Below are 46,158 nucleotides of genomic sequence, written 5' to 3'. Positions count from 1 at the left end.
CCCGCGGAGGTGCGTGGACGTGCCGGGGGGGGGGCGCCGGCCGGGGCGCAGGTAGGGGGCTGCACCGCCGGGGGCGGGGCGGGGTTGGGAGTTGGGGAAGTGACTGCCGCCCTCCGTGGCGAGCTGGCGGTAGGGCGGGGCGCGGGACAGGCCGAACCGTGCGCAGATCATCTCCGCACCGAGGTCCGGCGAGGCGAGCCTGCTCTGGATGAAGGCCCGGATCTCGGTGCTGACCCGCCGCTCCGCCAGGTGCGGATCGGCGGGCGGATCGGGAATCGCCGCCCGGCACAGCTTGGCGGCCGCGGCCGCGACGCCGGGCACGTCCTTCGCGTCCAGGCGGTCGGCGACGGAGACGAGCTCGCACAGGTAGGAGGCGAACAGCTTCGCTGCCGGACTGTCCCGCGTCCGCAGAACGGTCCCGTGCAGGGCGGCGACCGACCGGTCCCGCCCGGCCAGGAGCCCGCGCGGCACGACGATGGTCGTGGCCCTGATCGAGGAGGCCGCGATCGCGACCGGCTGGGCGAGGTCGTAGATCGCGCAGTCCGCCTCCCCGATCTCGACCGTGGTCCGGCCCGTGTCGATGCGGCCGGTGCCGCTCCGGCAGATCTGGATCAGCAGATGATCGACGCCCTGCTGCGCGATCATGCGGGGTGATCGCCCGAGGTTCTGGGCCGGCGCCGACAGGTCGCCGACCAGGATGCTGCCGAGATTGTAGCTGCGCATCGCGATCGGCGATGCGAGGCTCGTCTCGGGCCGCGCCGACGGTGCGAAGATCGGCGAGATGTGCTCGATCCATCGCTCCCAGGTCGCCGCGGCATCCGCCGACGGCACGAAACGGTCGCAAGGCAGCCTCGCCATCGCACGACTATGCTCACCAGACATGCCGAGAACGCCCTCAGGTCGATGCCAGAGGATCTTCGCCTCGACTTTCGACTGGACATGAAGACAGTCGGGTGCTCCGGCTGCTCTTTCGATTTGTTTAAATGGCCTTCGAGCGCGCAACAACGATCGTCGTCGTCAAATATTGCGACGATCCGTCGGGGGCGGCCGATCCCGCCGGCCCTCGCTGCCGTCCCGCACTCTTCGGCCTGCCGGCGCTTGCCTCGCGGGCGCGGATCGGCTGTGAAGGGGACGACAAGGCGACCTCGCGCGGGACGATGCGGGCGCCGGGAGGATCAGAGCGATGAACCGATTCGCCACCAGCCTGTGCGGTGCCGCCCTCGCGCTCGCGGCCCTGGGCCAGCCGGCCGCGGCGCAGATCTCCGACGACGTGGTGCGGATCGGCGTGCTCACCGACCTCTCGGGGCCCTACGCCGACAGCGGCGGGCGCGGATCCGTGGCGGCGGCCGAGATGGCCGCGAAGGATTTCGGCGGCAAGGTGCGGGGCAAGCCGGTCGAGATCGTCTCGGCCGACCACCAGAACAAGCCCGACGTCGCCTCGAGCATCGCCCGGCGCTGGTACGACGTCGAGAAGGTCGACGCTGTCGTCGACCTTCCGGTGACGGCGATCGCGCTCGCGGTCCAGGCGGTCGCCAAGGAGAAGAACCGCACGGTGATGATCACCGCCGCGGCGACCTCCGACCTCACCGCCAAGACCTGCTCCCCGGTCAGCTCGCACTGGACCGACGACACGCACGCGCTCACCGCCGGCACCGCGCGGGCGGTGTTCGAGCGCGGCGGCAAGTCCTGGTACTTCATCACCGTCGACCATGCCTTCGGGCACGCGCTGCAGAAGGAGGCCACCACGGTGGTCGAGACGCTGGGCGGCAAGGTGGTGGGCACCTCGCGCCACCCGATCAACACCGCCGACTACTCCTCCTTCCTGCTCCAGGCCCAGAGCTCGGGGGCGGACGTGGTCGCCTTCGCCAGCGTCGGCGACGACTTCACCAAGGCGGTCAAGCAGGCCGACGAGTTCGGCCTGACGAACGGGCGCCAGACGCTGACGGGCTTCCTGGTCTACGTCACCGACATCAAGGGCCTCGGCCTGCCGGTGGCGCACGGCCTGACCTTCTCGGAAGCGTTCTACTGGGACCAGAACGACGCCGCCCGCGCCTTCGCCAAGCGGTTCCAGGAGCGCACCGGCGCGATGCCGACGAAGAACCAGGCCCTGATCTACACCGCCGTCACTCACTACCTGAAGGGGATCGAGCAGGCGGGCACCGACGAGGCGGCGGCGGCGAACGCCGCCATGCGGGCGCTGCCGGTGGCGTTCTTCGACCACCCCGCGACCCTGCGCGCCGACGGGCGCCTCCTCTACGATCCCGTGCTCTACCGGGCGAAGGAGCCGGGCGCCTCCAAGGGCCCGTGGGACCTCTACGAGGTGCTGCGCACCATCCCGAAAGAGGAGGCGTTCCTGCCGATGAACCCCGCCTGCGCGCCCAACGGGCGCGGGTGAGCCGGATGGCCGATCCCGCCCTCGCCGAGGGGTTCGACCTCCGGCGCCTGCCGGAGGGGTTCATCGAGAACCCCTACCCGGTCTATGCGGCGCTCCGCGAGCACGCCCCGGTCCACGTGATGGGCCAGGGTCCTTCGGGCGAGGCCCAGGTGCTGCTCTCGCGCTACGCCGACCTGGAGCGGGTCTACAAGGATGCCGCCGCCTTCAGCTCGGACAAGACCGTCGAGTTCGGCGCCAAGTTCCGGGTGGCGGAGGCCGGCCCCTCCCCGCTCTACCGCCACCACACCCAGAGCCTGGTCTTCAACGATCCGCCGCGCCACACCCGGGTCCGGCGCATCATCGCCGGGGCCCTGACGCCGCGGGCGGTCGCCGCCATGGAGGCCGGCATCGTCGCGCTGGTCGACCATCTCCTCGACGCGGCCGAGGCGCGGGGAAGGGCCGACCTGATCGAGGACTTCGCCGCCGCGATCCCCGTGGAGGTGATCGGCAACCTGCTCGGGGTGCCGCGGGACGAGCGCGGCCCCTTGCGGGACTGGTCGCTGGCGATCCTCGGCGCCCTCGAACCCGTGCTGTCGCCGGAGGTCGAAGCCGCCGGCAACCGGGCGGTGACCGCGTTCCTCGCCTATCTCGAACGCCTCGTCGACGACCGCCGCCGGAACCCGGGCGACCCGGACAAGGACATCCTCACGCGCCTGATCCAGGGCGAGGTCGCCGGCGAGCGGCTCTCGGCCGAGGAATTGCTGCAGAACTGCATCTTCATCCTGAACGCCGGGCACGAGACCACCACCAACCTGATCGGTAACGGACTCCATCTCCTCGACGAGCGCAGGGAGGCACGGGCCCGGCTCCTCGCCGAGCCCGACCTCATGCGCAAGGCCGTCGAGGAGGTGCTGCGCTTCGAGAGCTCGAACCAGCTCGGCAACCGCGTCGCCACCACGAGTTTCGCCATGGGCGGGCGGGACTTTCCTGCGGGCACCCAGATCACGCTCTGCATCGGCGCCGCCAACCGCGATCCGGCGCAGTTCCCGGACCCCGAGACCTTCGACGTTGCCCGCGACCCCAACCGCCACCTCGCCTTCGCGAGCGGCATCCACCAATGCGTCGGCATGGCGGTCGCCCGGCTCGAGGGCCGGATCGCGCTTTCGCGCTTCCTCGCCCGCTTCCCCGGCTACCGCCTCGACGGGGTGCCGGAGCGCTCGCAGCGGGTGCGCTTCCGGGGCTTCCTGCGGCTGCCGGCGCGGCTGGGGTGAGCGCGAGGCCCGGGGATGGAACCGTGGCTCACGAAGAACCAACAGCCCATGATGCACCGCTGACCCGCCTTGTCGTGAATCGTGTCGGCCGATGCCGATCGCACGCGCAGCCCTCCCCTCAAGCGCTTGTGTGCGGCTGCGGCGTGGGCAGGCACCCCGCCGCGCCCTACTCTCCCGTCCGCCACGAGTTGCAGAGGAAACCCAGCATGAAGCTTCACCGCCGCGCCGTGCTGGCCGGATCCCTGGCCGCAGGCCTGCTCCCGGGCCGCTCCTTCGCGCAGGGCGGCGCCACGGCGCAAGGCGATGGGCTGATCCGCCGCCCGATCCCCTCCACCGGCGAGACGGTCCCGGCCGTCGGCATCGGCACCTCGCGGCGCTACGACGTCGCGCCGGATTCGGAAGGCATGGCGCCGTTGCGCGAGACGGTGGCGAAGTTCGTCGCGCTCGGCGGCACGGTGGTCGACACCGCGCCCGATTACGGCCGGGCCGAGGAGGTGCTGGGCCGGATCCTGAAGGAGACGAATCTTCGCGAGAAGATCTTCCTGTGCAGCAAGGTGGCGGCGCGGGGGCGCGAGGCCGGGCAGGCGCAGATCGAGCAGTCCTTCCGCCGCCTCGGCACCGACCGGATCGACCTGATCGCGGTCCACAACCTGATCGACCCGGAGGCGCAGCTGCCTCTCCTGCGCGAGCTGAAGGAGAAGAAGCGCATCCGCTACCTCGGCGCCACCACCTGGGCCGAGAAGCAGTACGGCGATCTCGAAGCCCTGATGAAGGCGGAAAAGCTCGACGTGATCCAGGTCAACTACGCGGTCGATGCCCGCCAGGCCGCCGAGCGCATCCTGCCGCTGGCGAAAGACCGCGGCGTCGCCGTGATGGTCAACGTGCCGTTCGGCCGTGAGCGGCTGTTCAACCTGGTGCGCGGTCGCGAGCTGCCGCCCTGGGCGGCGGAGTTCGACTGTCAGAGCTGGCCGCAATTCTTTCTCAAGTACGTCCTGTCGCACGAGGCGGTGACCTGCCCGGTGCCGGGCACGGCGCAGGTCCGCTACGTCGAGGACAATCTCGGCGCGGCGCGCGGCCGCCTGCCCGACGCCGCGACCCGCCGCAAGATGGAGGAGTTCATCGATGGCCTGTGATCGCCGCACGCTCCTGCGCGCCGGAGCAGTCGCCCTGGCGCTCTCCGCCAGCCCCGCCCTGGCGCAGGATTCCAAGCAGGACCCCAAGGCGGAAGGCGCCAAGACACCCATCGCGGTCATCGGCGGCGGCAATATCGGCGGCACCATCGGTGGCCTGTGGGTCAAGGCCGGCCACCCGGTGATGTTCGCCTCGCGTCACCCGGAAGACCTGAAGCCGCTGGTCGAGAAGCTCGGGCCGCTCGCCAAGGCCGGCACGGTCGAGCAGGCGCTCGCCTTCGGCGATGCGGTGCTGGTCGCGGTGCCGTACAAAGCCTATCCGGAACTCGGCCGGGCCCATGGCAACCTCCTGAAGGGCAAGGTCGTGCTCGACGCCGGCAACGCCACCAAGGCCCGGGACGGCGACCTCGCGGCCGAGGCCGAGAGCGCCGGCATCGGCGCCACCTCGGCCAAGTACTTGGCCGGCGCCCGGCTGGTGCGGGCCTTCAACGCCGCGAACTACCGCCTCTTTGCCCAGAACGCCCATCGCAGCGGCGCCCCGATGGCGGTGCCGATCGCGGGCGACGACAGCCAAGCGCTCGAGGTCGCCGCGGCCCTGGTGCGCGACGCCGGCTTCGAGCCGGTGGTGGTCGGCGGCCTCGACGCGGCGCGGAAGTTCCAGATGGGCAGCCCCGGCTTCGGCCACGACGCCACGGCGCAGGACGCCCGCAAGGTCTTCGGGCTCGCGCCGTGACGGGCGAGCCCGCGAGGGGGCGGATCAATCCAGCTTGGCGCCCGAGAACTCGACCACCTTCTTCCACTTCTCGGTCTCGTCGACGATCATCTTGCCGAACTCCTCGGGCGTGAGGCGCAGCGGCGTGCCGCCGAGGTTGGCGAGCTTCTTGGCCGTCTCCGGGTCGGACAGGACGTCGTTGATCTCCCGGTTCAGGCGCGCGATCAGTTCGGGCGGGGTGCGCTTGGGCGCCCCGACCCCGAACCACGCGCTCGCCTCGTAGCCCGGCACGGTCTCGGCGACGGTCGGCACGTCGGGCAGCGCCGGGGAGCGCTCGGCCGTGGTGACCGCGAGCGCCCGCAGGCCGCCCGAGCGGACGTGCTCGATCGAGGAGGGCAGGTTGTCGAACAGCACGTGCGCCTGCCCCGACAGCATGTCGGTCAGCGCAGGGCCCGCCCCGCGATAGGGCACGTGCACCATGTCGACGCCGGTCATCTTCTTGAACAGCTCGCCCGACATGTGCACCGAGGTGCCTAAGCCCGAGGAGGCCATGTTGACCTTGCCGGGATTGGCCTTGCAGTAACTGATGAACTCCGCGACCGTCTTCACCGGCAGGCTCGGCGTCACCTCCATGATGTTGGGCGAGCGCGTGATGCCCGCCACCGGGGCGATGTCCCGCACGAAGTCGAAGTTCAGCTTCTTGTAGAGCGTCGTGTTGATGCCGTTCGCCGGGTTGACGAGCAGGATCGTGTAGCCGTCCGGATCGGCCTTCACCACGGCGTCGGTGCCGATGTTGTTGCCGGCCCCGGGCCGGTTCTCGATGTAGACCTGCTGGCCGAGGCGGCGGCTCAGCGGCTCGGCGATGAGGCGGGCCAGGACGTCGGTGGTTCCACCCGGCGGGTAGCCGACCACCCAGCGGATCGGCCGCGTCGGGTAGCCCTGCTGGGCGCGCGGGACGCGGCTGCCGAGGGGCACGAGCGCGGCGGCGCCGAGCAGCGAACGTCGTGACAGACCGGACGTCATCCAAGTGCCCTCCCTCGGCCGGCCATCCTATCCGTGGCCTATTACCGGTGCCGCATTCTAGGCAGAAACCCAGGGGCATGGCGAGACGAGGACGGTGAACCCGCTTGATCGTCTGCCGGGCCATCGTGCACAAAGTCGGAAAAGCGGGATCCGGAACCATCGGCCCGACAGCCAGGGAGGACCCGCCATGCCGGCCCGTTCCGACACCCATGCGCGCGGGCCGATCCGCGGTCCGCGCAGCGTCGCGGGCGGCCTGCTCCTCGTCGGGCTGGCGGCGCTCGCGCTCTACCTCACCCGCGACCTGAGCCAGGGCACGCTGCGCAGCATGGGACCCGGCATGGTGCCGCGCATGCTGGCGATCGGCCTGGGCCTGAGCGGCCTCGTCCTCGTGGGCGTGGGCCTCGTGCGTGCCGGCCACCCGCTCGAACGCTTCTCCCTGCGCGGTCCCGTGGTGATCCTGCTCGCGATCGCCACCTTCGCGCTCACGATCCGGCCCTTTCCGCTCGGCGGGATCACCACCCCGGGGCTTGGCCTGCTCGGCGCCGGCCCGCTCACCGTGGTGATCGGCGGCTTCGCCTCGCCGGAGGGGCGGCTGCGCGAGAACCTCGTCCTCGGCCTCGGCCTCACCGCCTGCGCCATGCTGCTGTTCGGCGACCTCCTCAACCTGCCGATCCCGATGTTCCCGGAGGCCTACGCGGCCCTGTTCCCGGACGGCTGGTCGCAGGACGGGCGCCTGCGCGTCACCGCGGGGCTGCTGGCCGGGGTCGCGGTCGCGCTGCTGCTCGTCGGGCCGCGCCGGTCCGAGGCCCGCATCGGCGTCGCCGGCCAGTCCCGGGGCGCCTGATGGGCGATCTTCTCGCCAACCTGGCGCTGGGCTTCGGCACCGTCCTGCAGGTCGTGCCCGTGGAGGTGCCGGGCCTCGGGCCCGTGCCGCTGCCGATGAACGTCGTGCTGTGCTTCGTCGGCTGCCTCGTCGGCACCCTGATCGGGGTCCTGCCCGGGGTCGGGCCGGTCGCGACGATCGCGATGCTCCTGCCCATCACCTTCAAGTTCGACCCCACCGGCGCGCTCATCATGCTGGCGGGCATCTACTACGGGGCGCAGTACGGCGGCTCCACCACGGCGATCCTCGTCAACATCCCGGGCGAGGCGACCTCCGTGGTCACCACGCTCGACGGCCACCAGATGGCCCGCCAGGGCCGCGCCGGGGTGGCGCTCGGGATCGCGGCGATCGGCTCCTTCGTGGCGGGCTGCGTCGCCACCGTGGTGATCGCGGCGCTCGGCGCGCCGCTGACCCGCCTCGCCCTGGTGTTCGGGCCGGCGGAGTACTTCTCGCTGATGGTCATGGGGCTCGTCTTCGCGGTGGTCCTCGCCCGCGGCTCGATCCTCAAGGCCGTGGCGATGATCCTGCTCGGCATCCTGCTCTCGACGGTGGGGGCCGACCTGGAGACGGGCCAGGAGCGCATGACCTTCGGGCAGTCGTTCCTCTCCGACGGGATCGATTTCGCCGTGCTGGCGATGGGGCTGTTCGGCATCGCCGAGATCCTGCGCAACCTCGACCACACCGAGGCCCGGGACGTGGTGCGGCAGGCGATCGGGCGGCTGCTGCCAGGCCGCGACGACCTGCGCCAGTCGGGCCTGCCGATCCTGCGCGGCACGGCGATCGGCGCGGTTTTGGGCATCCTGCCGGGCAACGGCGCGGTGCTCGGCCCCTTCGCCTCCTACACCCTGGAGAAGCGGCTCGCGCGCGATCCCTCCCGCTTCGGCACCGGCGCCATCGAGGGCGTGGCGGGACCGGAGAGCGCCAACAACGCCGGGGCGCAGACCTCGTTCATTCCGCTCCTCACCCTCGGCATCCCGCCGAACGCCGTCATGGCGCTGATGGTGGGCGCCATGACGATCCACGGCATCGTGCCGGGGCCGCAGGTGATGACCAAGAACGCCGGCCTGTTCTGGGGCATGATCGCCTCGATGTGGGTCGGCAACGTCATGCTGCTCATCATCAACCTGCCGCTGATCGGGCTCTGGGTGCGGCTCCTGAAGGTGCCCTACCGGCTGATGTTCCCGGCGATCCTGCTGCTCTGCTGCGTCGGCATCTACTCCATCAATGCGATGCCGACCGACATCCTGTTCATCGGCCTGTTCGGCGCGGTCGGCTACGCGCTGATCCGGCTCGACTTCGAGCCTGCCCCGCTGCTGCTCGGCTTCGTGCTCGGCAAGCTGATGGAGGAGAACCTGCGCCGGGCGCTCATCATCTCGCGCGGGGAGATGAGCACCTTCGTCGAGCGGCCGATCTCGGCGGGGCTCCTGCTGGTCGCCGTGGTGCTGCTCGTCGTCGCCCTGCTGCCGACGATCCGCCGGAGCCGCGACGAGGTCTTCGTCGAGTAGGGGGGCGGTCGCGGGACGGTGATCGGCGAAGGAGGCTCGCGCGTCTTGCGAGCGACGCGCGCCTCCGCCAAGCACACCGCACGCCCGGGTCGAGGGCGCGAGGAGTGGCGGATGAGCGAGAGTGAGGCGATTCCGGCCGCGCGGGGCGCCGGGCTGCGGGTCCCGGCCTGGCTGCGGCGCCTGACCGACGTGCGGCCCGAGGAGGTGCCGGCCCTCGGCTGGGCCTGGCTCTACATCTTCGCGCTGCTCTCGTCCTACTACGTGATGCGGCCGATTCGCGACCAGATGGGGCTGGCCGGCGGGCTCGAGAACCTGCCCTGGCTGTTCACCGCCACGCTGGTGGGCATGCTGGTGCTCAACGTCCCGTTCGGCTGGCTCGTGCGCAAGCTGCCGCGGGCCCGCTTCATCCCGATCACCTACCGCTTCTTCGCCGCCAACATCCTGGTCTTCGCCGTGGTCCTCTATCGCAGCGGGCCGGAGGACGCGGTGTGGATCGGCCGGGTGTTCTTCGTCTGGCTGTCGATCTTCAACCTGTTCGTGGTCTCGATCTTCTGGGCCACCATCGTCGACGTGTTCGACACCGAGCAGGGCAAGCGGCTGTTCGGCTTCATCGCGGCCGGCGCGACGCTCGGGGCCATCACCGGCTCGGCCTTCACAGCGGTCCTGGCGCGGGACGTCGCCACGCCGTTCCTGCTGCTCGCCGCCGCTCTCCTGCTCGAGATCGCCGTCTTCAGCATGCGGGGGCTGGCACGGATCTCGGACGCGCTCTCGCGCGAGCCGGGTGCGGCCGCGCAGGCGATCGGCGGCAGCCCGTTCGCCGGCATCAGCCGGGTGCTCGGCTCGCCCTACCTGCTCGGCATCTGCCTGTTCCTGCTGCTGTTCTCGATCACCTCGACCTTCCTGTACTTCGAGCAGGCCGGCATCGCCAAGCGCAGCTTCCCCGATCGCGGCTCGCAGACCGCGTTCTTCGCCTCCGTCGACCTCGCGGTGAACGTGCTGACGCTCGGCGTGCAGCTCTTCCTCACCGGGCGGATCGTGCGCCGGCTCGGCGTCGGGCTCACGCTCGCGATCCTGCCGCTCGTCAGCGCCCTCGGCTTCGGGCTGCTCGCGGTGGCGCCCACCATCGCCAGCGTAGTGGTGTTCGGCGTGCTGCGGCGGGCGGGCAACTTCGCCATCGCCCGGCCGGTGCGCGAGGTGCTGTTCACCGTGCTGCCGCGGGAGGACCGCTACAAGGCCAAGGCCTTCATCGACACGGTGATGTACCGCCTCGGCGACCAGATCGGGGCCTGGTCCTACGGCATCGTCGGGTGGCTCGGCCTGAGCGCCACCGCCCTCTCGATCCTGGCGGTGCCCCTGTCGCTCGCCTGGCTCGTCAACGGCCTCTGGCTCGGGCGCCGGCAGGAGGCTATGGCGCGGGAGGCTGCGAAGGAGCAGGAGGCGGGGAATGGCTGAGACCGAGGCGGCCTTGCGGGAGGCGATCGTCGCGACCTGCCGCAGCATGGCGGCACAGGGCCTGAACCAGGGCACCTCCGGCAACGTCTCGGTGCGGTTCGGTGACGGCCTGCTCATCACCCCCTCGGGCCTGCCCTACGAGGAGATGACGCCCGCCGACATCGTGCCGATGGACATGGACGGCCGGGCCGACCACCCGCTCCCGCCGTCCTCCGAATGGCGCTTCCACCGCGACATCCTGCGGGCGCGCCCCGACGTCTCGGCCATCGTCCACGCCCACCCGACCTTCTGCACCGCCTTCGCGATGTGCCGGAAGGACATCCCGGCGGCGCACTACATGATCGCGGCGGCGGGCGGTCCCACCGTCCGCTGCAGCGGCTACGCGCTGTTCGGCACGGAGGAGCTGTCGCAGCGGGCCCTTGAGGCGCTTCAGGACCGCACCTGCTGCCTGCTCGCCAACCACGGCATGATCGCCACCGGGCCGACGCTGGCGAAGGCTCTGTGGCTCGCCGTCGAGCTCGAGACCCTGTGCCGGCAATACGCCGTGGCGCTCCAGGTCGGCCGGCCGCACATCCTGAGCGAGGCCGAGGTGGCCGAGGCGACCGAGCGCTTCAAGTCCTACGGGCCGCGGCCGAAGGCGGGGTGAGGAGGCATTGCTCACCCGGCCGGCCAAGCGTACCGTGTAAGATATGAGCCACGTGTCGACGACCTTCGTGCTGACACCCGATGCGCCCTCGGCGATCCGGGAGCTGGACACGGCGCGGCTGCTCGTGCCGGTCACGGACGACGATGGGCGCGAGGTGCCGGCTGGCTCGGTCGGCACGGTCGTCGGCGTGTGGAACCAGGGCGAGGCCTACGAGGTCGAGTTCGTCGCGCCCTTTCAGTCCCTGGCTACGGTCGAAGGCGGGCGACTCGTTCGGGTGTCGGATGCTACGCCGTGACGGGCGGACCGCCGCCCGGCACACAGCTCAAGCTCGATAGCGCGAAGATCACCGCATACCTTCTGGATCTCGACCATCGGCCGGCGGACCCGAGGCCAGGGCATTCCTGCGATTCGGCTTCTCGCCTGCGGCACCGGAGGTGCTGGCCGAGGCACTCCTTCGCCATCCCTCGCCGTCCCGCCCGGTCCGGTCGGCGCCCTCCGTCCACGGCATGAAGCACATCTACGAAGGGCCACCCAGGCGCCGGACGGGCGGGCTCCTTCCATCCGCACGATCTGGATCGTCGACCGCACAGGCTTCGCGAGCGTCGTGACAGCTTATACCCTCGCGCCTTCGCATCGACACGTCGATGCGAAGGCGTCCGGCGCATCAGCGCCGGCGCCCGTTCGGGCTTGCCTTGCGCCTCCGAACGGGTCCGTTCGAAGGCGCGGCGGTATTACCCGTTGAACGGATGAGCCGGCGCGATACACCGCGCCGGCCCTGGCTCCTACAACTCCATCTTCATCGCCTGCGGGTAGTACCGGAACCCGCCCTGCCCGTTCTCCGCGACGTGGCCGATGCCCGGCCAGGCGAAGTGGTAGGCCAGCACCGGGATCCGGTTCTTGGCCAGCATCGTCAGCATCCGCAGCCGCGTCTGGGCCGATTGCTTCGGGTCGGTGTCGTAGGCGAACTCGGTCAGCGGCTTCTCCATCAGCAGCACCGGGTGGTGCGTCAGGTCGCCGAGGTAGCAGAGGCTGTCCTTGCCCGAGGTGATCATGAACATCGTGTGGCCGACGCTGTGGCCCGGCGCCGCCAGGGCCTGGATGCCGGGCAGGAATTCCTGGCCGTCCTTCACGAAGACCAGCCTGTCGCGGATCGGCAGCAGGTTCTTGCGCGCCGTATCGAGGAAGGCGCCGAACGCGGCAGGCACCTTGGCCGGATCGGTCCAGTAATCGAAATCGGCCTGGGAGATGTAGAATTGGGCGTTGGGGAAGTGCGGCGTGCCGTCGTCGCCGACGCAGCCGCCGCAATGGTCGACATGGGCGTGGCTCATGACCACGGCGTCGATGTCCTTCGGGTCGATGCCGGCCTGGCGCATCGTGGTGAGGAGCTTGCCGGTGGTGGGCCCGAACAGCTTGAGCGAGCCCATGCCGGTGTCGAACAGCACCAGCTTGCTGCCGGTGTTGAGGATCAGGATGTTCTGCTCCAGCACCGCGTTCGAGAGCGGCAGGAAGTTGCTGGTGAGCTGCGCGTCCATCTCGGCCGTGGTGAGGCCGAGGAAGTTGGTGTGGGGATCCCCGAGCGGCAGGGTGCCGTCGGAGACCATGGTGCCCTCGGCGTCGCCGAGGGTGAAGCGGTAGTAGTAGGGGCTCTGGCTGCGCAGCAACGGCGCCTTGGCCCGCGCCGCCCCCGGCAGCCCGACCGTCGCCGCGGCCGCCGCGGCGCCGAGCATGAGATCGCGCCGGCTCGGAGCATCCAACCGAAACGTCATCGATGTTTCCTCCACGCTGTCCCGCGGGCGCCATTCTTGCGCGCGGGCCGGCGGGATGTCCGCTGGCTCAGCGCGGCCGGAACCTCTGCGGTGCCTCTTTGTCGATCGGTCCCGGCGGGTTTGTCAAACCGGATCCGGCCCGATCGCCCGGCGCGCCGCTGCCGCCCGGACAGGCACGGCGCGAGGTCCCGCCGCCCAAATTGCAGGCCCCCTGCCCACCCGGTCGGCACCTGCGCCGATCCGGGCCGGTGCCGGAATTGACAGGGTTTCGAGGCGGGCCCTACCCCGGCGCGTCAGCGCTTGCCGGGGAGGAGCCGCGATGGCGAACCACGAATTCGACTATGACCTGGTGGTGCGCGGCGCGACGCTCGCCGGCCCGGCCGAGGTGTTCGAGGCCGATCTCGGCGTGCGCGACGGGGTGATCGCGGCGGTCGGCCGGGGCTTGCGCCGGGGCCGGGACGAGATCGACGCCAAGGGCCTCGTCGTCACCCCCGGCGGCCTCGACCCGCACTGCCACATCGAGGAGCCCTCCGAGGGCGGCGGGGTGCAGGAGGAGAGTTTCTCCAGCGGCTCGGCCGCGGCGCTCGCCGGCGGCACCACCTCGTTCATCTGCTTCGTGCCGCAGTGGAAGGGCCACCCGATCGCCGCCACCGCGACCGGCTACGAGGCCAGCGCGAGAGCCTCCCGGGCCGATTACAGCTTCCACCAGATCATCACCGACCCGACGCCCGCAGTGCTGGAGGAGGAGGTGCCAGCGCTGGTCGCCCGCGGCATCCGCAGCCTCAAGGTCTTCCTCACCTACGACCCCTTACGCCTCACCGACGGCCAGTTCCTCGAGGTGCTGGCGACCGCGCGCCGCCTCGGCGCCTTCGTGACGGTGCATTGCGAGAACTACGACGCCATCGGCTGGCGCATCCGCGCCCTGCTGGAGGCCGGCCTCACCGACCCGCTCCAGCACGCCTGGGCCCGGCCGCCGGTGGTCGAGCGCGAGGCGACGCACCGGGCGATCGCGCTCGCCGAGCTCGTCGACCAGCCGATCCAGGTCTTCCACGTCTCCTGCGACGAGGCGGCGGAAGAGATCGCCCGGGCGCGGGCGCGGGGCGTGAAGGTCTGGGGCGAGACCTGCCCGCAATACCTGACGCTCTCGACCGACGACCTCGCGAAGCCCGACTTCGAGGGCGCCAAGGTGGTGTGCTCGCCGGCGCTCCGGGCGCCGGGCGAGGCGGAGCGGATCTGGGCCCGGATCCGCGAGGGCACCCTCGACGTGGTCTCCTCCGACCATTGCGGCTTCTCCTTCGCGACCGCCAAGCGCGATCCGGGCAGCAGCGGCTACGGCCAGGGCGGCGCCAAGGCGCGGCCGGACGGGATGCCGGCCTTCAACGCGATCCCGAACGGCGTGCCGGGGATCGAGACCCGGCTGCCCGTGCTGTTCTCGGCGGGCGTCTCGGCCGGGCGCATCGACCTGCCGACCTTCGTGCGCCTGACCTCGACCAATGCCGCCCGGCTGTTCGGGCTCGCCGGCCGAAAAGGCACGCTGGCGCCGGGCGCCGACGCCGACCTGGTGCTGTGGAACCCGGATGCCGAGCGCACCCTCACCAACGCCGACCTGCACCACGCCATCGACTACACCCCCTGGGAGGGGATGCGCCTCAAGGGCCTACCCGTCATGACCATCCGGCGGGGCGAGGTGGCGGTGCGCGACGGGCAGGTGCTGGCCGCACCCGGCTCCGGCCGCTTCCTCGCCCGCGGGCCCTACGCCCTGGCGACGCCTTCGGGCCGCGTGCCGGACGGCTTCGACGCTGCGGCCCGGCGCGGCTGACGCCGTCCCCGGCGGGGCGAGGGGCGCCGACTCCGGCGCCCCGGTCGCCTCCCCCACGCATGCTCCGACCGCCCGGCGACCGCCGCGCAGTCGGCGCGTAAGAGGACGAGCGACTTCGCCTGACCCAGCGGAACGACGCTCTCGCGCGCCACCGGCGCGCGCGCCTCCCGCTCGGGATCCGTCATGCCGGCCAAACCCGGCCCGTCCCCAGTCGCGCCGGAGACTATCTCCGGCCATGACGCGCCTTCGGCTTGTGCGCGGCCGCACCCACAAGTCAGTGCGGCGTCGATCGCCCGCGTGCTCCACCGCACGGAGCCATTACGACACGCCTCATCTTGGATTACATTGCAATTGACGCAATTCAGGCGCCGATCATAATTCTCATGTGGATGGCGAGCGGCGGACGACGGCGATCCCGCCGGACATTGCAAGATGTCGATGTCCGAATGCTGATCTCGCATCATGGGGAACGATCATGAGGACCTCGCTCATCGGTATCGGCCTGGGCGCCTGCCTGACGGCCCTGACGCTCGGCAGCGCGACGCAGGCCCTGGCCGAGGCCACCAGCGCCCAGCGCGCCGCCTGCACGCCCGATGTCTGGCGCCTGTGCGCCGGGGAGATCCCGAGCATCCCGGGCATCACCGCCTGCCTGCGGCGGGAGAAGCCGAAGCTGAGCCCGGCCTGCCGGGAGGTGATGAACGAGGCCGACCGTCCGCGCATCGCCCGCCCGGTCGCCAGCAACGAGCGCAAGTCGTAAGCTCGGCCCGGGACGGCGGGTCACTCAATCGCGCCCGCACCGCGAAGGAGGACGACCGCATGGCGACCGTGAGGCTCTGGAGCGACGCGGAGGCGGACGGAGATCCCCGCGTCAAGGCGGTGTTCGACGACATCCGGGCGGTGCGCCGCTCGGATTTCATCAACAATTTCTGGCGCGCGCTCGCCAACCAGCCGGCGGTGCTGGAGCGGACCTGGGCCGACCTGAAGCAGGTGATGGCCGCCGACGGCGCCCTCGACCCGCTGACCAAGGAGCTGATCTACATCGCGGTCTCGACCGCGAACGGCTGCAGCTACTGCATCCACTCGCACACCGCCGCCGCCCGGGCGAAGGGCATGACGGACGCCCAGCACGGCGAGCTGCTGGCGGTGATCGGCATGGCCAACCAGACCAACGCCCTCGTCACCGGGATGCAGGTGCCCGTGGACCGGGAGTTCCAGGTGTAGGCCCGGTCCTCCCCTGATCCCGCCCTTTCCCGGGCGCAGGCAGCGACAGTGGAATGCGATCCGGGATCCAGCGAGGGAAGGGCTGCGAAGCGGCCCTGCAGACTGCACCGTTGCAGGCGAGCGGTCGCTTCGCGGGTTCGTGCGCCGGGTCCCGGATCTCCCTCGCAAGGGGGTCGAGAGTATCCGCCTGAATTCCGCGCCTCACCCCGCCCCCACCTCTCCCCGGAACACCGCCTCCATCTCCCGCCGGAAGCGGATCGCCGGATCGTCGGCCGCGAAGGCGACGTCGTCCCACGAGACCGGCCGGCCGGCGGCGACCGGGCGGGTCAGGGTGAGGCCGTGGGCGAGGCCGATCGGCAGGCCGCCGGCGGCGAGCGAGTCCCGCGCCGGCATCAGCCGGCCGTAGACGGTGTAGCCCCCCTCCCCGTCCAGGCGCTCGCCGGCCTTCAGGTCGCGCTTGGCGGTCGCCACCACGTCGCCCGAGAAGCCCCGTGTGGCGCCGGTGGGCTCGCCGCGCACGGCGATGCTGGCGACCGAGAGGCCGAGCTCGAGCCCGATCAGGTGATAGGGCTTGTACATCGCGCTGTAGCGCCCGCTCGGGTCGGTCCTCAGGCCGTACTCGGAGAAGCACTTGCGGACGTAGTCGGAGGGCGCCTCGAAGGTGGCGTAGACGCCCCAGCGCAGATCGCGAAAGACCGGGCGGCCGTCGCGCTCGAGCGACGACACCACCTCGACCGTGCCGTCCACCGGCAGGATGCCGCCGGCGGATTCCGGCCTGAGCAGGGTCGGCAGGTCGTCGACGCCGCAAGGAGGGAAGGCGAGGCCGGCGGGCGGCGGCGTCAGATCGCAGGCATTGGCCACCGCCGCCATCTCCAGCGCCGACTTGGTGCCGTCGAGGAAGGAGTTGAACATCTGTGGGTTGAAGTCGCCGCCGGCGACCTGCTCCTCGGTGAAGCCGTAATGGCCCCAGACCGTGTCGGGGGTCGAGGCGTGGTAGACCGGCAGGTACTTCGTGCCCTTGCCGGCGCAGACGACGCGAAAGCCGGCGGTGCGGGCCCAGTCGACGATCTCGGCGATCAGCGCCGGCTGGTCGCCGTAGGCGAAGGAGTAGACGATGCCGGCCTCCGCCGCCCGGCGGGCGATCAGGGGCCCGGCGAGCGCGTCGGCCTCGACGTTGACCATCACGATGTGGCGCGCGTGCCGGCAGCAGGCGAGCGCGTGGCGGATGCCGGCCCCCGGATGGCCGGTCGCCTCGACGATCACCTCGATCCCGTCCGCAGCGATCAGGCCCTCGGCGTCGTCGGTGAGGAAGGTCGTGCCCTGGCGCATCGCCTCGGCGACGCTTCTGGCCTCGTATCGCTCCGCCGGCCAGCCGACCCGGGCGAGCGCGGCCCGCGCCCGCTGGGGGTCGAGGTCGGCGACGCCGACGACGTGCAGCCCCGGCGTGCGCGGCGCCTGCGACAGGAACATCGAGCCGAACTTGCCGGCCCCGATCACCCCGATCCGCACCGGATTGCCGGCCTCCGCCCGCGCGGCGAGCTTGTGGTACAGGCTCATCTGTCCTCCCCGGGGCGGCACGTGGGCCGCCTCATCGATCCTTCGGCGATTCCGCGAACGCCGTTGCGCGAACCGTCACGGATCGGCAGCATCAGGTCAACCGGCGCGGATGCCGGGCCGGGAGCCGGGGCGAGCATGACGGTCACGCTCACGCGCGCGAAGCTGGTCCCCGAGTTCCTGGTCGCCGACCTCGGGCTGAGCCTGCGGTTCTGGGTCGGCCTGATCGGCTTCCGGGTCGCCTACGACCGGCCGGAGGCGGGCTTCGCCTATCTCGACCTCGACGGCGCGCAGGTGATGCTGGATGAGCGCAGCCCCGCCTCCCGGCAGTGGCTGACCGGCCCGCTGGAGACGCCGCTGGGGCGCGGGATCAATGTCCAGATCGAGGTCGCGGCGGTGGAGCCGGTGCTGGCGCGGCTGGAGGAGGCCGGCTGGCCCTTGTTCATGGCGGTCGAGGACGCCTGGTACCGGGCCGGCCGCGTCGAGGTCGGCCAGCGCCAGTTCCTGGTGCAGGACCCGGACGGATACCTGCTGCGTCTCGGGGCGCGGCTCGGTGAGCGGCGGGCGGAAGTGAGGAAGCCATGACCCCGATCCGCATCCGCGCCATCGACCATTTCGTCCTGGTCGTCCTCGACATCGACGCGACGGTGACGTTCTACCGGCGCACCCTCCGCCTCGAGGCGCGCGAGGTCGCGCCCAAGCGCTGGGCGCTGCATTTCGGATCCCAGAAGATCAACCTTCAGCAACTGCATGCAAGCGTCGACGCGCAGACCCGTCATCCGAGCCGCGGCGCCGGGGATTTCTGCCTGCTGACCGACACGCCGCTCGCCGAGGTCGTCGCTCATCTGGAGCGCGAGGGCGTCACGATCATCAGCGGGCCGATCGAGCGCGAAGGCGCGACCGGCAGGATCCTGTCGGTCTACTTCTACGATCCCGACGAGAACCTGGTCGAGGTGAGCAATCCCGTCGGCTGAGGCGATGCCTGTCGACACTCCTCAGATCTCGATCTCCGTGCCCACCTCCATCACCTGCCGGGTCGGCACGCAGAAGAAGGCGCCGGTGCGCTCGCCGTTGCGCATCATGAAGGCGAACAGGGTCTCGCGCCATCCGGCCATGCCGCGGTGGTTGTGCTTGGGGATGATCGTCTCGTGGCCGACGAAGACCGTGACGTCCTCGACGAAGTCGGCCGGCAGCCCGCGATGGGCGACCGCGCAGGCGAGGCCTTCGGGGATCGAGGCGTCCTCCATGAAGCCGTAGCGGAGCGTCACGCGGAAGAGGTCGGGGGCGATCCGGGTCACCTCGGCGCGCTCGGATTCCGGCACGACGGGCGATTCCTCGTAGAGGGCGGTGACGATGGTGCAGCGGGCCGGCAGGGCGTGGCTGCGCTCGAGGAGCCGGGTCATGTGGAGCGGGATGCCCCTCGTGGCAGCGGACAGGAACGCGCCGGCGCCCGGCAGGCGGATCGGCGGGCGGTCGCGCAGGGCCGCGAGAAACACGCCCTCGTCCTGGCGGGCGCCGACCCGGTAGGCCTCGATCAGCCGCGTGCCCTGGAGCCAGGTCAGCATCGTCGTCGCCACGATGGCGGTGAGCACGAGGGGATACCAGCCGCCCTCGACCACCTTCACGCTGTTGGCGGCCAGGAACACGAGGTCGATCGCCAGGAACAGCCCGTTGACCAGAAGGACGAGGATGAGGTTGTAGCCCCAGCGGCGGGCGATGAGGGCGGCCAGCAGCGTGGTGATCGCCATGAGGAGCGAGACGGCGATGCCGTAGGCGCCGGCCAGCGCGTCCGAGGTCTCGAAGATCAGCACGGCGCTCAAGGTGGCGGCGGCCAGCAGCCAGTTCACCACCGGCACGTAGATCTGGCCGCGCTCGTCGCGCGCCGTGTGGACGATGCGGATGTAGGGCAGGAAGCCGAGCTGGACCGCCTGCTGCGTCAGGGAGAACACGCCGGAGATGATCGCCTGCGAGGCGATGACGGTGGCGAGCGTCGCGAGGCCAATCAGGGGATAGTGCGCCCAGTCGGGGGCGAGGCGGTAGAACGGGTTCTCGATCGCGTCGGGCTCGGCGAGGAGCACCGCGCCCTGGCCGAAGTAGTTGATGACGAGCGCCGGCAGCACCAGGCCGAACCAGGCGAGGCGAATCGGCCGGGCGCCGAAATGCCCGAGATCGGCGTACATCGCCTCGCCGCCGGTCACCGCCAGGAAGGCGGCGCCGAGCATCGCGAAGCTGACGCCCCAGCCCGCATGGGTGAGGAAGTTGACGGCCCGCAGCGGGTTGAGCGCCGTCAGGATCTGCGGCGACTGCAGGATGCCCCCTAAGCCGAGCCAGGCGAGGACGCAGAACCACACCAGCATCGCCGGCCCGAAGATCCGCCCGATGAAGGCCGCACCCTTGCTCTGGATCAGGAACAGCCCGATCAGGATGACGAGGGTGATCGGCACCACCGCGCGGGCGAGGCCGGGCGCCTCGACCTTCAGGCCCTCGACGGCGCTGAGCACCGAGATCGCCGGCGTGATCGCCCCGTCGCCGTAGAGGAGCGCGGCGCCGACGAGGCCGACGACGAGGAGGAGGCCCGCCCAGCTGCGCGGTTCGGCGTGGCGGGCGCCGAGCAGCGCCAGCATCGCCACGATCCCGCCCTCGCCGTGGTTGTCGGCCCGCAGGATCAGCACCGCGTACTTGAGCGACACCACGACGACGAGCGCCCACAGAATCAGCGACACCGCGCCGATCACCGCGGCGGGCTCCGCATGGCCGTGGCCGGCGGCCCGCACCGCCTCCTTGAACGCGTAGAGCGGGCTGGTGCCGATGTCGCCGTAGACGACCCCGAGGGCGCCCAGCAGCAGGCCGGGCTTCAGCCGCCGGGCCGGCTCCCGCGCGGCTGCCCGCGATGAGGTATCCTCGTCAACCGTAGCGAGCTGACCCACGGGCGCCTCCGCCGGCACGCCCGAGCCCGTCGGCCCCGGTGCCGCGTCTAGGAACGCGGATCTCCCCGCCGGGCTCCACCCGGCTCATGGCCTAGGACGAACCGCCGGGCTCCGCCCAGCTCATGGCCTAGGACGAACCGCCGGGCTCCGCCCGGCTCACGGCCTAGAACGAAGAAGCTATGCCGCAACGGCATGGCTGCCCGCGCGGGACCCCGCGCACCCGCTGGCGTTGTCCCGACGGATAAGAGCTAACGAAGGGACCGGACATGACGGAGACCGTGCTGATTGTCGGCGCGAGCGGGATCGTCGGCAGCGCTGCGGCGGCGGTGATGCGCGAGGCGGGCTGGACGGTGCTGGGCCTCGCCCGCAACCCGCCGGCGCAGGACGGGGTGCAGCCCGTCGCCGCCGACCTCCAGGACGCGCAGAGCGTGCGGGCCGCGCTGGCGCCGCACCGGCCGAGCCGGGTCGTGCTGGCGACCTGGATGCGCCGGCCGACCGAGGCGGAGATGATCCGGGTCAACGGCGCGATGGTGCGCAACCTCCTCGACGCGGTGCGGCCGGCCGGCAGCGTCCGCCACGTCGCCCTGGTGACGGGCCTGAAGCATTATCTCGGGCCCTTCGAGGCCTACGGGAAGGGCGCGGTGCCCCAGACGCCGTTCCGCGAGGAGCAGGGCCGGCTGCCGATCGAGAACTTCTACTACGCGCAGGAGGACGAGGTCTTCGCCGCCGCGGCCCGCAACGGCTTCTCCTGGAGCGTCCACCGCCCGCACACCATCATCGGCAAGGCGGTCGGCAATGCCATGAACATGGGCACCACCCTCGCGGTCTACGCCACGATCTGCCGCGAGACGGGCCGGCCGTTCCGCTTCCCGGGCTCGGCCGCCCAGTGGAACGGGCTCAGCGACATGACCGACGCGCGGCTGCTCGCCCGCCACCTGCTCTGGGCGTCCACCGCGCCGCAGGCCGCCAACGAGGATTTCAACGTCGTCAACGGCGACGTCTTCCGCTGGAGCTGGATGTGGGGCCGCCTCGCCGCGTGGTTCGGCCTCGAACCCGCGCCCTTCGACGGCACGATGCAGCCGCTCGAGCAGCAGATGGCCGGGGACGCGCCGATCTGGGCCGGGATCGCCGCCCGGCACGGCCTCGCCGAGCCCGACCTCAACCGCCTCGCCTCGGCCTGGCACACCGACGCGGATCTCGGCCGGCCGATCGAGGTCGTGACCGACATGAGCAAGAGCCGCCGCCTCGGCTTCCTCGACTATCAGGCCACCGACGACGCCTTCTACGACCTGTTCGGGCGCCTGCGCGCCGACCGGCTCATCCCCTGACGGCGCCCGGGGCAGGCCCTTACAAACAGAATGGTAACTCAAACCAAGGATTCGGAAATAGAGTAGGAATTGCTTCAGAACCCGAGGCTATCGTGCCCCCGTGAGGAGACACGAGAGAATGTCCATCAGGGCGCGGGTATTCGGGGGGTTCGGGCTTATCCTCCTGCTGACGGTCGCAGTCGCGGCGATCGGGTGGCAAAGCCTGACGGGCTTCGCCCGGCGGGTCGATACGGCCAATGCGGCACAGACGCTGGCGGGCGAGATCGGCGACCTCGCGCTCGCCGCCGACCGGGCGCTCAAGAGCGACGATCCGCGCCGCGACGACGCCCTGCGGGCGGCGATCGGACGGGTGCGCGCCAGCGCCGGCACCTTCTCGGGCCGGCTCTCGGACGACCCCCGGGCCGCCGCCGCGGCCGCCGGCATCGGCACCGCCCTCGACGGGTTCGAGGCGGCCGTGAAGGCCTTCGGCACCCAGAAGGCCGAGAAGCGGGCGCTCCAGGACCGCCACGCGGCCCTCATCGCCGAGCTGCAGACCACGGTCAGCGGCATCGGCCTCGCGCAGGAGGCGCGGCTCGCGGAAGCCGGCCAGGCCCTCGAGCGCGCGCTGGCCGACCAGAAGGCCGCCACCAACACCGGCGTGGTGGTGGCGTTCGCGATCCGCTCGGCGCTCGAGATGCAGGTGCTGCAGGTCAGCTTCCTGGCCGGCGACGGGGACGAGGGCCGGCTGGAGATGCAGTCGAAGGTGAATTCCGTCGCGGTGCTGCTCCGGCGCCTCGGCGCCATGACCTCGCTCGAGGCCGTCGAGCCCGCCCTCGCGGCGCTCGAGGCCTATCGGGTGAAGATCGACTCCCCGATGGAGCCGGGCGGCCAGGCGGAGCGCCAGGCCGAGCTCGCGCCGCTGTTCGGCGGCCTCATCGTCGGCCTGCGCCAGGTCGAGCAGGCGCAGAACAACGCCCAGACCGCCGCCCAGGTGACGCTGCGCCAGCAGCAGGACCGCGTCGCCTCGGGCGTCAAGCTGCTGAGCGCCAGCACCCAGGCGGTCGCCGCCGCCAAGGAGGCGCAGATGCAGGAGCAGCGCCTGATCCTGACCGGCGACGCCGACGCGGCGCAGGCCCTCGACATGGCCGCCGACGCGCTGATCAACCAGGGCGAGACGATCCTCTACGGCGACATCGACGCCGACGCCCAGAAGGTGCTGCGCGACCTGAACGCCAAGGTGCGCGAGTTCAAGGACAGCATCCCGGAGATCGTGAAGGCCAACGCGGCGCAGGCGACGATCCTCGCCGGCCTCGACCGCCGGTCGGCCGAGCTGGTCTCGGCCGCCCAGGGCATCGGCGCGAGCGAGCTGTCCCAGCTCGCCGCCGAGCGCGACCGGGCCCTCTGGCTCCTCGCCGGCGGCGTGGCCCTGGCCGGCGCCATCGGCATCGCCCTCGCCCTCCTGATCGGGCGCGGCATCACCCGGCCGATCGGCCAGCTCTCCGGCGCCATGCGGGCGCTGGCCGGCGGCGACCTCGCCACCGAGGTGCCGGCGCGCGGGCGCCGCGACGAGATCGGCGCCATGGCGGGCACCGTGCAGGTCTTCCGCGAGGCGCTGGTGGCCAAGGACGAGGCGGACCGGGCGGCCTCCCGCGAGGCGGCCGCCAAGGCCGAGCGGGTGGCGCGCCTCGACGCCGTGACCCGGGCCTTCGAGGCCAACGTGGTGGCGATGACCGAGACCCTGGGCCAGGCCGCCTCCGGCATGGAGGCGACCGCCCGCACCATGAGCAAGGCCGCCGAGACCACCAACGGCCGCTCGACCGAGGTGGCGGGGGCGGCCGAGCAGACGCTCGCCAACGTCCAGATGGTGGCGGCGGCGAGCGAGGAGCTCTCGGTCTCGATCGGCGGCATCGCCGCCCAGGTGGCGCAATCCTCCGACATCGCCCGCAACGCCGTGGACCAGGCGCGCCGGACCGACGAGACGGTGCAGCGCCTGGTGAAGTCCGCCGACCAGATCGGCGACATCGTGGCGCTGATCTCGTCGATCGCCAGCCAGACCAACCTGCTGGCGCTCAACGCCACCATCGAGGCGGCCCGGGCCGGCGAGGCGGGACGCGGCTTCGCTGTCGTCGCCGCCGAGGTCAAGGACCTGGCGAGCCAGACGAGCCGCGCCACCGCCGAGATCGCCCAGCAGATCGGTCACATCCAGGAGACCACCGGCGGGGTCGTGCAGGCGATCCGGGAGATCTCCGGCGTGATCGAGCGCATGTCGGAGATCGCCGAGGGCGTCGCCGGTGCCGTCGACCAGCAGGGCGCGGCGACCCAGGAGATCGCCCGCAACGTCCAGCACGCCGCGCAGGGCACCCAGGTGGTGACGACCGGCATCGTGGCGGTGCAGCGCGAGGCCGGCAGCACGGGCGAGGCCGCCACCGAGGTGCTCGGCGCCGCCGACCGCCTCGGCCGCTACGCCGCCGACCTCGAGCGCGAGGTGGCGGAGTTCCTGAAGGGGGTGAAGGCGGCCTGAAGAAACGCCCGGAACGGACGGGATAGAGGGGGGATGCGGCGCGCCGCATCCCCCTTTCATTGCGAAGGCGCTCCCGGCTTCGGCTCGGTCCAGACGACCTGCCCGTCGACCGCGTAGGGTCGGCAGGCGAGCTGCTTGGCGCGGCAGCCGGCGAGGAGCGCCGATAGCGGGTCCGTTCCGGCGTTGGTGGAGGACCAGGCCCCGTTCGACGCGACCACGAAGGCGCGGGGGCGATCCATGGCCAAGAACTGGCGGTACCCGGCGCGGCCGCCCTCGTCGACGTAGGGGACAGCACCGACATCGTCGATCGCCGCGAAGCCGCTCGGCGGCGGCACTGGGGCGGGGCGCGTCCAGACGACGTCGCCATTCACCGCGTAGACCTTGCAGTCCTCACTCACGGCGCGACACCGCCGCAGGGCCCGCGCCAGCGGATCGAATCCCCCGTAGCTCTCTTCCACGCGCCGCCCCGGCGCGATCACGAAGGCTCGGGGATAGGAGCGCCTCAGGAAGGTCCGATAGAGGTCCCGGCCCGACGGTCCCAGATGTGGAACGGCCTCAACGTCCCCGATCGCCGCGTAGCCGCTGGCCCGGGGCGGGGCAATCGGGAGGTATTCCGGATGGATCACGGCCGCCGGCAAGCCGCGGGCGGCCAGGAACGCGTCGAGGCGAGGCGCGAAGAGCGGCAGGCTGTCGGAGAAGGAGAGCAGCGTGTGCGCATCATCCCGGAAGCGCCCGTAGGCGACGACATCGGTCGGTGCGCCTCCGGCAGCGTAGGCAGCCCGCATCATCCGCCAAGTCGCGGCCGGGAAGTGCAGGTCATTGTCGCCGTAGATCCAGAGTGAGGGCACGCGGCTCTGGGTGCCGAAGCTGCGGACAGCCTCGACCAGAAGCGGCTCCCAGTCCCGGCGAGTCGCCTTCAGGCCGCCGTGGACGTTGACCACGGCCCGGATGCGAGGGTCGCGCCGGGCGCCGGTGGCGAGGGCATTGAAGCCGCCGAAGCTCTGCCCTGCCACGATCACGCGGCGCAGGTCGAGCGCCGGGTCGCGGCCCAGGCCGTCGAGAACGGCCAGGATGTCGGCCGCGTTGTTGAAACCGCACGCGGCGGATACGCAGACCGACTCCGATACCGTGCCGCCGGATCGGCCGTAGCCACGCATCAGCGGTACGGCGACGGCGTAGCCCCGCGACAGGAAGTAATAGGTCGCGAAGTTGGCGTCGTGGTTCCTCATGTCGCGGCGGACCGACTCCTCCGCGGTGCCATGATTCCAGACGACGGTGGGGAACGGGCCCGGTCCCGGCGGGGTCAGCAGCCTGACCTCCAGCTCGACCGGGCGGGCCGGGTCGCCGGCGAGCCGCAGGGTGCGCCGCTGGATCAGCGCCGTGGGCCAAGCCACATCCGGCTCCTGCTGGCTGGGCTCCCGCATCGTCTCCGCGGCGCATGCCGGACCGCCAGCGAGCAGCAGGGCGGCGCAGAGGACGAGGCGCAGCGTCATGGCGGCGGGCTTTCGTGGGACGGTCCCGCGTCGCGCGGGAGGGGCCGGTCACACCCGTGTACAGCAAAGCCTGCTGGCCGATGAGCAATCCAGGGTTGTAGCGGGACGCAACCCTGGGATCCCGCGCGCTACTCCGCCCCGATCCGCACCGTCAGCGTCCCCAATCCCCCGAACTCCGCCCGCACCACGTCCCCCGGCTCGACCGGCAGCGGCACCGTGGTGGTGCCGGTGGTGACGATCTGGCCGGCGCGCAGGGTCAGGCCCTGCGCCGACAGGGCGTTGGCGAGCCAGGTCAGCGCCAGGCGCGGGTCGTCGAGGGCGTTGCCGCCCCGCCCGCGGTAAGGCTCGCGCCCCTCGGCAGTGATCGCGGTCGGCAGCGCCGCGAGGTCGATGTCGCGCCAGCCCTCGGGCGCCGGGGGGCCGAGGACGAACAGGTGGGCGCAGGCGTTGTCGGCGATCAGCGCCGCCTCGCCGGCAGCGTCGTAGGCGTCGAGCCGCGAGTCCGGGAACTCGATCGCCGGGTGGGCGTCGGCCACTGCCGCCATCACCTCGTCGACGGTGTAGGCGTGCGCCCGGGGCGGCAGGTCGCGGGCGATGCGGAACGCCACCTCGGGCTCGGCCACCCGCATCTGGTTGCCGGCGAGCGGCACCGGCTCGTCCACTGTGAGCACCTGCTCGGCCAGGAGCCGCCCGGCGAGGGGTCCGTCGGCGCCGATGTGGCGCTGGCCGGCGAGACTCGTCGCGGCGATCTTCCAGCCGTAGAGGGGTGAGGCGCTGCGCGGCTCGAGCAAGGCCTGAATCCGATAGGCCGCATCGCGGTCGGCCGGGGCAAGGTCCGGCGGCAGGGCGGCGATGAGGCGGCCCTCGCGCCAGTGGCGCCAGAGGAGGTCGGACGTCGCCTGATGCGTCACGCGACCCTCCCGGTCAGGCCGCCGTCGACCGGGAGCGCCACGCCGGTGATGTAGGCGGCCTCGTCGGAGGCGAGGAAGAGCGCCGCGTTGGCGACGTCCCAGGCGGTGCCCATCCGGCCCATCGGGCAGGCGGCGTCGCGGGCCCGCACCATCGCCTCGGTGTCCGCGTACTGGCCGGAGATCTGCTGGTGGATCAGCGGCGTGTTCATCAGCCCGGGCATGATCGCGTTCACGCGGATGCCGTCCTTCGCGTATTGCAGGGCGAGGCCGAGGGTGAAGTTGTTCACCGCGGCCTTGGCGGCGTAGTAGGCGGCGTAAGGGTAGCCGGTGTAGCGGATCGCCGCCGCCGACGAGATGTTGACGATGCTGCCGGCCCGCTGCGCCAGCATGTGCGGCAGCACGTGCTTGCAGGTGAGGAAGCAGGTGGTGAGGTTGAGGTCGAGGGTGCGGTGCCAGTCGGCCTCGCTCAGCTCGACCGGGCCGCCCATCTGGGCGTAGCCGACGTTGTTGTGCAGCACGTCGATCCGGCCTTGGGCCGCCATCACCTCGGCGACCAGGGCGGCGACCGCGCCCGAATCGGTGGCATCGCAGGCGGCGGCCGTCGCGGCGCCGTCCTCGCGCCGGATGATCTCGGCGGTCTCCTCCGCGGCCTCGCGCCGGAGATCGACGCAGACCACCCGGGCGCCGTGGCGCGCGAAGGTCACCGCCGCGGCCTTGCCGTTGCCCCAGCCCGGCCCCGCCGAGCCCGCACCGAACAGCAGAGCCACCTTGCCCTCGAGCCGCCGCGAGCCCGGGGCGCTCCCGCCCTCCGCCATGACTCATCCTCCCTGTGCTCCCGCGGGAGCCATTCTTGCGTCGCGCCTGTCGGTGCGTTGCCGGGCAGCCTATAGAGTTCGGAGACCGGCCGCAAAGCGCGCTGAACGAGGCCGGACACGCGAGAGGAGACGCCATGCCGACCCGTATCATCGGGGACACGCCGCCCCGCCTGCCCGCCGAGCTGATCGCCCGCTTCGCCGCGGTGCCGGTCGCGGTGGTGGTCGACCTGCTGGAGGGCCGCACCCAGGTCGATCCGGCGATCCGGCCGCTGCGGCGCATCGCCGGGGGGCCGACGCTTCTCGGCAGCGCCGTGACCGCTTGCTGCGACCCGCAGGATTACGGCGCCGTGCACCACGCCATCGCGGTGGCGGAGGCCGGCGACGTGGTGGTGATCGATGCCGGGGGACGCCGCGACGTCGCGATGATCGGCGACCTGCTCTCGACCGCGGCGCGGCGCAAGGGGATCGTCGGCCTCGTCGCCGACGGCGCGGTGCGCGACACCGGCATCCTCGGCGGCTGGGGCGACTTCGCGGTGTTCACCCGCCACGTCACGGCGCGAGGCCCGGCCTCGAAGGACGGCGGCACCGTCGACGCCCCGGCGACGATCGGCGGCGCCCCGGTCCGCCCCCGCGACCTGATCCTCGGCGACGACGACGGCATCGTGGTCATCCCGCGGGAGGCCGCCGAGGGGCTGATCGCGAAGGCCGAGGAGCGGGCGCAGGCCGAGATCGGCTGGGAGCGGCGCCTCGCCGCCGGGGAGACGACGCTCGCGGTGTTCGGGGTGCCGGACGCGGTCAGGGCGTGAGCGCCCTCGCCGCCTCCCGGGCCTCGTGCGGCGTGACCCGAGGCACCGCGAAGCGGTCGCCGGTGCGGGCGTAGAGGTCGCCGTAGAGCCGGCCCACCGGCAGGAAGGCGCCGTCGCGCAGGTGGCGCCCGTCCGGGGTGAAGAGGTCGGGCCTCGCCTGGAGCGACACCACCTGCCCGAGCACGATCCGGCGCTCGGGCGAGAGGTCGATCACCGTGTGGGTGCGGCAGCCGAGGCTCGCCGGCGCCTCGGCGATCCGGCCCGGGGCAACCCCGGTGCAGGGCCGGAGCGTCAGCCCCGCCGCCGGGATCTCGCTCTCGGCCGGCGGGAACTCGGCAGCGCAGACCGTCATCGCCCGGACGAGCGTCTCGTCGACGAGGTTGACGACGAACTCGCCCGTCTCGGCGATGTTGCGGGGCGTGTCCTTGAGGGTGCCGTCGGAGCGCAGGTTGAAGCTCAAGGCCACGACCGGCGGCTCCTCGGCCAGGACCTGGAAGAAGCTGATCGGCGCGGCGTTGTCGATCCCGCTCGGCGAGCGGGTGGTGACGAGGGCGATCGGCCGCGGGGTCACCAGGGCGGTGAGCAGGCGGTAGCGGTCGCGGGCGGGCAGGTCGTCGAAGCGCAGGTCCATCGGGTCGTCACCGCGCCCCGTCGGCACCGGGGAGCGCGCTTTTCGGCAGCAGCATGTGCACGCCCTTGTTGCCGTCGACGGTCTGGGTGATGCGGAGGTTTCCGGCTAGCGAGCACAGCATGTAGGCCTGGTTGCGGGTGAGCCCGGTGCGGGCGCAGACGTGCCGGATCATCTCGCGCACGGCCTGGCGCATCGCCTCGTCCAGGCTCTCGTGCAGGCCGATTGCCATCAGGTCGGTCGGCGTCTCGGCGAAGGGCCAGTCGTAGGCGAGGTCCTTGCGTACGGTGAGCCGGAACGTGCCGGTCAGGCCGGTCTCGAGGGCCGTGATGCAGACCTCGCCGTCGCCCTGCACGCCGTGGCCGTCGCCGGCGTAGAACCCCGCCCCCTCCGTGAAGACCGGAAGGTAGAGGGTGGTGCCGGCCCGCAGCTCCTTGTTGTCCATGTTGCCGCCGAAGCGGCGCGGCACCGGCGAGGTCACCCGGCCCCAAGAGGGCGGCGGCGCCGTGGCGAGGATGCCGAAGAACGGGTCGAGGGGGAGCTCGGTGCCCCAGGGCAGCACCGCGACGCCGCGCTCGGCATCGATGTCCGGGTGGATGGTCTCGTACTCGGTGAACTCGTCCGGCAGGGTGCCCAGCAGCGGCATGATCGCGACGAAGCCCCAGTCCATGCGGAACCTGAGGTCGAGGATGTCGACCTGGAGCACGTCGCCCGGCGCCGCGCCGCGGACGTGGACCGGGCCGGTGACGAAGTGCGGGCCGATGCCGGGCGAGAGCGCGTCGAGGGCCGCGAGGTAGTCGGCCGGGTGGCGGGCCGGGTCGGATGGAGCGACGCGCGCCCGCCGGCCGGGTGCGAGTGCAGCGTGACGGTGTCGCCGGACTCCACCGTCAGCACCGGCGGCAGGGCGGCGTCGAAGTAGCCCAGCACCATGGTGTCGGGCGTGGCGGGGATCTCGTGGTGCGTCGGCATGGGAAGCGTCCGGCTGTCGGAGCCTGCGAGGCTTGCAAGAGCCGAGCCGCGAGAGCCGAGCCGGAGCGCAGACAGCGGCGCGCGGGCGTCGCATGATGCGCCCCGAGAACGACGGGGAGGCTGCGCATGGCGGAGATCTGGATCGAGGCGGCCCTGAACGGTCCCTGGGGGCGCGAGCGCCAGCCCGGCATCCCGATCACGGTCGAGGAGGTGGTGGCCGACGGGCTCGCGGCGGCCGAGGCCGGGGCGGCGATCGTGCACGTCCACGCCTACGACCCCGAGACAGGGCGCCAGAACGACGCCTGGGAGACCTACGCCCGCATCATCGAGGGCATCCGGGCGAAGGCCGACGTGATCGTCTACCCGACGATCCCGCTCGCCGGCTCAGGCTACGCCGCGAGCGCGGCCAAGCGCTACGCCCATACCGAGGAGCTGGCCCGGCGCGGCCTGATCGAGTGGGCGGTGTGCGATCCGGGCTCGACCACCTTCCTGCGCTACGACGAGGTGTCGGCCGAGGACAGCGGCTTCCTCTACCAGAACCCGATGGCCGACATCCGCGAGGGCCTGCGCATCGCCCGCACCCACCGGATCCGGCCGGGCTACGCCATCTACGAGCCGGGCTTCACCCGCCTCGGCGCGGCCCTCGCCGCCCTCGCGCCGCGGCCGCCGGTGCCGGTCTACCGGTTCATGTTCTCGGACGAGTTCGCCTGGGGCTTCCCGCCCCGGCCGGCCTACCTCGACGCGCACCTCGCGCTCCTCGCCGAGTGCGCGCCGGGCGCCCCCTGGATGGTGGCGGGGCTCGGCGTCGACATCCTGCCGCTGGTCCCGGCGGCGGTGGCCCGTGGCGGCCACGTGCGGGTCGGGCTCGAGGACGCGCCGTGGGGGAGCCCGCTGGACAACCGGGCCTGGGTCGCGGCGGCGCGCCGGGCGATCGAGGCGGCCGGGGGGCGGGTCGTGGGGGCGCAGGCGGTGCGGCGGGAGCTGGCGGTACGGGATGGGGCGGGCTGAGACCGCCATCTCCCACCCTGCGCCTCTGTCCCGGACGCCTGGAGCGACAGCGGAAGGAGATCCGGGAACCAGCACAAGAACGCGCGACGCGTCCGTCCGTAACCGCTGTCCGGTTCTCGCTCTCGAGAATTGACGCCCTCGGCCTCATCCCGGGGCCGCGAAAGCGGAACCCGGGGTCCATAATCGCTGACGTTGAAGAAAGAGGCGGACCGCGTTCAGCCTGTCCTGGATCGTCAGCGGTCATGGATCCCGGGTTCCCGGCTGCGCCGAGCCCCGGGATGACCAGGAGGGTGGAAAGACCCGTCGGCAGAATCGAAAAACCTTCGGAGACTCAGCCGCTACGCCGCCCGCAAGGTCTCGATCTGCTCCAGGGCCGCGGCCCGGGCAGCCTCGATCCGGCGCTGAAGGTCCCGCAGGTCGGCACCGGCGAGGCAGGCGTCCTCGACCTCGCGGCAGAGGTCGGACAGGCCGGTGAAGCCGAGGAGGCCCGCCGCCGAGATCATCGCGTGGGCGTCGCGGGCGAGGCCCGCCCGATCGCCGTTCCGCAGGCGGAAGCGCTGCTCGAGCTCGGCCGCCAGGAGCCCGAGCAGGCCGTCGATCCGCTCCGGGCCCATCAGCGTCCGGGCCGCCGCGAAGGCCTCGACGTCGACGAGGGCGGGGAGCGGCGTGGGCTCGGCCCGGTCGGCGCGGTGGCGGGCGATCGCCGCGGCGAGCTCGGCGCGCTTGAACGGCTTGCCGACATGGCCGTCCATCCCGGCGGCCCGGAAGGTCTCGAGCTGGGCCGGCAGCACGTTGGCGGTCATCGCGACGATCGGCACGGTGCCGGTCGGGGCGGGCAGGCTCCGGATCGTCCGGGTGGCGGTGATCCCGTCCATGCCGGGCATCTGCACGTCCATCAGCACGAGGTCGTAGGCTCGCGCCCGCACTGCCTCGATCGCCGCCGCCCCGTCGCCGGCGACGTCGACGCCGTGGCCCTCGGCCTCCAGCACCGCCCGGGCGAGGTCCTGGTTGATTGGCACGTCCTCGACGAGGAGGAGGCGGGCCGGGCGCACCGGCGCGGGCCGCCCTTCCGCCGCCTCGGCCGCCGGCGCCGGGCAGGCCGGCAGCGGCACGCAGAACCAGAAGCAGGAGCCGGCCCCGGGCCGGCTCTCGACGCCGATCGCCCCACCCATCAGCTCGACCAGCCCCTTGCAGATCGCGAGGCCCAGCCCGCTGCCGCCGTACTGGCGCCGGATCGAGCCGTCGACCTGGCTGAAGCGCTGGAACAGGCGGCCGTGCTGCTCGGGCGCGATGCCGATGCCGGTATCGGTGACAGAGAAGCGCAGCGTTCCCTCCGCCGCGACGCCGACGCTGACCGCGACCCGTCCGGCGGGGGTGAACTTCACCGCGTTGTTGAGCAGGTTGAGCAGGATCTGGCGCAGGCGGTCGGGATCGCCCCGGACCCAGTCCGGCACCGCGGGATCGAGGGCGACGTCGAGGGCGAGGCCCTTGGGCTCGGACAGGCCGCGCACGATCGAGGCGGCGTTGTCGACGAGGGCGGCCGGCGCGAACGGCACCTCGGAGAGCGCGATGCCGCCGGCCTCGATGCGCGAGAAGTCGAGGATGTCGTCGACGACGGTGAGCAGCGCCCCGCCCGCCGCCGCGATCCGGTCGACGTAGCGCCGGTGCCGGCCCGGCAGGGTGCGGTCGGCGAGCAGCAGGTCGGCGTAGCCGATGACGCCGTTCAGCGGCGTGCGGATCTCGTGGCTCATCGAGGCCAGGAAGTCGGTCTTGGCCTGGCTCGCCCGCTCGGCGGTGATCCGTGCCTCCTCCAGCGCCCGGGCGTGGCGCTGGCGCTCGCCGACATCCCGGAAGGTGGCGATGATCGCGGGCTCTCCCGGGGCGGCGCCCGGGATGCGGCGGAACGCGCCCTCGACCCAGACCCAGCCGCCGGTCCGGTGGCGGGCGCGGCAGACCACGCTCACCTGCGCCTCGCCGGCCGCGAGGCGGCGGGCCTGGGTGACCAGCAGGGCGAGGTCCTCCCGGTGGACGCAGTCGCGCAGGCGCATCGCGGCGGCCTCCTCCGGCGTGTAGCCGAGCAGGCGCCGCACCGCCGGCGAGACGTAGCTGCGCCGGCCGTCGTCGTGGGCCAGCACGATCAGCTCGCTGGTGTTCTCGGCGAGCAGCCGGTAGCGCGCCTCGCCGGCCGAGAGCATGCCGGCCGCCCGCCGCGCCTCGGCCTCAAGGTCGCGGTGGCGCAGCAGCGCCCGCGTCAGCCCGAAGCCGAGGCCGGCCAGGACGGCGCTGATCCCGAGCACCACCGCGGCGTCCTGCCGGACGCCCTCGCGCCAGGCGGCGAGGGCCTGGTCCTTCGAGACCCCGGTGGTGACGAGGAGCGGCGCGCCGGTGACGCGCTGGAAGCTGCCGTAGCGCGAGACGCCGTCGACCGGCGACGCGCTGGCGTCGAAGGTGCCGCCGGCGGCGCCGGCGGCGGCCCGCATCAGGGGCCCGCCGGCGAGGCTCTGGCCGACCTTCTCCGAGACGTAAGGATGGCGCACCAGGATCACGCCGTCGCTGCGCACGAGCCCGATGGCGCCGTTGGGACCGAGGTCGAGCTGGCCGTAGAGCCGTTGCAGCTCGCTGAGCGACAGGTCCGCCACGGCCACGAGCGGCGTCTCGCCCGGGCGCGGCATCACCAGGCGGGCGACGCTGACGAACCAGGAATCCGCCGGCCCGATCCGGGTCGGCCAGCCGACCGCCAGTTCCGACTGGCCCACCGCCATGGCGGAGCGCACCAGCTCGGCGTCGGTGGGCCGGCCCGCGCTGCCGGCCCCGCCCTGGCTGAACAGCACGCCGGCGGAGCTGCCGTCGAGCACCCGCACGGCCATGACCGTCGGGATGTGGCCCATCAGGCCGGAGAGGAGCTGGCGGGTGTAGTGCGGGCTCGCCCCGAAGGTGTGCGCGTCGACCCGGGCGGCGGCGGCGCTGAGCAGCATGTCGATGGAGGAGACGAGGCGGTTCGCCTCCTGCCCGAGGGCCTGCACCACCGCCTCCGCGGTGCTGCGGGCGTCGCGGATCGTGCGCTCGTAGTCGCGGGTGTCGGTCCAGACCGTGACCATGGCGAGGCCCAGGCAGGTCGTGAGCACGCCCGCCCAGACGCCGCCGACGAGACTGCGGTAGGACCGTTTCAGGTTCATCGTTCTTCCCGCGCGGCCCGCCCCCCGGCCAGGCGCCCGGGATGTCCCGGGCGGGCCGCATGCCGACAGCTACGGGGCGGACCGGCCCGCCGCGAGGGAGGCTTGCGCAAGCAAGCGACGCGGCGGTGCCGGGATCACTGGCTCACATCGCCTCGAAGCGGATCGGCTGGGCGCCCTTGAGCAGCGTCATGCGACCGAGGTCGTAGACATGCTCGATGCCGGTGGTGATGGTCAAGAAGTGGTTGCCGGCGAGCTGGCCGACCTTGCTGGCGAAATGCACGCCGCCGTAGGCGAGCAGGATCTCGGTCTCGCTGATGCCGCCCGGATACAGGATCATCTGGCCCGGCGCCGGGTAGCTGGTGTGGTTCTCGTAGCCGACCCCGAAATCGAGGTCGCCGAGGGGCATCCACACGCCCTCCCCGCTCCAGCGCACGTGGATGACCTCGCTCACGAACGGCAGGGCCTTGATGAAGGCCGCGCAGGTCTGGGGCGCCTTCTCGAGCTCGAGCCGGCCGACGAGGTCGAACGGGCCGGCCTTGATCTTCAGTTCCTTCACGGGGGTCTCCTGGTGACCGGTGGGAGGGAGGCTAGGCCCCAAGCGAGGGCCGGGCCACGGAGCGAAGCAGGTGCCGCGAACGGGGTTGGCCGGTTCTGCGACGGGACCTGCGACAGGCCGATAAATCAGGGCCGGAGGTGGCGTAGCACGTCGACGAGCAGGCGCGTCGCCACGTCGACGTCCGCCTCGGTGACGGACTCGGCCGGGGAGTGGCTGAGCCCGCCGGCGCAGCGCACGAAGATCATGGCGATCGGGCACAGCCCCGCCAGGGCCAGGCCGTCGTGGCCGGCCCCGCTCGTCAGGCGCAACGGGGGCAGGCCGAGGCGGCCGACGCCGTCGGCGACCGCCTCCATCAGCCGGGGGGAGCAGGTGGCGGCGGGCTGGTCGTAGCCGGCCACCGCCTCCACCGCGACGCCGCGGCGGGCCGCGATCGCGTCGAAGGTGGCGCGCAGGCGCGCGAGCGCCGCCCGGCGCACGGCGTCGCTCGGGCTGCGCAGGTCGAGGCTGAACCGGGTACAGGCCGGGATGACGTTGACGGCGCCCCGCGGCACCTCGATCTGGCCGACCGTGGCGACGAGGTCCGGGGTCCCGATCGCCTCCGCCTCGACCGCCAGGACCATCTCGGCCGCCGCCGCCAGGGCGTCGCGGCGCAGCCGCATCGGCACCGTGCCGGCGTGGCCCGCCCGGCCCTCGACCGTGACGGCGAGCCGGCTCGCCCCCGCGATGGCGGTGACGATGCCGACGGGCAGGCCCGCATCCTCCAGGACCGGCCCCTGCTCGATATGGACCTCGAGGTAGCCGAGGAGGGAGGCCGGGTCGCGGGCGAGGCTGCCCAGGCCGGCGGGGTCGCCGCCGAACGCCGTCAGCGCCTCCGCCAGGCTCACCCCGTCGCGGTCGCGGGCCGCGAGGGCGGCGGGCTCGACGAGGCCGGCGAGCGCCCGCGAGCCCGTGAGGGTGACGGGGAAGCGCACCCCCTCCTCGTCGCCGAAGGCCAGGACCTCGACCGCGAAGGGCAGGCGCTCGCCGGCCTCACGCAGGGCCCGCAAAGCCGCGATCGCCGCCACCACGCCGAGGTTGCCGTCGTAGCGGCCGGCGTCGCGCACCGTGTCGATGTGGGAGCCGAGGAGCAGGGTCGGGGCGCCGGGGAAGGCCGCCTCGCAGCGGCCGACCACGGTGCCGGCGGCGTCGAGCCTCGCCTCCAGGCCGGCCTCCTCCATCCAGGCCATCACCTGCAGGGCGGCGGCCCTGTGGGCGGGGGTGAGGTAGAGGCGGGTGAGCCCGTCCGGGTCGGCGCTGAAGCGCGCGAGATCCGCCAGGCGGGTCATCACGGCGGCGCCGAGGCGGGTGTCGTTCGTGGCGGGCGCCCGGTCGTGCTGCATGGCGGTGGTGTCCGATCAGTGCCCCTGGGGTATGGCCGGGGCGGGAAGCTGTCCAGCCGCCGCGCCTCGTTCGACGGCTGGCGCCGCCGGCACCGTGCCGGCCGAGGCCGGGTCCTCGCCGTTCAGGACCCGGTGGGCCCGCTCGCGGTCGATGTCGCCCTCCCAGGCAGCCACCACCACGGTCGCCACGCAGTTGCCGACGAGGTTGCCGAGGGCCCGGGCGATGCCGACGAACCAGTCGACGGAGAGCACCAGCACCAGGCCGATGACGGGGATCGACGGCACCGCCGAGAGCGTGGCGGCCAGCACCACGATCGCCGAGCCCGGGACGCCGTGCGCCCCCTTGGAGGTGAGGAGCGAGATGCCGAGGATCAGCGCGAGGTCGCTGAAGCCGAGCGGCGTGCCGGTGGCCTGGGCGATGAACACCGTCGCGAGGGTGAGGTAGAGCGAGAAGGCGTCGAGGTTGAACGAGTAGCCCGTCGGGATGACGAGTCCGACGGTCGAGGCGCGGATGCCGAGCGCCTCGAGCTTGCGCATCACCTGCGGCAGCACGCTGTCCGACGAGGCGGTGCCGGCCACCACCAGCAGCTCCTCGCGCAGGTAGGCCAGCAGCTTGACGAGGCTGAAGCCGGAGGCCCGCAGGATCCCGCCCAGCACCACCACGACGAAGAGGGCGACGCCGACGTAGAACACGGCCACCAGCTTGGCCAGCTGCGCGAGCGAGCCGGCGCCGTAGCGCCCGACCGTGAACGCCACCGCGCCGAGCACGCCGAGCGGCGCCAGCCGGACGATGAGGCCGATCACCTTGAACAGGACCGCTGTGATCCGCTCGATCGAGGCGGCGAGCGGCCGGCCGCTCTCGCCGAGGAGCGACAGCCCGGCGCCGAACAGCACGGCGACGATCAGCACCTGCAGGATGTCGCCGCGGGCGAAGGCGTCGAAGATCGTGGTCGGGATGAGCTTCAGCAGGAACTCGGTGGTGTTGGTGACCTGCCCGACATTCGCCGTGTAGCCGGCGATGGCCTTGGCATCGAGGCTCGCGGGGTCGATCCCCATGCCCTCCCCCGGGCGGACCACGTAGGCGAGGACGAGGCCGAGCACGAGGGCGAGCGTCGTCACCGCCTCGAAGTAGATCAGGGCCTTGAGCCCGACGCGGCCGACCTTGCGCAGGTCGCCCGCCCCGACGATCCCCTGCACCACGACGCCGAACACCAGCGGGGCGATCGCCATCTTGATGAGCTTGATGAAGCCGTCGCCGAGAGGCTTGAGCGCCACCCCGAAGCCCGGCCAGAGGATCCCCACCACGACCCCGAGGACCAGGGCGGCCACGACCTGGCCGAACAGCGAGCGGAGGAAGCGGGGCATCGGGCGGTTCTCCCCAGAGATTGGTCCGCGCGGGGATCGGCGCCCCGTCGTGCCTGGACCGAAGCGCTACCACTGGGGCAGCCCAAGCTAGACGTCCAATATCCGGTTGCGTATGATCCAGTCGTTGCTCGTCTGGATACGGCCCGGCAGGTCATCGTGGAGCTGCGGCACCTGCGCTATTTCGTGGCGGTGGCGGAATCCTTGAGCTTCACCGCCGCGGCGGAGCGCCTGGGCGTGTCGCAGCCGCCGCTCAGCCAGCAGATCCGCGACCTCGAGGCGGAGCTGGGCACGCCGCTCCTGTGGCGCACCAGCCGGCGCGTCGCCCTGACCCCGGCCGGCACCGCCTTCCTCGACCGCGCCCGGGCGATCCTGGCCCAGGTCGAGGAGGCCTGCGCGCAGGCCCGGGCGGTCGGGGCCGGGCGCACCGGCACCCTCGACATCGGCCTCACCGGCTCGATCCTGGCCGGGCCGCTCGGCCGCCTGATCCGACGCTTCGGCGAGCGCTACCCGGCCGTCTCGGTGCGCCTGCACGAGATGCCGCCGGGCGAGCAGCCCGCCGCCCTGCACGCGCGCCGCACCGATCTCGGCTTCCTGCGCCGGCCGCCGGACGACCCGGAGCTGCGGGCGGTGCGCGCCTGGCCCGAGACGGTCGGCGTCGCCCTGCCGGCGGGGCACCGCCTCGCGGCTCGCGACCGGATCGCCCTGCAGGACCTGCGCGACGAGCCCTACGTCTCCTTGCGCCTGCGCGACTCGCGCTTCGCGACCTCGCTCTGGGACGCGTGCCTTGCCGCCGGCTTCGTGCCGCGGCTGACGCAGCAGGTGGTGGAATCCGCCTCCCTGGTGAATCTCGTGGCGGCGGGCCTCGGCGTCGCCCTGGTGCCCGAATCGATCGGCGCCTTGCCGCGGCCGGACATCGTCTACCGCCCCCTCGCCGATCCGGCCCCGGTCGCCGACGTCTGCGCCCTCTACAAGGCGCCGGCCACCCCTGTGGCGGAGAACTTCCTCGCCCTGATGCGCGAGGAGCTCGGGCCGCCCTGACCGCGTAGGGTTTCTGAAATCCTCATCCGGCGATAAGCAGTCTCCTGCCCGGGCCGGCCGCGCCGGCCCGGGCCCCGCACGCGACAGGGCACCGAGGGCTGCGCATGACCGAGAAGACCCGCGTCGCCGTTCTGTACGGCGGCCGATCCGGCGAGCACGAGGTCTCGCTGCAATCCGCCGCCTCCGTGATCCGCCACCTCGACCGCGACCGCTTCGAGGTGGTCCCGGTCAGCATCGACAAGGCCGGGCGCTGGCAGCGCCACGACCTGCGCCGGATCACGCAGACCGCGGACACCGCCCTCGCGATCCCGCCGGAGAGCCCCGAGGTGCGCCTCGCGCAAGGGGCCGACGGGCGCGGCCGCCTCGTTCCGCTCGCCGGCGAGCCGGAGGAGGTCGACGTGGTGTTTCCGGTCCTGCACGGGCCGCTCTGCGAGGACGGCACCCTCCAGGGCCTGCTGGAGCTGACCGAGGTCGCCTATGTCGGCTCGGGCGTCCTCGCCTCCGCGGTCGGCATGGACAAGGACGTCACGAAGCGCCTCGCCGGCCTCGCCGGCATCCCGATCGCGCCCTACCGCGCCTTCACCCGGCGCGCCTACGAGGGCGGTGCCGTCTCCGTGCAGGAGATCGCGGCGTCCCTGCGCCTCCCGGTCTTCGTCAAGCCCTGCAACATGGGCTCCAGCGTCGGCATCCATAAGGTCAAGGAGTGGGACGCCCTCGCCGCGGCCCTCGACGACGCCTTCCAGTACGACGTCAAGGTCCTGGTCGAGCAGGGCATCGACGCCCGCGAGATCGAGGTGGCGGTGCTCGACGGCGTCCCGCCCTTCGTCAGCGTCGCCAGCGAGCTGAACCCGCAGCCGCACCACGACTTCTACTCCTACGCGGCCAAGTACCTCGACCCCGAGGGGGCCAGCGTCGACCTGCCGGCGAAGCTTACCCCGGAGCAGATGGAGCGCGTGCGCGCCCTCGCCCTCGAGGCCTTCGCGGCGCTCGAATGCAGCGGGCTCGCCCGCGTCGACTTCTTCCTCGACCGGCAGAGCGGCGCGTTCTACCTCAACGAGGTCAACACCCTGCCGGGCTTCACGGCGATCAGCATGTACCCGAAGATGATGGAGGCCTCCGGCGTCCCCTATCCGGAGCTGCTGACCCGCCTCGTGGAACTCGCGCTGGAGCGGCACCGGACGCGACGGGGGCTGAAGCGGGAATTCGCGGGGTAGGCGCCCGCCGCCTCATCGCGGCAGCGCCCCACCCCGCGCCTCGCCGAGCCCCGCGATCTCCCACGGCGGCGCGATCTCCTCGCGCGTCGCGCAGAGCCCCGACCGCACCATCGCGCGCCCCACCTCCGGGGCGGCCGTGAGCACCGCGAACGGCACCGCGAGCAGGCTGCCGAGGGTGAGCGGCAGGCTCCAGGCCAGCAGCGCCGGGGAGACGAGGGCGAGCGCCCCGCAGACGAGGAGCCCGAACAGCGTGACGCCGCGCAGGGCCGCGAACGCCTCGCCCCAGCGCAGGGTCCGGGCGTCCCGGTCCTGCGCCGCCCAGGCCGTGCCGCGCCCGGCAAGGAGGCCGGCCAGCACCGCAGTCAGGCGCACCGACGACGCGCCGAGCAGCAGGAACGAGGCCGCGACCTCGGCCACTGCCCCGGCCACGAAGCGCGCTCCGCCGCCATGGGCGGCGCGGGCCTCCCGGTCCGCCAGCACGGCGGCGTAGCCGGCGAGCTTCGGGGCGAGCGAGAGGAGGAGCCAGAGCAGGTAGAGCGCGGCGGCGCCCGGGGCCGGGCCCTCCTGGGTCGCGGCCCGCAGGGGCAGGAGCAGGAGGCCGAGCGTCAGGGCGGGCGGATTGAGGAACATCATCACCGCCCAGGCGAGCTGGAAGCGGCCCATCGGCAGGAGCCCCGGCAGGCGGGGCAGGCGCAGGTACTGCATGTTGCCCCGGCACCAGCGGGCGTCGCGGGCGAGGTGGTCGAGGAGCGTCGGCGGGTTGTCCTCGTAGCTGCCGTCCTCGATCGGCAGCACCCGCACCTCGTAGCCGGCCCGGCGCATCAGCACCGCCTCGACCTGATCGTGCGACAGGATCGCGCCCCCGCCCCGCAAGGCCGGCAGCCGGCAATGGGCCGCGAAGGGGGCGATGCGCACGAGGGCGTTGTGGCCCCAGAACGGGCCGCACTCCGCCCCCCACCAAGCCGCCCCGAGGGTGTAGGGCAGCATGCCGTGGCGCATGCCGAACTGGAACAGCCGGGCGAAGGCGCTCGACGACGGCGCGCCGACCGCGAGGCTCTGCAGGATGCCGAGGCGCGGATGGGCCTGCATGATGCGCACGAGGCGCAGGATGGCCCCGCCAGTCATCAGGCTGTCGGCGTCGAGGGGCAGCATCAGGTCGGCGTCGCTGCGGGCGCAGAACTCCTGCAGGTTGCCGGCCTTGTAGCCGGTGTTGTCGGTGCGCCGCCGGTACTGCACCCGGGCGGCCTCCGCCTCGCCGAGGCCCGCGCGCCACGCCGCCATCCACGCCTCCTCGGACCGGATCACGCCCGGATCGTCGCTGTCGCTCAGCACATGGTAGCGGAAGGCGGCGCCGTGGCCGGTGCGCTCCAGGCTCTCGCGCACCAGGGCGAGGCGGGCGAGCGCCCGGGCCGGGTCCTCGTTGCGCAGGGTCATCACCACGGCGGTCGTCAGGTGGAGCAGCGCGTCCCCCTCCCCTGCCGCGGCGTGCGGCGCGGCCGCCAGCACGCCGGCGCGGCCGGCCCGCAACAGCAGGAAGCCGATCGCGGCGTTCCAGAAGCCGAGCACCGTCCAGGGCAGGGTGGCGAGGCCGCAGGCGAGGAGCGCGAGGTCGATCCCGTCGAGGCCGTCATCGGCCAGCACGATCCCGAGCGCCGCCGCGAAGGCGAGGATGGTGGCGAGGTTCAGTCCCAGCACCAGGAAGCGGCGCCGACGCAGCGTCACGCAGGCTTGCAGGCCCGTCGGCGTCGTGAGAGGAGCGCGGGCGGGCCCCTCCGCGTGGGTGACGACCGAGGAGTCGGTTTGCGGCATCGTCAGGCATCCGGGAGCGGCACGGCGGACGCCGTGCGGGCGCTCTGGTATAGTGCAGCCGGGCAGGCGGAGCTGCGGCATGAATGCCTGCCCGCGCCGGGCCCGGGCGAGGTCCGGGTGCGGACCCTGTGGACGGCCTTGAGCCGGGGCACCGAGCGGCTGGTGTTCGAGGGGCGCGTGCCGCCGGCCGTGGCCGAGCGGATGCGGGCGCCGGCGCAAGGCGGCGCGTTCCCGTTCCCGGTCAAGTACGGCTACTGCGCGGTGGCCGAGACGGAGGACGGCAAGCGGGTCTTCGCGCTCCATCCCCACCAGGAGGCCTTCGTGGCGCCCGTCGCGGCTCTCTGCCCGCTGCCGCCCGACCTGCCGCCCCGCCGGGCAGTGCTCGCCGCCAACATGGAGACGGCGCTGAACGCCCTGTGGGATTCCGGCGCCGGGCCGGGGGACCGGATCGCGGTCGTCGGCGGCGGCGTGGTCGGGCTCCTCGTCGCCCATCTCTGCGCCGGCCTGCCGGGAGCCGAGGTGAGCCTGATCGACCGCGACCCCGCCCGGGAGGCGGTGGCCCGCGCCCTCGGCCTCGCCTTCGCCCTGCCCGAGGCGGCGGCGCCGGAGGCCGACCTCGTCTTCCACGCCAGCGCCAGCGAGGCGGGCCTCGCCCTCGCCCTCTCCCTCGCCGGCGAGGAGGCGGCCCTGGTGGAGCTGAGCTGGTACGGGGCCGGAGCCGTCGCCGCCCCCCTCGGCCTCGCCTTCCACGCGCGGCGCCTGCGCCTCGTCGCGAGCCAGGTCGGGGCGGTGGCGGCCTCGCGCCGCCCGCGCTGGAGCCACCGGCGCCGCCTGCTCAAGGCCCTCGACCTGCTCCGCGACGCACGCCTCGACGCCCTCCTCACCGAGGAGGTCGCCTTCGCGAACCTGCCCGCCGCCCTGCCGCGCCTCCTCGCCCCCGGGGCGCCGGGGCTCTGCACCGTGATCCGCTACTGACAGGAGCCCGCATGTACGCCGTCGAGGTCCGCGACCACGTGATGATCGCCCACAGCTTCAAGGGCGATTTGTTCGGGCCCGCGCAGGGGCTGCACGGGGCGACCTTCGTGGTCGACGTGGCGTTCTTCCGCGAGAGCCTGACCCCGGACGGGGTGGTGGTCGATATCGGCCGGGCGAGCGAGGCCCTGCGGCGGGTGCTGGCGCCGCTCAACTACCGCAACCTCGACGACCTGCCGGACTTCGCCGGCCAGAACACCACCACCGAGTTCCTGTGCGGCTACATCCACGGCGCGATGGCGGCGGCGGTGCGGGCCGGCGATCTCGGGCCCGGTGGCGAGGGCGTGAGCCGCATCCGGGTGACCCTGCACGAATCCCACCTCGCCCGGGCCTGGTTCGAGGCGCCGCTCGCCTGATGCGCCTCGTCCTCGCCGTCCCGGGCGACCTCGCGGCGCCGACCGGGGGCTACGCCTATGCCCGCCAGCTCCTCGCGCACCTGCCGGCGCAGGGCGTGGCGGCGACGCACCTGGCGCTGCCGGGCACCTTTCCGGATCCCGGTCCGGACGACCTCGCCCGCACCGCCGACGCCCTGGCGCAGGTGCCGGCCGACACGGCGCTCCTCGTCGACGGCCTCGCCTACGGGGCGCTGCCGCCCGCGGTGATCCGCGCCGCCAGCCGGCCGGTGACGGCCCTCGTCCACCATCCCCTCGGCTACGAGACCGGCCTCCCGCCGGAGCGGGCGGCCGCACTGGCCGCGAGCGAGCGCGCGGCGCTGGCGCTGGCCCAGCGCGTGATCGCCTCGAGCTGCTTCACCGCCCGGCTGCTCGCGGCCGAGTTCGGCGTGCCGCGCGACCGCATCACGGTGGCCGAGCCCGGAACCCCCCCCGCCGCCCGGGTGGAGCCGCGGCCGGGTCCGCACGTCCGGCTCCTCGCCGTCGGCACGGTGACGCCCCGCAAGGGCTACCCCGTGCTGGTGCGGGCGCTCGCCGATCTCACCGACCTCGACTGGTCGCTCACCGTCGCCGGCAGCCTCGACCGGGCACCCGCCTGCGCCGCCACCCTGCGCGACCTGATCGCCGCGACCGGCCTCGCCGACCGCGTCACTCTGGCGGGCGCGGTGACGCCCGAGGCCCTGGAGCAGCTCTACGCCGAAGCCGACCTCGCGGTTTCGGCCTCGCTGTTCGAAGGCTACGGCATGGCGCTCACCGAGGCCCTGGCCCGGGGCCTGCCCCTCGTCGCCACCACCGGGGGCGCCGCCGCCGAGACGGTGCCGCCGGGCGCCGGGCGCGCGGTGCCGCCCGGCGACGCCGCCGCCCTCGCCACCTCCTTGCGCGACCTGATCGCCGATGCAGGCCGCCGCGCTACGGCAGCCGCGGCCTCCTGGGAGGCGGGGCAGCGCCTGCCGGACTGGCCCGCCACCGCCGCCGCGGTCGCCGATGCCCTGAGGACCCGATGAGCAGCTTCAGCCCCGACTGGCTCGCCCTGCGCGAGCCCGCCGACCACGCTGCCCGCGACCCGGGCCTCGTCGCCGCCTTGGGCCGCGTCCTCGCGGCCCGCGACGGGCCGGTGCGGGTGGTCGATCTCGGCTGCGGCACCGGCTCGAACCTGCGGGCCCTGGCGCCGCACCTCGGCCCTGCGCAGGCCTGGTGCCTCGTCGACCACGATCCCGCCCTGCTCGCCGCCGCCCGGGCACGCCTCGCGGCCTGGGCCGAGCGCGCGGAGGAGACCGAGTCGGGCCTGGCCCTGTCCGCGGGCGGCGCGCGCCTGCACGTGCGGTTCCGCGCCCTCGACCTCGCGGCCGACCCGGCGGCGGCCGCGGCGGAGGGCCCGGACCTCGTCACCGCGGCGGCCCTGTTCGACCTCGCCTCGGAGGCCTGGATCACCGCCGTCGCCCGGGCCGTCGCGGAGACCGGGGCCGCCTTCTACACCGCCCTCACGTATGACGGGCACGAGACCTGGACGCCGCCGCACCCGGCCGATGCCGCGATCCACACCGCCTTCCTCGCCCACCAGGCCGGCGACAAGGGGTTCGGGCCCGCCGCTGGCCCCGGCGCGACGGAGGCCCTGGCGAAGGCCTTCCGCGTTCACGACTACATCGTCGCGACCGCCCCCAGCCCCTGGCGCCTCGGCTCCGCGGAGATCGCGCTGCTGGACCAGCTCGCCGAGGGCACGGTGCGGGCGGCGCTGGAGACCGGGCGGGTCGCGGCGGCAGATTCCGCGGCGTGGATGGCGGCGCGGCGGTTGCCTGGTACGAGGGCGGTGATCGGGCACCAGGATCTCTTGGCGCTACCATCTTCAGGCACGAGGCGAATAGCTTGAACACTCTCGTGGTTTCTCGGCTAAATGCCGATGAGTGGAGGGTTTCAAGAGACTGGCTCGATGGATGGCTGGTCGAGCCGTTCGAAAAGTTGCCCGGCCACAGCCAAATCGCCTTCAAAGCTGAGAGCGGAGGTCGCGTCTCTTGGAGTAGTGTATCTGACCGAAAGCGGGAGAACCCGCCTGCGCGCCCTTCTCAGCGCTGTAGCAGGCGGGCTCTCTCGCGGGGATGGCCATAGGCGGTGACGGGTTAAGCACTACTCTGCCATGTTCATGGCGGCATGTGGATGAGGGTTTGCCGGCGGCAGTGTGGGCAGCGGGAGAGATGCACGAGGAGCGCGGCGGCAACACGGCGTCGGACCTCGGGCAGCGTCGGCCGAGGCGGCGGGCCGGGCGCCTGTGACCCGCACCGTTTTTCCCCGACCCGCTGGCTCTGCAGGAAGGCGAACGCGATCTGGCATAGGAGTGCATGACGGTGTAGCCCGATCCAGGAGCGCCCCTCGAAGTGGTCGAGGCCCAGTTCCTCCTTGAGCTGCTGGTGCGCCTGCTCGCAACTCCAGCGCGCCTTGATGGCCGCTGCCAACTGCTCCAGCGTCGTGTCGGCCGGATGGTTGGTCAGGTGCAGCTTGCGCTCGCCCGTGAGGCGGTGCTCACACACCAGCCAGCGCTCGGCCCCTGGCAGGTGCTGGGCCCCTGAGGCGAGCGGGCCGTCGGCTACGCGCACGCGTCGGGCGCTGAAGGCGGCCTGGAGCGGCCCCTTGGTGCTGGTGCGCCACAACAGGCTCCGGAACGTCGCGTCGGGGGGATCGGCGAACAAGGCCGCAGCCGGGCGGCTCGGCGCCGAGGGCACGGGGTGCTTGCGCGGGCGCCCTCCCGCCCTGGTGGGCGCGGGCATGGCCGTCGTCACATCGGCGGCAAACACCTTGTGGGTCGGCGGCAGGCCCAGCGCCCAGCGAAGGCCCCGGGCGTCGAGGGCGTGGCGGAACGCGGCCACCTTGCCGTACTCGGCGTCGCCCAGCATGCATCCGAAGCGCACGCCCTGGTCGCGCAGCCGATCGATCTCGTCGAGGGCGATCTGCCACTTGGGCCGACCAGAGACATCGTCGGGCACGCCTGCCTTGCCCGCCGAACCGGATCAGCCGCCCAATCGTCGGGCAGGAGCAACCGCAGCGCCACCGGGACCGGAACCTCGCCCCGGGCTAGCGTCAGCGACACCAGCGCCTGGCAGTTCGCCGTCTTGCCGAGCTGACCGCAGTCTTGGCGCTGCACGCCAACGGAGTGGCGCCCCTGCTTGACCAGCGCGGTGTCGTCAACCACCAGCACGGCCTGTGGCCCGCCCACGAGCCGGTCGGCCTGCTCGTCCAGCACGCGCTCGAGCCGTGCGTACGACCAGGGCGAGGCGGACACGAAGTGGTGCAGTTGCTGGACGCGGCCGGGCGCAACGCGCGCCGCCATCGGTTCCACGCTCTTGCGCTCGCCGGGCAGGAGCAGGCCGCGCAGGTAGAGCGGCGCCCAGCGGCGCTGTTCGGCACGGGGCAAGGCGGCCAGAAAGGGAGCCAGCCATGCCTCTAATACCCTCGCGCCTTGGCATC

38 protein-coding genes and 2 pseudogenes are annotated in these 46,158 nt (G+C 72.7%); 24 read left to right on the top strand and 16 right to left on the bottom strand.

Annotated elements, in window-relative coordinates:
- Window positions 1-858, bottom strand: an 858-nt coding sequence (locus tag VQ02_RS01015) for an AraC-like ligand-binding domain-containing protein (protein WP_053080105.1), incomplete at its 3' end; no start/stop codon positions are given.
- A gap of 325 nt (window positions 859-1,183) precedes the next feature.
- On the opposite strand from VQ02_RS01015, the gene VQ02_RS01010 reads away from it, so the two are divergent.
- From VQ02_RS01010 to VQ02_RS00995, 4 genes are all read left to right on the top strand, one after another.
- Window positions 1,184-2,395 (top strand): ABC transporter substrate-binding protein, encoded by a 1,212-nt coding sequence (locus tag VQ02_RS01010; protein ID WP_048442286.1) that lies wholly within the window; start codon window positions 1,184-1,186, stop codon window positions 2,393-2,395.
- Between the two features lie 5 nt (window positions 2,396-2,400).
- Entirely contained in the window at window positions 2,401-3,645 is a 1,245-nt protein-coding gene (locus VQ02_RS01005; RefSeq protein WP_048442285.1) for a cytochrome P450, read from the top strand.
- 206 nt (window positions 3,646-3,851) lie between these two features.
- Window positions 3,852-4,778: an aldo/keto reductase gene (locus VQ02_RS01000; protein WP_048442284.1), complete on the top strand. Its 927-nt coding sequence runs from the start codon at window positions 3,852-3,854 to the stop codon at window positions 4,776-4,778.
- Complete coding sequence (locus tag VQ02_RS00995; RefSeq protein ID WP_083468964.1) at window positions 4,768-5,508, top strand: NADPH-dependent F420 reductase; 741 nt, start codon at window positions 4,768-4,770, stop codon at window positions 5,506-5,508. The genes VQ02_RS01000 and VQ02_RS00995 overlap by 11 nt, the downstream gene beginning before the upstream one ends.
- A gap of 24 nt (window positions 5,509-5,532) precedes the next feature.
- Here VQ02_RS00995 and VQ02_RS00990 read toward each other — a convergent pair whose 3' ends face one another.
- Entirely contained in the window at window positions 5,533-6,510 is a 978-nt protein-coding gene (locus tag VQ02_RS00990; RefSeq protein WP_048442283.1) for a Bug family tripartite tricarboxylate transporter substrate binding protein, read from the bottom strand.
- 187 nt (window positions 6,511-6,697) lie between these two features.
- Between VQ02_RS00990 and VQ02_RS00985 the strand changes: the two genes are divergently transcribed.
- The 5 genes from VQ02_RS00985 (at window position 6,698) to VQ02_RS00965 (ending at window position 11,291) form a co-directional block, all read left to right on the top strand.
- A complete protein-coding gene (locus VQ02_RS00985) occupies window positions 6,698-7,354 on the top strand; it encodes a tripartite tricarboxylate transporter TctB family protein (RefSeq protein ID WP_048442282.1) in 657 nt (218 codons plus the stop codon).
- Window positions 7,354-8,898, top strand: coding sequence for a tripartite tricarboxylate transporter permease (locus VQ02_RS00980; protein ID WP_048442281.1), 1,545 nt, complete (start codon window positions 7,354-7,356; stop codon window positions 8,896-8,898). The genes VQ02_RS00985 and VQ02_RS00980 overlap by 1 nt, the downstream gene beginning before the upstream one ends.
- 111 nt (window positions 8,899-9,009) lie before the next feature.
- A complete protein-coding gene (locus VQ02_RS00975) occupies window positions 9,010-10,350 on the top strand; it encodes an NTP/NDP exchange transporter (RefSeq protein ID WP_048442280.1) in 1,341 nt (446 codons plus the stop codon).
- Window positions 10,343-10,996, top strand: a complete 654-nt coding sequence (locus tag VQ02_RS00970) for a class II aldolase/adducin family protein (protein WP_048442279.1) — start codon at window positions 10,343-10,345, stop codon at window positions 10,994-10,996. Before VQ02_RS00975 ends, VQ02_RS00970 begins: the two co-directional genes overlap by 8 nt.
- Before the next feature lie 52 nt (window positions 10,997-11,048).
- On the top strand, window positions 11,049-11,291 hold the full coding sequence (locus VQ02_RS00965) for a DUF4926 domain-containing protein (RefSeq protein ID WP_245239579.1): 243 nt from the start codon (window positions 11,049-11,051) through the stop codon (window positions 11,289-11,291).
- 487 nt (window positions 11,292-11,778) lie between these two features.
- On the opposite strand, the gene VQ02_RS00960 is transcribed toward VQ02_RS00965, so the two are convergent.
- Window positions 11,779-12,762, bottom strand: coding sequence for an MBL fold metallo-hydrolase (locus VQ02_RS00960; protein WP_048442277.1), 984 nt, complete (start codon window positions 12,760-12,762; stop codon window positions 11,779-11,781).
- A gap of 319 nt (window positions 12,763-13,081) precedes the next feature.
- On the opposite strand from VQ02_RS00960, the gene hydA reads away from it, so the two are divergent.
- The 3 genes from hydA to VQ02_RS00945 all read left to right on the top strand — a co-directional run bounded on the left by hydA (window position 13,082) and on the right by VQ02_RS00945 (window position 15,802).
- On the top strand, window positions 13,082-14,581 hold the full coding sequence (gene hydA, locus VQ02_RS00955; RefSeq protein ID WP_048442276.1) for a dihydropyrimidinase: 1,500 nt from the start codon (window positions 13,082-13,084) through the stop codon (window positions 14,579-14,581).
- A gap of 475 nt (window positions 14,582-15,056) precedes the next feature.
- A complete protein-coding gene (locus VQ02_RS00950; protein WP_048442275.1) occupies window positions 15,057-15,338 on the top strand; it encodes a hypothetical protein in 282 nt (93 codons plus the stop codon).
- A 59-nt stretch (window positions 15,339-15,397) separates the two neighbouring features.
- Window positions 15,398-15,802 (top strand): carboxymuconolactone decarboxylase family protein, encoded by a 405-nt coding sequence (locus VQ02_RS00945; RefSeq protein ID WP_048442274.1) that lies wholly within the window; start codon window positions 15,398-15,400, stop codon window positions 15,800-15,802.
- 201 nt (window positions 15,803-16,003) lie between these two features.
- Here the strand turns inward: VQ02_RS00945 and VQ02_RS00940 are convergent, their stop codons facing one another.
- The gene (locus VQ02_RS00940) at window positions 16,004-17,359 is read right to left on the bottom strand and encodes an NAD(P)H-dependent oxidoreductase (RefSeq protein ID WP_048442273.1); all 1,356 of its coding nucleotides are present in this window, start codon (window positions 17,357-17,359) and stop codon (window positions 16,004-16,006) included.
- 135 nt (window positions 17,360-17,494) lie between these two features.
- Between VQ02_RS00940 and VQ02_RS00935 the strand changes: the two genes are divergently transcribed.
- Window positions 17,495-17,941 (top strand): bleomycin resistance protein, encoded by a 447-nt coding sequence (locus tag VQ02_RS00935; protein ID WP_048442272.1) that lies wholly within the window; start codon window positions 17,495-17,497, stop codon window positions 17,939-17,941.
- Window positions 17,938-18,330 (top strand): VOC family protein, encoded by a 393-nt coding sequence (locus tag VQ02_RS00930; protein WP_048442271.1) that lies wholly within the window; start codon window positions 17,938-17,940, stop codon window positions 18,328-18,330. The genes VQ02_RS00935 and VQ02_RS00930 overlap by 4 nt, the downstream gene beginning before the upstream one ends.
- A 21-nt stretch (window positions 18,331-18,351) precedes the next feature.
- On the opposite strand, the gene VQ02_RS00925 is transcribed toward VQ02_RS00930, so the two are convergent.
- Window positions 18,352-20,283 carry a potassium transporter Kup gene (locus tag VQ02_RS00925; protein WP_048442270.1) on the bottom strand — a complete coding sequence of 644 codons (1,932 nt, stop codon included), beginning with the start codon at window positions 20,281-20,283 and terminating at the stop codon, window positions 18,352-18,354.
- A 266-nt stretch (window positions 20,284-20,549) separates the two neighbouring features.
- Here VQ02_RS00925 and VQ02_RS00920 point away from each other — a divergent pair, with 266 nt between their 5' ends.
- A complete protein-coding gene (locus VQ02_RS00920; protein WP_048442269.1) occupies window positions 20,550-21,611 on the top strand; it encodes an SDR family oxidoreductase in 1,062 nt (353 codons plus the stop codon).
- Window positions 21,612-21,729: 118 nt separating this feature from the next.
- A complete protein-coding gene (locus VQ02_RS38650) occupies window positions 21,730-24,111 on the top strand; it encodes a methyl-accepting chemotaxis protein (protein WP_053080103.1) in 2,382 nt (793 codons plus the stop codon).
- Between the two features lie 56 nt (window positions 24,112-24,167).
- Here VQ02_RS38650 and VQ02_RS00910 read toward each other — a convergent pair whose 3' ends face one another.
- The 3 genes from VQ02_RS00910 to VQ02_RS00900 all read right to left on the bottom strand — a co-directional run bounded on the left by VQ02_RS00910 (window position 24,168) and on the right by VQ02_RS00900 (window position 27,330).
- Entirely contained in the window at window positions 24,168-25,604 is a 1,437-nt protein-coding gene (locus VQ02_RS00910; RefSeq protein WP_053080101.1) for a dienelactone hydrolase family protein, read from the bottom strand.
- Window positions 25,605-25,732: 128 nt separating this feature from the next.
- Window positions 25,733-26,515, bottom strand: coding sequence for a 2-keto-4-pentenoate hydratase (locus VQ02_RS00905; protein ID WP_048442268.1), 783 nt, complete (start codon window positions 26,513-26,515; stop codon window positions 25,733-25,735).
- Complete coding sequence (locus tag VQ02_RS00900; RefSeq protein ID WP_048442267.1) at window positions 26,512-27,330, bottom strand: SDR family NAD(P)-dependent oxidoreductase; 819 nt, start codon at window positions 27,328-27,330, stop codon at window positions 26,512-26,514. The genes VQ02_RS00905 and VQ02_RS00900 overlap by 4 nt, the downstream gene beginning before the upstream one ends.
- A gap of 134 nt (window positions 27,331-27,464) precedes the next feature.
- Between VQ02_RS00900 and VQ02_RS00895 the strand changes: the two genes are divergently transcribed.
- Complete coding sequence (locus VQ02_RS00895) at window positions 27,465-28,136, top strand: RraA family protein (RefSeq protein ID WP_048442266.1); 672 nt, start codon at window positions 27,465-27,467, stop codon at window positions 28,134-28,136.
- Here VQ02_RS00895 and VQ02_RS00890 read toward each other — a convergent pair.
- Together VQ02_RS00890 and VQ02_RS00885 are read right to left on the bottom strand one after the other, a co-directional pair.
- Window positions 28,126-28,767 (bottom strand): flavin reductase family protein, encoded by a 642-nt coding sequence (locus tag VQ02_RS00890; protein WP_048442289.1) that lies wholly within the window; start codon window positions 28,765-28,767, stop codon window positions 28,126-28,128. The genes VQ02_RS00895 and VQ02_RS00890 overlap by 11 nt on opposite strands.
- Window positions 28,768-28,774: 7 nt before the next feature.
- Window positions 28,775-29,733: pseudogene (locus VQ02_RS00885) on the bottom strand (acetamidase/formamidase family protein).
- A gap of 126 nt (window positions 29,734-29,859) precedes the next feature.
- Between VQ02_RS00885 and VQ02_RS00880 the strand changes: the two are divergent.
- Window positions 29,860-30,741, top strand: coding sequence for a beta-keto acid cleavage family enzyme (locus VQ02_RS00880; RefSeq protein WP_048442265.1), 882 nt, complete (start codon window positions 29,860-29,862; stop codon window positions 30,739-30,741).
- A 338-nt stretch (window positions 30,742-31,079) separates the two neighbouring features.
- Here VQ02_RS00880 and VQ02_RS00875 read toward each other — a convergent pair whose 3' ends face one another.
- From VQ02_RS00875 to dctA, 4 genes are all read right to left on the bottom strand, one after another.
- A complete protein-coding gene (locus VQ02_RS00875; protein WP_053080097.1) occupies window positions 31,080-33,917 on the bottom strand; it encodes an ATP-binding protein in 2,838 nt (945 codons plus the stop codon).
- A 142-nt stretch (window positions 33,918-34,059) separates the two neighbouring features.
- Window positions 34,060-34,473 (bottom strand): DUF3830 family protein, encoded by a 414-nt coding sequence (locus tag VQ02_RS00870; RefSeq protein ID WP_048442264.1) that lies wholly within the window; start codon window positions 34,471-34,473, stop codon window positions 34,060-34,062.
- Between the two features lie 125 nt (window positions 34,474-34,598).
- The gene (locus VQ02_RS00865; RefSeq protein WP_048442263.1) at window positions 34,599-35,852 is read right to left on the bottom strand and encodes an allantoate amidohydrolase; all 1,254 of its coding nucleotides are present in this window, start codon (window positions 35,850-35,852) and stop codon (window positions 34,599-34,601) included.
- Window positions 35,853-35,867: 15 nt separating this feature from the next.
- Window positions 35,868-37,217, bottom strand: coding sequence for a C4-dicarboxylate transporter DctA (gene dctA, locus VQ02_RS00860; protein WP_048442262.1), 1,350 nt, complete (start codon window positions 37,215-37,217; stop codon window positions 35,868-35,870).
- Window positions 37,218-37,373: 156 nt separating this feature from the next.
- Here dctA and VQ02_RS00855 point away from each other — a divergent pair, with 156 nt between their 5' ends.
- Both VQ02_RS00855 and VQ02_RS00850 read left to right on the top strand, forming a co-directional pair.
- Window positions 37,374-38,255, top strand: coding sequence for a LysR family transcriptional regulator (locus VQ02_RS00855; protein ID WP_048442261.1), 882 nt, complete (start codon window positions 37,374-37,376; stop codon window positions 38,253-38,255).
- A 104-nt stretch (window positions 38,256-38,359) separates the two neighbouring features.
- Window positions 38,360-39,469 (top strand): D-alanine--D-alanine ligase family protein, encoded by a 1,110-nt coding sequence (locus tag VQ02_RS00850; protein WP_083468963.1) that lies wholly within the window; start codon window positions 38,360-38,362, stop codon window positions 39,467-39,469.
- Window positions 39,470-39,481: 12 nt separating this feature from the next.
- Here VQ02_RS00850 and mdoH read toward each other — a convergent pair whose 3' ends face one another.
- Window positions 39,482-41,278, bottom strand: a complete 1,797-nt coding sequence (gene mdoH / locus VQ02_RS00845) for a glucans biosynthesis glucosyltransferase MdoH (RefSeq protein ID WP_048442259.1) — start codon at window positions 41,276-41,278, stop codon at window positions 39,482-39,484.
- Between the two features lie 126 nt (window positions 41,279-41,404).
- Between mdoH and VQ02_RS00840 the strand changes: the two genes are divergently transcribed.
- Genes VQ02_RS00840 through VQ02_RS00825 form a run of 4 tightly spaced genes read left to right on the top strand, consistent with a single transcriptional unit; the run spans window position 41,405 to window position 44,569 of the window.
- The gene (locus VQ02_RS00840; RefSeq protein WP_048442287.1) at window positions 41,405-42,253 is read left to right on the top strand and encodes a zinc-dependent alcohol dehydrogenase; all 849 of its coding nucleotides are present in this window, start codon (window positions 41,405-41,407) and stop codon (window positions 42,251-42,253) included.
- 11 nt (window positions 42,254-42,264) lie between these two features.
- On the top strand, window positions 42,265-42,666 hold the full coding sequence (locus VQ02_RS00835) for a 6-pyruvoyl trahydropterin synthase family protein (RefSeq protein WP_048442258.1): 402 nt from the start codon (window positions 42,265-42,267) through the stop codon (window positions 42,664-42,666).
- Entirely contained in the window at window positions 42,666-43,706 is a 1,041-nt protein-coding gene (locus tag VQ02_RS00830; protein ID WP_048442257.1) for a glycosyltransferase family 4 protein, read from the top strand. The genes VQ02_RS00835 and VQ02_RS00830 overlap by 1 nt, the downstream gene beginning before the upstream one ends.
- On the top strand, window positions 43,703-44,569 hold the full coding sequence (locus tag VQ02_RS00825) for a class I SAM-dependent methyltransferase (protein WP_048442256.1): 867 nt from the start codon (window positions 43,703-43,705) through the stop codon (window positions 44,567-44,569). Before VQ02_RS00830 ends, VQ02_RS00825 begins: the two co-directional genes overlap by 4 nt.
- Window positions 44,570-44,823: 254 nt before the next feature.
- Here the strand turns inward: VQ02_RS00825 and VQ02_RS35225 are convergent.
- A pseudogene (locus tag VQ02_RS35225) lies at window positions 44,824-46,126 on the bottom strand (IS701 family transposase).
- Between the last annotated feature and the right edge of the window lie 32 nt (window positions 46,127-46,158).

Source organism: Methylobacterium variabile (genome assembly GCF_001043975.1).
In the GTDB taxonomy this organism is placed as follows: Bacteria; Pseudomonadota; Alphaproteobacteria; order Rhizobiales; family Beijerinckiaceae; genus Methylobacterium; species Methylobacterium variabile.
The sequence above is the reverse complement of the archived record's forward strand: the minus strand, read 5'-3'. Positions and strand labels throughout refer to the sequence as shown.

What these genes read in the sequence shown, in the direction of transcription:
- VQ02_RS00825 (WP_048442256.1), top strand. Translation starts at nt 43,703, where the DNA reads ATGAGCAGCTTCAGCCCCGACTGGCTCGCCCTGCGCGAGCCCGCCGAC.
- VQ02_RS00835 (WP_048442258.1), top strand. Translation starts at nt 42,265, where the DNA reads ATGTACGCCGTCGAGGTCCGCGACCACGTGATGATCGCCCACAGCTTC.
- VQ02_RS01000 (WP_048442284.1), top strand. Translation starts at nt 3,852, where the DNA reads ATGAAGCTTCACCGCCGCGCCGTGCTGGCCGGATCCCTGGCCGCAGGC.
- VQ02_RS00850 (WP_083468963.1), top strand. Translation starts at nt 38,360, where the DNA reads ATGACCGAGAAGACCCGCGTCGCCGTTCTGTACGGCGGCCGATCCGGC.
- VQ02_RS00950 (WP_048442275.1), top strand. Translation starts at nt 15,057, where the DNA reads ATGAGGACCTCGCTCATCGGTATCGGCCTGGGCGCCTGCCTGACGGCC.
- VQ02_RS00875 (WP_053080097.1), bottom strand. Translation starts at nt 33,917, where the DNA reads ATGAACCTGAAACGGTCCTACCGCAGTCTCGTCGGCGGCGTCTGGGCG.
- VQ02_RS00830 (WP_048442257.1), top strand. Translation starts at nt 42,666, where the DNA reads ATGCGCCTCGTCCTCGCCGTCCCGGGCGACCTCGCGGCGCCGACCGGG.
- VQ02_RS00945 (WP_048442274.1), top strand. Translation starts at nt 15,398, where the DNA reads ATGGCGACCGTGAGGCTCTGGAGCGACGCGGAGGCGGACGGAGATCCC.
- VQ02_RS00970 (WP_048442279.1), top strand. Translation starts at nt 10,343, where the DNA reads ATGGCTGAGACCGAGGCGGCCTTGCGGGAGGCGATCGTCGCGACCTGC.
- VQ02_RS00990 (WP_048442283.1), bottom strand. Translation starts at nt 6,510, where the DNA reads ATGACGTCCGGTCTGTCACGACGTTCGCTGCTCGGCGCCGCCGCGCTC.
- VQ02_RS01005 (WP_048442285.1), top strand. Translation starts at nt 2,401, where the DNA reads ATGGCCGATCCCGCCCTCGCCGAGGGGTTCGACCTCCGGCGCCTGCCG.
- VQ02_RS00865 (WP_048442263.1), bottom strand. Translation starts at nt 35,852, where the DNA reads ATGCAGCACGACCGGGCGCCCGCCACGAACGACACCCGCCTCGGCGCC.
- hydA (WP_048442276.1), top strand. Translation starts at nt 13,082, where the DNA reads ATGGCGAACCACGAATTCGACTATGACCTGGTGGTGCGCGGCGCGACG.
- VQ02_RS00930 (WP_048442271.1), top strand. Translation starts at nt 17,938, where the DNA reads ATGACCCCGATCCGCATCCGCGCCATCGACCATTTCGTCCTGGTCGTC.
- VQ02_RS00980 (WP_048442281.1), top strand. Translation starts at nt 7,354, where the DNA reads ATGGGCGATCTTCTCGCCAACCTGGCGCTGGGCTTCGGCACCGTCCTG.
- dctA (WP_048442262.1), bottom strand. Translation starts at nt 37,217, where the DNA reads ATGCCCCGCTTCCTCCGCTCGCTGTTCGGCCAGGTCGTGGCCGCCCTG.
- VQ02_RS00900 (WP_048442267.1), bottom strand. Translation starts at nt 27,330, where the DNA reads ATGGCGGAGGGCGGGAGCGCCCCGGGCTCGCGGCGGCTCGAGGGCAAG.
- VQ02_RS00940 (WP_048442273.1), bottom strand. Translation starts at nt 17,359, where the DNA reads ATGAGCCTGTACCACAAGCTCGCCGCGCGGGCGGAGGCCGGCAATCCG.
- VQ02_RS00880 (WP_048442265.1), top strand. Translation starts at nt 29,860, where the DNA reads ATGGCGGAGATCTGGATCGAGGCGGCCCTGAACGGTCCCTGGGGGCGC.
- VQ02_RS00935 (WP_048442272.1), top strand. Translation starts at nt 17,495, where the DNA reads ATGACGGTCACGCTCACGCGCGCGAAGCTGGTCCCCGAGTTCCTGGTC.
- VQ02_RS00895 (WP_048442266.1), top strand. Translation starts at nt 27,465, where the DNA reads ATGCCGACCCGTATCATCGGGGACACGCCGCCCCGCCTGCCCGCCGAG.
- VQ02_RS00985 (WP_048442282.1), top strand. Translation starts at nt 6,698, where the DNA reads ATGCCGGCCCGTTCCGACACCCATGCGCGCGGGCCGATCCGCGGTCCG.
- VQ02_RS00910 (WP_053080101.1), bottom strand. Translation starts at nt 25,604, where the DNA reads ATGACGCTGCGCCTCGTCCTCTGCGCCGCCCTGCTGCTCGCTGGCGGT.
- VQ02_RS00960 (WP_048442277.1), bottom strand. Translation starts at nt 12,762, where the DNA reads ATGACGTTTCGGTTGGATGCTCCGAGCCGGCGCGATCTCATGCTCGGC.
- VQ02_RS00890 (WP_048442289.1), bottom strand. Translation starts at nt 28,767, where the DNA reads ATGGACCTGCGCTTCGACGACCTGCCCGCCCGCGACCGCTACCGCCTG.
- VQ02_RS00975 (WP_048442280.1), top strand. Translation starts at nt 9,010, where the DNA reads ATGAGCGAGAGTGAGGCGATTCCGGCCGCGCGGGGCGCCGGGCTGCGG.
- VQ02_RS01010 (WP_048442286.1), top strand. Translation starts at nt 1,184, where the DNA reads ATGAACCGATTCGCCACCAGCCTGTGCGGTGCCGCCCTCGCGCTCGCG.
- VQ02_RS00920 (WP_048442269.1), top strand. Translation starts at nt 20,550, where the DNA reads ATGACGGAGACCGTGCTGATTGTCGGCGCGAGCGGGATCGTCGGCAGC.
- mdoH (WP_048442259.1), bottom strand. Translation starts at nt 41,278, where the DNA reads ATGCCGCAAACCGACTCCTCGGTCGTCACCCACGCGGAGGGGCCCGCC.
- VQ02_RS00995 (WP_083468964.1), top strand. Translation starts at nt 4,768, where the DNA reads ATGGCCTGTGATCGCCGCACGCTCCTGCGCGCCGGAGCAGTCGCCCTG.
- VQ02_RS38650 (WP_053080103.1), top strand. Translation starts at nt 21,730, where the DNA reads ATGTCCATCAGGGCGCGGGTATTCGGGGGGTTCGGGCTTATCCTCCTG.